The following is a 57,671-nucleotide window of genomic DNA, read 5'->3' as shown; positions in this document are numbered from 1 at the left end:
GCCCGTTATTGCGTCTACTGCCACTACGCTTGCAGTGTTTATCCCGCTGCTGTTCTGGCCGGGCGTCGTTGGCCAGTTTATGAAATATCTGCCCGCCACGGTTATTTTGTGCCTGCTGGCTTCGCTGGCCATGGCGCTGGTGTTTCTTCCCACGCTTGGTCGGCTGTTTACCCGCACATCGCCCAAAAACAAGGGCGCCACGCTTCCCGATGCCACCACATCGCTGGGGCGTGGCTACCGCCGCTTGCTGGGCAGGCTGTTAAAGCACCCGGCCTGGGTGCTGCTGTTTTCCGTATTGACCATCATGCTGCTTTATACGGGCTACGCTCGCTTTAATCATGGCATCGACTTCTTCCCCAACGTTGAGCCCGATAGCGCTCAGGTACTGGTGCGGGCGCGGGGAGACTTTTCAGCCACCGAAACCGACGCAATTTTACAGCGAGTTGAGGCGAGGCTTGGCAATATGAGCGAGGTCGAAGCGCTTTACGCCCGCTCTTTTGCGGTGTCAGACCAGCAGCTAGGCAATGATGTGATCGGCATGCTGCAATTTCAGTTTATCGACTGGTACCAGCGCCGCCCTTCCCGGGCCATTTTAAATGAGATGGCAGAGCGTACCCAGGATATTCCCGGCATCGTGATGGAGTTTCAGGAACAGGAAATGGGCCCAGGGGGCGGCAAGCCTATCGTGCTTGAAGTTAGCGCGACCGATCCGGCGATTGCCGAAGCTGGCGTCGAGCAGTTGCATGGCTTAATGCGCGAACTGGGCGGCTTTGTGGATATTCAGGATAACCGCAGCTTGCCCGGTGTGGAGTGGGAGATTAACGTAGACCGTGAAGCTGCCGCCCGTATGGGCACTGACATCACCACGATCGGCAGTGCGGTTCAGCTATTAACCACCGGCCTGGAAGTTGCCAACTATCGCCCCCCGACCGTAAGTGACGAAGTGGATATCCGCGTCAGGCTACCCGAGAATTGGCGCACCCTTGATCAGCTTGGGCGTTTAACCATTAACACCGAGCGCGGCCAGGTGCCTATCTCTCACTTTGTGACCATGACACCAGCGCCCAAGGTCGGCACCCTTAACCGGATTGATGGACGGCGGGCGATTACCGTTGAAGCTGACCTGGCTCCCGGCTACCTTGCCGACGAACGGCTGCGCGCACTGTTTGCCGCAGGCAGTGAACAGCTGCCGGATGGTCTGATGGTCAACGTCGCTGGCGAACAGGAAGACCAGCAGGAGTCGATGCAGTTTTTGGTTGGCGCCTTTTTGATCGCGATTGCATTAATGTCGCTGATACTGGTTACCCAGTTTAATAGCTACTATCAAGCGCTGCTGGTGCTCTCGGCCATTGTGTTTTCAACGGCTGGGGTATTGATGGGCTTGCTGATCACCGGCCAAGCATTCGGCATCGTGATGGTCGGCATGGGGGTGATCGCGCTGGCGGGCATTGTGGTGAACAATAATATTGTCTTGATCGATACCTATAACGAGCTGCGCACCGAAGGGATGACCCCCGCAACCGCAGCGCTGGAGGCGGGCTGTTTACGCCTACGCCCGGTCTTGCTCACGGCCATTACCACGGTATTAGGATTAATGCCCATGGTGCTGGGTATTAATGTGAATCTCTTCGCCCCTGCGCTGGGCTTCAACGCGCCCTCGGCCCAATGGTGGACACAGATGTCGAGCGCCATCGCCGGTGGCTTAACCTTTGCCACCGCCCTTACCCTGTTGCTTACGCCGTGCATGCTGGTAATTGGAGGGAAGCTACACCGTAAAGGCAAAGCGTAAAAATAGCTTGGCTAGGCGGCTTCGCCGCCATCCGCGGGTGCCTCGCCGTTCGTTCCTCACCGCTCGTTACCACGCGCTACGATAGACGCCAATGTTTTGGATGGGCGGTTTTCGTAGCGCGGCGTAAGCGTTAGCGCACCCGCGAGAAAGGCCAATTACTGTAGCCCGGCGCGAACGCGCTGTTTAGCGGTGCCAGAATTTGATGAGGCGTCATATCAGGCGGCTTCGCCGCCATTCGCGGGTGCCTCGCCGTTCGTTCCTCACTGCTCGTTACCACGCGCTACGATAGGCGCCAATGTTTTGGATAAGCAGTTTTAGTAGCGCGGTGTAAGCGTTAGCGCACCCGCGAGACAGGCCAACCACTGTAGCCCGGCGCGAACGCACTGTTTAGCGGTGCCAGAATTTGATTAGGCGTCATATCAGGCGGCTTCGCCGCCACCCGCGGGTGCCGCACCGCTCGTTCCTCGCGATGCGTTACCACGCGCTACAATTTGTGCAAACTCGTCAGATAAAGTATCAGGCAAGTGTTTTATTACTCTGCGGGCTATTGGCCGCATGTAGGCGGGCGATCAGTTGGTCTTCTAACGCAAAACGCTCGGTCAGACCTTTTGCCAGGCGATCAATCCAGGCCGGAAGCCGTGCCAGATGTTGCTGGCAGCGCACGGTGGAGGCGTAGTCAGTATCGAACTCAAGCACCATTTCGGTGGACATTTCCAGACGCTCCAGCAGCTGCGAGGCAATCTGCAAAGCGCTTTCATCATTGAAGGCCCGGGCCTCTTCAGCCAGCTGCGGATAAATTTCAAAATGACCGGCGCTAATATAATCCATCAGCGTTTCGCTGAAAGTATCGATGCGTGCCTTGCTAACCGCTTCCAGCTCGCTATCGCACGCCTCTTTTAGCTCAATAAAGCTGACCAAAAGAGAGCGACGCTGATCAAGCCAACGGTCGATCAGACTGTGAACGCCTCCCCAGCGCTCCAGGGCATTTTTACAATCTTCGAGCATGGGGCTTTCTCCTTGCTAATAGCCACCTACAACAAAGCAAGCCTCACCTTTCCGACTTGCGCTGTCAATCCCGCCATAGACGGTTTCCGTGGTATTAATTATTCACAAATCGTCATACTTTATGATGATTTGCGCTAAGCGATTCAATGCTTAAAAAATGCTGCTTCGTTTCATGCTCTCACCTTCTTGAAGTGATTGCGAGTTTGCGGAGACCAATAAAGATTAAACGCGAGCGAAAAAATACTTTAGGCTTAAAAAATTTAAACTTGAATATTATCCGGTTGTTTTCTATCTTCAAGCGAGAACAGAGTCTACGGGGAGAATAACAATGAGAATCGCCTGCCTGGGTGGAGGGCCTGCCGGCCTGTATTTTGCCATTAGCATGAAGCTGCATAATCCAGCCCATGACATTGTGGTGTTTGAACGCAATCGAGCAGACGATACCTTCGGGTGGGGCGTGGTTTTATCCGACGAAACCCTGGACAATCTGGCAGCCAACGACCCGGTTAGCGCCGAGCGCATTCGTGAGCATTTTGCTTATTGGGATGACGTTGCGGTTATCCATAAAGGGGTAAAGACCGTTTCGACCGGCCATGGTTTTTGTGGCATTGGCCGCCGCCAGTTACTCATCTTACTGCAAGAGCGCGCGCGTGAACTGGGCGTGGAAATGCGTTTTGAAACCGACGTCACCGACACCAGCATTGATGAGTACCGGCGCGAATTTGATCTGGTACTCGCCGCTGATGGCCTCAACTCGCGTACCCGGCAAACCTATGCCGAGCATTTCAAACCCGACATTGACGTGCGGACGTGCAAATTCGTATGGCTGGGCACGCATCAGACCTTCAATGACGCCTTCACGTTTATTTTCGAAAAAACCGAGCATGGCTGGGTCTGGGCGCACGCTTATCAGTTTGATAAAGACACTGCGACGTTTATCGTTGAGTGTAGCGAGGCCACCTGGCAGGCGTTTGGTTTTGGAGAGCTTAGCCAGCAGGAATCGATTGCGATCTGCGAACGGATCTTTGCCAAACATCTTGGCGGGCATTCATTGATGACCAATGCCAATCACGTGCGCGGCTCGGCCTGGATCAACTTCCCCCGCGTACTCTGCGAGAAGTGGAGTTTCGAAAACGTAGTGTTGATGGGCGATGCAGCCGCTACTGCGCATTTTTCGATTGGCTCGGGCTCCAAGCTTGCCCTGGAAAGTGCGATCGCGCTGGCCAAGTACCTGCACCGCGAAAGCAGCATGGCCGATGCGCTGGCCCGCTATGAAGAAGAGCGTCGCTTCGAGGTGCTGCGTTTACAGTCCGCCGCGCGCAACTCGACCGAGTGGTTTGAGCAGATTGAGCGCTATCTGGATCTGGACCCGGTTCAGTTTAACTACTCGTTATTGACCCGCTCGCAACGCATCAGCCACGAGAATTTACGCGTGCGCGACCCGCAGTGGCTGGAGAGTGCTGAGCGTTGGTTTCAAGCCCAGTCAGGCAATGAAGGGAGTTCACGGGCACCGATGTTTGCGCCTTACCAGCTTCGCGATATGCGTCTGGTCAATCGCGTGGTGGTATCACCCATGGCGCAGTATAAAGCGGTAGATGGCTGCCCGACCGATTGGCATTTTATCCATTACGCCGAGCGTGCCAAAGGCGGTGCCGGCTTGGTGTACACCGAGATGACCTGCGTAAGCCCAACGGGCAGGATCACTCCCGGTTGCCCCGGTTTTTACGCCCCGGAACACGAAACCGCTTGGAAACGCCTATGTGATTTCGTGCATGCGGAAACCGCTGCCAAGCTGTGCGCTCAAATCGGCCACTCTGGTCCGAAAGGCTCTACTCAGCTGGGTTGGCAGGAAATGGATGCCCCCTTGGCTGAAGAAAACTGGCCGTTACTGGCAGCCTCTGCCCAGCCTTGGTCAGAGCGCAATCAATCGCCCAAAGCCATGACTCGCGACGATATGGATCAGGTGCGCGATGAATTTGTCAGCGCCGCGCAAATGGCTGACCGTGCCGGTTTTGACATGATCGAGATTCACGCCGCCCACGGCTATTTGCTCTCATCCTTTATTACCCCGCTGACCAACCACCGTGACGATGAGTACGGCGGCTCTTTGGATAATCGCCTGCGCTACCCGCTTGAGGTTATCCGCGCCGTGCGCAGCGCCTGGCCTGCCCATAAACCGTTATCGGTGCGCATATCCGCCAATGACTGGCGCGGTGATGAGGGCATTACCCCTGACGATGCCGTGGAAATCGCCAAGCGGCTACGCGCCGCAGACGTGGACATTATTGATGTTTCGGCCGGACAAACCTCGACGCAAGCCCAGCCGGTTTACGGACGTATGTTCCAGACGCCCTTCTCTGACCGGATTCGTAATGAAACGCCTATTCCAACCATAGCGGTGGGCAATATTTATCAGGCCGACCACGTCAACTCGATCCTGATCGCAGGACGTGCTGACTTAGTGTGTATCGCTCGCCCTCACCTCGCCGACCCTTACTGGTTGCTGCACGTTGCCGCGGGCCTGGGGGATCACGATGTTGAGTGGCCAGCGCCCTACCGGGCAGGTGCCGATCAGCTACAGCGCTTGGCAGAACGTGGCGAGGGCTGGATATGAGCGCGGTAGACGAAAACGTAGTAGGCAAAGACATAGTAGCCAAAGACATAGTAGACAAAAACATGGCAGGCAAACGGGTAGTGATTACCGGTGGCGGCAGCGGTATCGGCGCCGATATGGCCCTGGCCTTTGCTGAAGCGGGGGCAGAAGTGACGATTACCGGACGCCGAGAAGCCGCCCTTCAAGGCGTTGCCGAGCAGCATGCAAGCATCCACTGCGCGGTCGTCGATGTTACCGACGAAGCCGCCATGGTGGCGCTGTTCGAGCAGCTGGGGAGCGTTGATATTGTGATTGCCAACGCTGGCGCTGCCGAAAGTGCGCCGTTCGCTAAAACTTCTTTTGAGCAGTGGCAGCGCATGCTGAACGTTAACCTGAGCGGGGTGTTTTTGACCCTGCGAGAAGGCTTAAGACAGCTAAACGACGGCGGCAGATTGATTGCTGTTGCCTCAACCGCGGGCCTTAAAGGCTACGCCTACGTAGGCGCTTACTGCGCGGCAAAACACGGGGTGGTTGGGCTAGTGCGTTCACTGGCAGCCGAGACGGCCACCCGCAATATCACCGTTAATGCGCTGTGTCCCGGTTTTACCGACACACCCCTCTTAGCGGCCAGCATTGAGACCATTGTGACCAAGACAGGACAGTCTGCCGAGCAGGCAAGCACCCACTTTAAATCCACGAACCCAACAGGCCGCCTGATAACGCCTTCAGAAGTAACCGCAACTGCCATGTGGTTATGCGGCCCGTATAGTGGCGCCATTAATGGCCAGGCGATCTCGATTTCAGGAGGCGAAGTATGACGGCAGAACGCTTGAGCAAAGAACGCCTGCGGTTATGGCTGCGTATGTTGCGCGTTACTCGCCAGGTGGAATCCACGCTACGCGAACGCCTGCGTACCGAGCATGACACGACGCTACCGCGTTTTGACGTCATGGCGGCGCTGTATGCCGATGGGGATGGCCTGAAGATGAATGAACTGTCGCGCCGACTTCGGGTATCCAATGGCAACGTGACCGGCATTATTGATCGCCTGGTAGAGGATGGCTGCGTTGAGCGTATCGCCATTGAGGGTGACCGGCGTGCCACCCGGGTATGCTTGACGGATGCGGGCCGCGCAAGCTTCAGCAAAATGGCGGCGGAGCATGAGCGCTGGATCAACGCGCTGTTTGAAGGAGTGGCTGAAGAAGACGCCCACCATATCGGTGGGCTGCTCCACCGGCTACCCACGCCGCTTAGCGATTCGACCTGATCACGCCGCTTGATACCCGACTAACCACTGACCGACGAGAACAATAAGATGACAAGCATGGCTGAATTAGTCCCCGAACATTTTATCTGGGAAATGCGTGGCAACGTCGCCGTTATTCGGTTGAATCGCCCAGAACGCAAAAACCCGCTGACCTTTGAAAGCTATGCCGAGCTGCGCAATACCTTTCGCGATTTGGTGTACGCCACCGATGTGAGCGCGGTGGTATTTACGTCCAACGGCGACAACTTCTGCTCCGGCGGTGATGTGCATGAAATTATCGGCCCGCTGGTGGGCCGGGATATGAAGGGTCTGCTGGAATTCACCCGCATGACGGGGGATCTGGTAAAAGCCATGCTGAACTGCGGCAAACCAATTATTACCGCCATCGACGGCATTTGCGTAGGGGCAGGAGCGATTATCGCCATGTCTTCGGATATTCGCTTTGCCACGCCTCGCGCCAGCACGGCGTTTCTGTTTACCCGCGTGGGCTTAGCCGGTTGTGATATGGGCGCCTGCGCGATGTTACCGCGTATTATCGGCCAGGGCCGAGCGGCAGATTTGCTTTATAGCGGCCGCAGCATGAGCGCTGACGAAGGCCTGCAATGGGGCTTTTATAACCGGGTAGTCGAACCTGAATCTTTGGAAGAAGACGCCATCGCCTACGCCACCCGGCTGGCTCAGGGGCCCACCTTTGCGCACAGCATTACCAAGACCCAGCTGAATCAGGAGTGGTCGATGAGCCTTGAACAGGCCATTGAGTCAGAAGCCCAGGCACAAGCGATCTGCATGCAGACCAATGACTTTGCACGTGCCTACCACGCCTTCGTAGCCAAACAAAAACCCGAGTTCAAGGGGGATTAATGAGCGATCAGCAATTTCTTGAGTGGCCCTTCTTTGAGGACCGGCATCGCGATCTTTCCACGCGCCTGGAAGCGTGGTGCCACGCAGAACTGCCTCGCGAGCACGCCGATGTGGATGCGACCTGCGTTCAGCTCGTCCGCGACCTGGGTAAGGCGGGCTTCCTGGAAGGTACGGCTGGCGAACATATCGATGTCCGCAGCTTGTGCCTGATCCGCGAAACCCTCGCCCGTCATGATGGACTGGCGGATTTTGCGTTTGCCATGCAGGGGCTGGGAACCGGCGCGATCAGTCTGTTTGGCAGTGATGAACACAAGCAGTGGCTGGATAAAACCCGCCGTGGTGAAGCGCTCTCGGCGTTTGCGCTTAGCGAGCCTCGCTCAGGCTCTGACGTGGCGCAGCTGGATACCACGGCCAAGCGCGAGGGCGACGGCTACCGTTTGAATGGCGAAAAAACGTGGATATCTAATGGCGGGATTGCCGATATCTATACGGTTTTCGCACGTACCGGCGAAGGCCCGGGCGCTAAAGGGCTCTCGGCTTTTTTAGTGCCTGCCACGACGCCAGGCCTGGAGATTTTAGAACGCCTGGAAACGGTTGCCCCTCATCCGCTGGCTCGCCTGGGTTTTAACGACATGTACTTGCCGGAAAGCGCGTTAATCGGCAAGCCGGGCCAGGGGTTTCGTATCGCCATGGCGGTGCTGGATGTGTTTCGTTCAACCGTTGGAGCGGCGGCGCTGGGCTTCGCCCGCCGGGCGCTGGATGAATCATTATCCCGCAGCCGCTCGCGCGAGCTATTTGGCGCCTCGCTCTCTGATTTACAAATGGTTCAGGGCCACCTGGCCGATATGGCGCTGAATGTGGATGCCGCCGCTTTATTGGTTTACCGCGCGGCCTGGACCAAGGATCAGGGTGCTGCGCGCGTTACCCGGGAAGCGGCCATGGCCAAGCTATTTGCGACCGACAAGGCGCAGGAAGTCATTGATCAGGCCGTGCAGTTACACGGCGGCGACGGGGTGCGCAAAGGCCATATTATTGAAAGCCTTTACCGTGAAATCCGCGCGCTGCGTATTTATGAAGGCGCTTCAGACGTACAAAAGGTCGTGATCGCCCGCAGCCTGCTTGCCGAGGGGAACTGACACCAGTAAACGCTACACATTCCTCAACACGATTTTGCTCAATACGACATTGCTCAACGCTACATTGCCAAGAAAAAGCATTGCCAAGAACAAAAATAATGCATAACGCCAGACACCGTATCCCTGACAGCGCCTTCGTTGAGACGTCGTCAGGAATAAACAACGACACTAAATACGGAGGTTGGTATGTACTTTCAGTCGGCCCATGTGGACACGTTTACGCGGGATAACCTGCCACCCACTGATGGACAGCCAGAATTTCTGCTTTCAGGCTTTGATTACCCCGAGCGGCTAAACGCGGGTGTGGAACTCTGTGACCGCTTGGTCGCCAACGGATTCGGCGAACGCATTGCCCTGGCAGGCAACGGGCGCCGCCGCACTTATCGTGAGCTCGCCGAGTGGACCAATCGCCTTGCCAATGTCTTGGTAGACGATTTGGGCGTGATCCCCGGCCAGCGGGTGTTGATTCGCTCGGCCAATAACCCGGCAATGGTGGCCTGCTGGATAGCGGCGACCAAAGCAGGTGCGGTGGTGGTGAACACCATGCCCATGCTGCGCAGCAAAGAATTGAATCAGGTGATCGATAAGGCGGAAATCAGTTTGGCCTTATGCGATACCCGGCTGCTTGAAGAACTCGTGGAAAGCCAGGCCCAAAGCCAATTTCTCAAGCGGGTGGTGGGCTTTGATGGTACAGCAAACCATGACGCTGAACTGGACCGTATGGCATTAGACAAGCCTATAACGTTTGATGCTGTGGATACCGCGGCCGATGACGTGGCACTGCTGGGCTTCACTTCCGGCACTACTGGTTCACCTAAAGCCACCATGCATTTTCAGCGTGACCTACTGATCATTGCCGATGGCTACGCTCAAGAAGTGCTGCAGGTAACCCCGGATGATGTGTTTGTCGGCTCTCCCCCACTGGCGTTTACCTTTGGCCTGGGCGGGCTTGCCATCTTCCCTCTACGTTTTGGCGCAACGGCCGTGCTGCTTGAGCACGCCTCCCCACCCAACATGATGGAAATCATCCGCGAATATCAGGCAACGGTGGTGTTCACAGCGCCTACCGCCTATCGCGCCATGCTGTCCGCGCCCACTAGCCGTACCGACCTAAGCAGCTTGCGCATTGCGGTTTCTGCAGGCGAAACGCTGCCAGCACCTATCTATCACGACTGGATCAAACAAACGGGAGTTCCAATACTCGACGGTATCGGCGCCACTGAGATGTTGCACATCTTTATCACCAACCGCCTGGACGACCACCGGCCTAACTGCACGGGCAAACCAGTGACAGGCTATCAGGCGCGCATTGTAGATGACGCCATGGGCGATGTGGCGCGTGGTACGGTCGGTAAACTAGCGGTGCGGGGGCCTACCGGCTGTCGCTATTTAGCCGATAAGCGTCAGCGTAACTACGTCGCCGACGGCTGGAACATTACCGGCGATGCCTTTTATCAGGACGAAGAAGGCTACTTCCATTTCGCCGCCCGCAATGACGACATGATTATCTCTGCAGGCTACAACATTGCCGGGCCTGAGGTGGAGTCGGCGCTGCTTACCCACCCCGCCGTCAAGGAGTGTGCCGTGATTGGCGCACCGCACCAGGAACGCGGCCAGATTGTTGAGGCATTTGTGGTTTTAAACGATGGATTTGAGGAAGATGATGTTTGCCGACAAATGCTGCAAGATTTTGTTAAGCAAACGATTGCGCCGTATAAATACCCTCGCTCAATACGCTTTATCGATACGCTGCCCAAAACCACCACCGGTAAAGTCCAGCGCTTTCGATTGAATCAGGCGTATTACGCGGATAACGGCCTTCCTGACACTAACGTATCCACCTCTAAGTAATAAAACGCTACAACTACAATGAGGGAATAACCATGAAAAACATGACTCGCTTAGGCCTTGGCCTTCTGCTCTCTTCAAGCGTCGCGATAGCCCATGCCGAGGACGTCAAAATCGGCATGATCACGACGCTTTCAGGCGGTGGCTCTCACTTGGGTGTCGATGTGCGCGATGGCTTTATGCTGGCGATGGAGCAGTCGGGACAGGATGAGATTGAAGTGCTCATCCAGGATGATGCTAATCGCCCTGACCTGGCGCGCAGCCTGGCCAATGAGTTTATGCAGCGTGATAACGTAGACATCCTTACCGGCATTATCTGGTCCAACCTTGCCATGGCCGTGGTTCCCACCGTTACCCGCCAGGGCACCTTTTATCTATCCCCCAACGCCGGGCCTTCCGACTTAGCCGGTCGCATGTGCCATGAGAACTACTTTAACGTGGCCTACCAGAACGATAACCTGCACGGTGCCATGGGCGCTTACATGCGCGAAGAAGGCTATGAACGGCCCATCATCATGGCGCCTAACTATCCGGCTGGTACCGACGCTCTGGCGGGTTTCAAGCACCTTTACGAAGGTGACGTAGTCGACGAGCTCTACACCCAGATGGGCCAAACCGACTATGCGGCTGAAATTGCTCAGATCCGCGCCAGCGACGCCGACAGCCTGTTTTTCTTTCTACCCGGCGGCATGGGCATCTCGTTTATGAAGCAGTGGGAAAGCTCGGGCGTGGATATTCCCATTTTCGGCGCGGCGTTCTCGTTTGATGAGATTTTAATCAAGGCGGTGGGCAGCGCGGCCATTGGCGCGCGTAATACGTCGCTCTGGGCTTATGACTTAGATAATGAAACGAACGACCGCTTTGTAGACAGCTTCCAGGAAGCCTACGGCCGCATGCCAACCCTTTATGCAGCGCAAGGCTTTGACACCGCGAACCTGATTTTAAGCGCTCTGGAAGTCGCCCACCCTGATGATCAAGACGCCTTCCGTGAAGCACTGCGTGCCGCCGACTTTGATAGTGTGCGTGGTGAGTTCCGGTTCGGCCCTAACCATCATCCTATCCAGGATATCTACGTACGTGAAGTAGTAGAAGGCGATGATGGTCAACCCACCAACCGTCTGCTGGGTATCGCTATCGAAGATATTCAGGACGTTTACTTCGAACAGTGCCAGATGTGAGATCAACATGGCTGGGTGACTTCACCCAGCCCATCTCTACTTTCCATCTCCACTCTCTTTCGTTAAAGGATGCCCGACGTGTCCGTTACTCTGTTAATTGAGCAATTACTCAACGGCGTACAGCTTGGCACCATGCTGTTTTTGATGGCCAGTGGCCTCACGCTAATATTCGGGGTGATGGGCCTTATCAATCTTGCCCACGGCTCGTTTTATATGGTGGGTGCCTACGCGACAGCGGCGGTGACCGCCTCGACAGGCTCTTTTCTGATTGGGCTCGGCGCGGGCATTACCGCCGCGGCCCTGGTAGGTGCATTGGTTGAACTCCTAGTGATACGCCGTTTGTATCATCGCCCTCACCTTGATCAGGTGCTGGCAACCTTTGCACTTATATTGATCTTCTCGGAAGGTACACGCTGGATGTTTGGCTCATCGCCCTTATGGCTAAGCCCACCTTCCTGGTTAACCGGATTTGTTACGCTGCCAGGCGGTACCAACTACCCCCTTTACCGGCTGATGCTGATTGGCGTGGGGGTGAGTATTTCAATCGCTCTTTATCTGCTGATTTCCCGAACGCGATTAGGCATGCGTATTCGGGCTGGGGAAAGTGACCGTGAAATGATTGGCGCGTTAGGGGTGAATATCGCGCGGCTGTATACCGTGGTATTTGCCTTGGGGGCAGCACTTGCGGGCTTGGCGGGTGCACTGGTCGGTGCGCTGCAGTCCGTGCAGGTGGGCATGGGCGAGCCGGTGTTGATTCTAGCCTTTGTAGTCATCGTAATTGGGGGGATCGGCTCTATCAAAGGGGCTCTCTTTGGTGCCTTGCTGGTAGGGGTTGTGGATACGCTTGGCCGGGTTTATTTACCGATTTTCTTCCGCGCCTTTATGCCGCCATCCGAGGCAGCCGGCACCGGAGCGGCGCTAGCTGCGATGCTGATTTATATCCTCATGGCCCTTATTCTCGCGTTCAAGCCGAAGGGATTGTTCTCTGCCCATGACTAATTACACACCTGTGTCCAAGAACACGCCGATGCCGAACCAAGGCGCTGCTGACATGGCACCCGCTACCCAGATAGATAGCCACTTTGGGCGTAAGGGCATTGTGCAGATGATTCTGCTCGGCCTACTCCTACTGTTACCCATCGCCGCTTACTTTCTGGGCCATCTTTATTACGTTAATTTGGCGTCCAGAATCACGATTATTGCCATGGCGGCCGTGGGCCTTAACTTAGCCATTGGCTACGGAGGCATGGTGAGTTTTGGCCACGCCGCGTATTTCGGCTTGGGTGGCTATATTGCGGGGATCAGTGCTTATCACGCCTTTGATATGACACCGTTTATGTCCTGGCCGTTTAACGTGCCGGGCAGCGATAGCCTACTGGTAGTGTGGCTAGCAGCTATTGTGCTGTGCGGACTTCTGGCGCTGGCCATCGGGGCTATCTCGCTGCGCACCACCGGGGTGTACTTCATCATGATTACCCTGGCCTTTGCGCAGATGATTTATTACTTTGCCAACTCCTGGCCAACCTATGGTGGCGAAGATGGCCTGCCTATTTACCTGCGCAATAGCCTTCCCCTAGTCGATACCACTAACGCATTAACCTACTTTCTTATCTGCTTTACCGGCCTTGTGCTAGCGATGGCGATTACCTCACGCCTGATGAAATCACGCTTTGGGGCGGCATTGACCATGGCGCGATTAAACGATGTACGCTTGGCGACAGCAGGCATTAGCCCCTACCCCATTCGTTTGGTAGCGTTTGTGATTTCCGCCGCGATTACCGGGCTTGCTGGCGCACTGTATGCGGATTTGAACGGGTTTGTCAGCCCAACGATGCTCAGTTGGCACTTCTCCGGCGAGCTGATGGTTATCGTTATTTTAGGCGGTGTTGGGCGCCTTTATGGCCCGCTTGCTGGCGCTATCTTGTTTGTGATGATGGAAATGCTGCTAGGCGGGATCACCGAGTATTGGCAGCTCTTCCTTGGGCTGGTGCTATTAGGCGTTGTGCTGTTTGCCAAGCACGGTGTAATGGGCTGGCTTGCCGGGAGGGAGCACAATGAGTGATGTAATCCTTTCGCTGCAACATTTGCACAAGCGCTTTGGTGCCTTACAGGCGACTCACGATGTATCGCTGGAACTGCATCAAGGCGAGATTCATGCGCTTATCGGGCCTAACGGGGCGGGCAAATCCACTTTGATTGGACAAATAGCCGGCAATTTACGCCCTGATGAGGGCAGCGTCTTCCTGGCGGGTACCGAGATTACCCAGATGAGCATTGCTCAGCGCGCAAGGCTTGGCTTGGGGCGCAGCTTTCAGGTTTCATCCCTGGCAGAACCCTTATCGGTTATGCGTAACGTAATGATGGGCGTTCAGGCGCTGCAAAGTCATAGCTTCCGTTTCTGGAAACCCGTTGCCCGCGACAAGGCGCTTTTGGAACCTGCCTATGAGGCGCTTGAGCGTATGCAGCTGAGCCACCGCGCCTGGACGCCGGTATCGGAGCTTTCGCATGGCGAACGCCGCCAGGTAGAAGTCGCCTGCGCCCTGGCGCTCAAACCGCGCGCCCTGCTGTTGGATGAACCCATGGCGGGCCTGGGCCCTGAAGGATCAGCCAAGCTTACCGAGCTGCTCGAAGCGCTGAAACACGAAGTGCCTATCCTGCTGATTGAGCATGACATGGAGGCTGTGTTCCGGCTGGCTGATCGTATTTCTGTCTTGGTATCGGGTAACGTGATCGCCCATGGGGATAGCCATGCGATCAAACAGGACCCTCGCGTTCGGGAAGCTTACCTGGGGAATGATGATGCTTAAAGTTGCCGATATTGAAACCTTCTACGGGCCTTCCCAGGCGCTATTTGGGGTTAATCTGGAAGTCAACGCCGGTGAAATGGTCGCGCTGATGGGCCGCAACGGTATGGGCAAAACCACGACCATTCGCTCGATATTCGGGCTGACCCCGGCAAGTAAAGGCAGCATTAAGTTTGATGCTCAAAATCTACGCCGCTTGCCTGCTTACCGAATCGCCAAAGCGGGACTGGGCCTGGTTCCTGAAGGCCGACGCTGCTTTGCTAATCTCACCGTTCGCGAAAACCTGATGGTGACCGCACGGCCCGGCGAGTGGACATTAAATAAAGTCGAAACCCTCTTTCCACGCCTGGAAGAACGCCGCGCACAAATGGCCAAGACGCTTTCGGGGGGTGAACAGCAGATGTTAGCCATTGGCCGCGCATTAATGACCAACCCGCGCCTTCTGGTGCTCGATGAAGCCACCGAAGGTCTGGCACCGGTTATCCGCCAGGAGATCTGGCGAGCGATTCGCCTGCTCAAGGAGCAAGGCCAGGCCACGCTGCTGGTGGATAAGTCATTAAGTGAAATACTCCCCATTGCTGATCGCTGCACCATCCTCGAAAAAGGCTGCACGGTGTGGGATGGCAAGCCAGCCTTACTTGATAGCACGCTTCGAGACCGCTATCTGGGCGTGTAGTTAATATTTAGTTAAGAACCTAGTTAAAACCCTAGTTAACAAAACAGCTGAGAATAAACAGGAGGAGCAATGGCGTTTACGACACAGCGAAAGGTTCGTTTTCAGCATTGCGACCCCGCGGGTATCGTTTTTTATCCGCGCTATTTTGAGCTGATTAACTCCGTGGTCGAGGACTGGTTCGAAGAGGCTCTACACCACGACTTTAACCAGCTGCACGTGGAAAATGGTACGGGGGTTCCTACTGTTTCTATCGAGACCCAGTTCCACGCGCCGAGCCGACTAGGCGAACGCCTTATGTTTGAATTGAGTGTTCAGGCCGTAGGACGTAGCAGCCTAAACCTTCAGGTTATTGCTTACTGCGGTGAGCAGAAACGCTTAACCAGTTGTTTAACGCTTGTATTCATGGAGTTAAGTAGCGGTAAGTCTATGCCATGGAACGATGCGATACGCCAGCATATTACCGTCGAAAACCAATAAGGATAGCCAACATGAGTGACGCCACTTTTCATCAGCTTCTCCATCCCTCTTCCTGGAAAGCAGCCGCTGGCTACGCCAACGGTGTGCTTGCTTCGGGCCAGACCGTTTTTGTAGGCGGGCAGATTGGCTGGAATGCCGACCAGATATTTGAAAGCGATGACTTTGTCGCTCAAGTGAATCAGGCACTGCAAAATATTGTGGCGGTCTTGAAAGAGGCTAACGCAGGCCCTGAGCATCTTGTGCGATTAACGTGGTATGTGACGGATAAACGGGAGTATCTAGCGCGGCTCAAAGAAGTCGGTGCTGCCTACCGCGAAGTATTGGGTAAGCATTTTCCGGCGATGACCATGGTTCAGGTGGCAGGGCTGGTCGAAGACCAGGCCAAGGTGGAAATCGAAGCCACAGCGATGATTCCTGGTGCCTAGAGATATGAAAGCGCCCCAGACGGGGCGCTGCTAAACCTTATGAAACGCCTTGATCCACTCAATAAAACACCCTCCTTCAAGATAGTGCTCAAGAATTGAAAAGTGGTCGGCTTCATTGAATAAATGCTGCTCTACCTGCTGGCCGTCGCGCAGTAATTGCCCGCCATACGCCGTCATTTGCCGTTCAAACTCGGCAGGCTCTTGGCCACCCACGGCTAACTGCATTGGAGCCGATACCCGGCACGGCAGCCATAACGGGCTGAATTCCTGAACATCTCGCCCGCTTAACTGCAGCTTCGGCTGTAGCCACGACCATCGAAATGGCCGCAGATCGTATAAACCACTGATGCACAGCGCGCCGCGAATCAACTGGTTGGGCAAGCCAAAGCCGCCTTCCCAGTCGGTCGCAACGAGCATGGCCGACAAATGCCCGCCTGCTGAATGCCCTGAAATGCTCAGTTGAGAAGGATCGACACCTAACGCTTTTGCATGCCGATAGATATAGGCAACGGCTGCCTGGCTTTGCCGAACCAACTCGCTAAAACGCACCACGGGACACAGGGCGTAATTGACCACGGCTACCGTAATGCCCGCCTTGACGAGACCATCGACTATAAAGCTGAATTCACGATGGCTTAATGAGCGCCAATAGCCGCCATGATAGAAAACATGCACAGGAGCATCCGCGCTTTGTGCATGGAAGATATCCATGCGCTCGGCAGTGGAAGGACCATAGGCAAGATCCAGCGTCACCCGGTGTTTTGCGCGTGACGCTTCACTACGCTGTTGCCAGTCTTGGACTAAAATCTGAGGGTCTCGACCGAGCATTGGATCGTAGGCCCGGTCGATCTCTTCTTGTGTGGCGAAGTGGCGATAAAGCACGTCGTGCTCCTATTTATTGTTTTTGAGTAATAGCCGACAGCTTAAAACATTAGCGTTTGATGGCTAACCACAACATACGCAGCGGCACGAGTGCGAGTATCACGAAACCAAGCAGCGTCCAGGCAGGCAGTGAGAAGCCCAGGAACATGAAGTCGATCTCAGCACACTCACCTGAGCTATTCAGCACCATGGAAATGACGTCCCTCATGGGCAGCACATCCATCATGTAATCAAGACCAGGCCCACAGGAAGGGACCTGATCGGCAGGCAGGCTTTGCAGCCAGACGTGGCGCCCGGCAATAAAGGCGCCCGTTCCTACTGCCGCTAGCCCCAGCGCGCCATAAATGCCTGCGCCTACCTTGCCGCCGGGGTTATGAATAGCCGCTACCGCAAAGATTAACCCTGCGACGATCACCGCTACGCGCTGAAAAACACATAGTGGGCAGGGTTCAAACCCGCCAATATGCTCAAGACCGAGCGCTACCGCCATCATCAATACACAAAATACCAGGCCCGCGAGGGCGACTGGACGAAGTGCTGCCTGGTTCATTGGCTATCCTCAGGTGGTAACGCCGACAGAGCACGGGATTCACGCGCTTTGGTAAAGTAGGTTTCTAAAAATTCGGCAAAACTTACCTGATCTGCCGCTTCGATATCGCGCTGTTGCTGATGCGAGGTTTCGATCAACTGCGCAAGCAAGGCTTCGCGTGAGCGCAGCATAGGCGTGTTCTTAAGCTTTTCGCCCTGCTCTTTAGCCAAGGCAAGCAGGGTATCGCTTAACGAGCCGTTGCCCTCTTTGATACGCATCAGCATCTGAGCAGACGGCGTAAGCGATGGGTCTTTCAAACGTGGGGCCAATTCGTTCAGCGCCGCTGCATAAGGCGCGTCATCTTCGACCGCATCCAGCAGGCGGGCTACTTCGTGCATTTCGGCAATGATTTGCTCGCCCCACTCACGTACCGAAGTGGTCTGGCCCTGACGAATCAACGTCAATTCAGGATCGCGTCCGCGCTCCACCACCCAGCGCCGATTATCGTCCAGGCGGTCGCACTCTTCATCGGAAATCCATGGGCTATCGCTGAGTAGACACCACATCAGGAAGGTATCGACGAAACGCATCTGGGCTTCAGTAACGCCTAAAGGATCAAACGGATTCAAATCCAGGCAGCGCACTTCAATATATTCAACACCCCGCGCTTCAAGCGCCTGGCTAGGCGTTTCATTGTGCTTGGCAACCCGTTTGGGGCGTATATCGCTGTAGTACTCGTTCTCGATTTGCAGGATATTGGCGTTTAGCTGCTGCCAGTCACCGCCCTCGTTAACGCCCAGTTTTTGATAATCCGGCCAAGGCGATGAGATCGCATGGCGCAATGTATTCACATAGTTGGATAGCGAATTGAAGCAAATTTTAAGCTGCGACTGGACTTTATTCTGGTAGCCCAGATCAGACATGCGCAGCGTGGTGGCGTAAGGCGCGTAGAAGGTATCGTCGTTCAGCGCCTGCAGCTTCTCGGGTACGTTACCTTCGGGTAGAAAGCTTTTATCTATCGCGGGCGAGGCGCCAAACAGATACAGCAGCAGCCAGCTATGGCGGCGGAAATTACGGATCAGGCCAAAATAACGCGTGGAACGGTAGTCGTTAAACGGGATATTGCTCGCGCCTTCCATCTCGCGCAGGGCGTGCCACATATCTTCGGGTAGCGAGACGTTGTAATGCACGCCGGCAATGGCCTGCATGATACGCCCGTAGCGCACATCCAGCCCTTTGCGGTACACGTGCTTCATGGTACCCACGTTGGACGTGCCGTAGTCGGCAATCGGAATACTGTCGTTACCCGAAAGGCGCGAGGGCATACTGCCTGGCCAAATCCACTCTTGATCGAGATGCTGGTAGGTAAACGTATGCAGGTCGGACAAAAACGCTAGCGCTTCGCGCGGCTGCGAATACACCGGCGTGATGTATTCAATCAATGACTCGGAATAATCAGTCGTGATATGTGGGTGCGTTAATTTAGAGCCCAGGGCACTGGGATGCGGTGTTTGAGCGATATGCCCTTGGGCGTCAACGCGCAGCCCTTCTTTTTCCACACCGCGGCGTAGGCGGCCTAATCTTCCCAGGCGGGCGCTGGGCAGCAAACGCTCAACCTGGGCGGTTAACGCGGTTGGCACAGTGAGTGGTTCAGGCAAGGTGAACACTCCTTGTCAGTAAGGCCCGCGCTGCGGGCCTTGGTGAAATCAGGTGGCATCGCCAGCATTTCCATAAACAGTTTTATAAACCATTTCATAAACAATAAGAGGCAGGATATGGCGGCAACCATTAAATATTCAAGACATGCGGCTATTTACCTTTGCGCGCCTTTAACAGCGCAGCGCCTAAAGCGCCCATCGGAGCAGGCGCTTCATTGGATTTATTCCCTTGGCGTTGGCTGCGCGCGGGCTTACGCGTATCACTGCGGGAGGCCTTGCCTGGCGCACTTTGCTCTTGCTCAGGCTCATCATCCAGACGCATGGAAAGGCCGATACGCTTACGGGGAATATCCACGCTCATTACCTTGACCGATACAATATCCCCCGCTTTGACCACGCTGCGCGGGTCATCGATAAAGCGGTCAGACAGCGCGGAAATGTGCACCAAGCCGTCCTGGTGAACGCCAATATCCACAAAAGCACCAAAAGGCGTCACATTGGTTACCGTGCCTTCCAACACCATACCCAGCTTGAGATCCTTTAGGGTTTCCACCCCTTCCCGAAACTCAGCGGCCTTGAACTCAGGCCGGGGGTCACGCCCTGGCTTATCCAGTTCGCTCAAAATATCGCTGACGGTCGGAATACCGAAGCGCTCATCAGCGAAATCAGCGGGCTTCAAGGCTTTCAGCGCCGCGCTATCGCCAATCAAGCCTTTTACTTCGCGGCCGTTTTGCTTGGCAATACGCTCAACCAGGGTGTACGCCTCGGGGTGCACAGCGCTGGCATCCAGCGGGTTTTCGGCGTTATGGATACGCAGGAAGCCGGCGCACTGCTCAAAGGTTTTGGGCCCTAAGCGGCTCACTTCGAGTAACGCTTTACGACTTTTGAACGCGCCCTGAATATTACGCTGCTCTACGATATTTTCCGCAATGGCGGCGCTTAATCCCGCCACACGCGAAAGCAAGGCGCTGGAGGCAGTATTAAGATCGACGCCGACGGCGTTAACACAGTCTTCAATCACAGCTTCCAGGCTGCGCGATAGCTGTACCTGGGATACATCATGCTGATACTGGCCGACACCAATCGACTTGGGCTCAATTTTAACCAGCTCAGCCAGCGGGTCCTGCAAACGGCGTGCAATAGAGACCGCGCCGCGTATCGTCACATCGAGATCAGGCAGTTCGCGGGAGGCGTATTCCGACGCCGAATATACCGAAGCGCCGGCTTCAGACACCATTACTTTGCTTAACCGATGCGCTGGCGCCAGCGCTTTAAGCAGCTCAATGGCCAGCTTGTCGGTTTCACGGCTGGCGGTGCCGTTACCCACCGCAATAAGCTCTACACCATGCTGCTTAATCAGCTTCGAGAGAACGTTGAGTGACTCATCCCAGCGGTTTTGCGGCGCATGGGGATAGATCGTCGCCTGATCAATAAACTGCCCGGTAGCATCGACAACGGCGACCTTGCACCCCGTACGCAGCCCCGGATCCAGCGCCAGAGTGACTTTCTGCCCTGCCGGAGCGGCCAGTAGCAGGTCTTTGAGATTCGCCGCAAAGACATCAATGGCGGTTTGTTCGGCCTGCTCGCGTAGGCGGCCAAGAAGCTCGGTTTCAAGCGCCGTATAAAGCTTCACTCGCCAGGTCCAGCGTACTACTTCACCCAGCCACTTATCGGCAGCGCGACCCTCGTCGCTAATGCCGACCTGTTTGGCAATCGCGACCTGAGCGGGATGGATGGGGGCCTCGTCTTCACCCGGCAGGCGAATGGCTAGGCTCAGTACGCCCTCGTTACGGCCCCGGAACATGGCAAGCGCGCGGTGCGAGGGCACCTTGGCAAGCTTCTCATCGTGTTCGAAGTAATCCGCAAACTTAGCACCTTCCTGCTGTTTGCCTTCCAACACGCGGGCACTCAGTTCGCCTTCCTGCCAGAGCCGCTCGCGCAGCCGCCCGATTAGCTCGGGGTCTTCAGCAAAGCGCTCCATGAGGATTTGCTTGGCGCCATCCAGTGCCGCTTTGGCATCTTCAACCGCCGGGATATCGCCCTCTGCCGGGCGCAGGTAGCCCTCGGCCTCAGCTTCCGGGTCAAGCGCTGGGTTGGCCAGCAGCGCATCTGCGAGAGGCTCAAGGCCCGCCTCACGCGCAATTTGCGCTTTGGTACGGCGTTTTTTCTTAAAGGGAAGATACAGATCTTCAAGACGCTGCTTGGTTTCTGCCGCCTGGATTGCCGCTTTTAACGGCGCATCCAGCTTGCCCTGCTCGTCAATCGCCAGCAGTACCGCTTCACGGCGCTCTTCCAGCTCACGCAAATAGCGCAGCCGTTCGTCTAACTGACGCAGCTGGACATCGTCCAATGCCCCGGTGATCTCTTTACGGTAACGGGCGATAAAAGGCACCGTTGCGCCACCATCCAATAACTCGACCGTGGCCGCCACTTGCTGTGTACGCACGCCTAGCTCATCGGCTAGACGGGAAATAATTCGCTGATTGACATCCATAAATTGCAACTAACTCATGCAGCATTTTTAAGTGCTCACAAGGTATCACAATCAGTCTATAACCGCTTTACCTGGGCACGACGTAAAAGCCAGAACGGGGCGTTCAAACACCCAGATAGCAGAAAGCCGCCCGGGGGCGGCCTTCTGGCATGGCTTGCTCTGCTAGCCATTCATCATCAGGTCAGCTGCGGGCCGGCCTTGATGATGGCCTCACTAACGCCTTCAAATTTCTTGAAGTTATCCACGAATTTGGTCGCAAGCTCTTTAAGGTGACGATCATAGGCGTCACGGTCTTCCCAGGTATCGCGCGGGTCAAGGAGGCTGGAATCAACGCCCGGCACGGCAACCGGAACTTCCAGATTCAAGCCTTCAATGTGCTTGGTTTCCACATCACGCAGTACGCCTGACTGAATTGCGCTGATGATGGCGCGGGTGGTCGGGATAGAGAAGCGCGAACCGCCTTCACCGTAAGCGCCACCCGTCCAGCCGGTGTTCACCAGGTAAACCTGGGCGTCCTTTTTATCAACGCGCTTGATCAGAAGGTCAGCGTATTCACGCGCCGGGCGTGGGAAGAACGGGGCGCCAAAGCAGGTAGAAAACGTAGCGGCCAAACCTTCAGAAGAACCCATTTCAGTAGAGCCAACTTTAGCGGTGTAACCGGACAGGAAGTGGTACGCCGCGGCTTCTTTTGAAAGCACCGACACCGGCGGCAGTACGCCTGACATATCGCAGGTCAAAAAGACAATGGCGTTGGGCTCGCCCGCCAGGTTTTCCGGAACGCGCTTTTCTACATGCTCAAGCGGGTAAGCGGCACGCGAGTTCTGGGTCAGGCTGTCGTCGGCGTAGTCAGGCTCATGGCGGTCATTGAGCACCACGTTTTCCAGCACGGTGCCGAACTTGATGGCATTCCAGATAACCGGCTCATTCTTCTCGGAAAGGTCGATACACTTGGCGTAGCAGCCACCTTCCATGTTGAAGACGATACCGTCGCCCCATGCATGCTCGTCATCACCGATCAGGTAACGGGCCTGGTCAGCGGAAAGCGTGGTTTTACCGGTACCCGAAAGGCCGAAGAACAGGCAGGTTTCGCCATCCTCACCCACGTTGGCCGAGCAGTGCATCGGCAATACATCAGACGCAGGCAATAGGAAGTTCTGCACTGAGAACATGGCTTTTTTCATTTCGCCTGCGTAACGCATACCGGCGATCAGCACTTTCTTCGCGGCGAAATTAATGATCACGCAGCCGTCAGAGTTGGTGCCGTCACGGCTCGGCTCACACTCAAAATTCGCCGCGTTGAGAATAACCCACTCGTCTTTGCCCGCCGGGTTGTAAGCGCTCGGGCGTACAAACATGGTGCGGCCGAAAAGATTCTGCCAGGCGGTTTCAGTCGTCGCACGAACCGGCAGATAGTGGGTGGAATCACTGCCCACGTGCAGCTCAGAAACGAAATGATCACGACCGCCCAGATAGCCTTCAACCCGCTCCCAAAGAGCATCGAATTTCGCGGCATCGAACGGGCGGTTGACGCTGCCCCAGTCAATACTGTCACGTGTGGACGGCTCATCGACAATAAAACGGTCTTTCGGCGAACGACCGGTACGTACACCGGTATTGACGGCTAGGGCGCCATCAGCCGACAAGCGGCCTTCACCACGGGCCACGGCGCGCTCAATCAATTCGGCGCTGCTAAGATTCACATGGATTCGGGGAGCGGCTTGAGTCGTGGTCATTTCGATTCCTAGGCCTTACGGCCATTCTCTCGTTACCGGGCGTCACTGACGCCACCAAAAAAGTCATCCCAGCGATATAAAATTCGCTGGGCCTACTGAAGTCAGGCGCATTATTGCAAAAAGAAAGCCCCCGGGAAACGGGGGCTTTCATCAAACATTTTGTAGTTAAACTACTACAAAGACACAATATTTTGTGTTGCAGCGCAGTAAGTTTTCAAACGGTCGTTTGGCAGATCCGCCGAATGCATTGTATCTACTGGCCCTTTGCGAGCTAACCTTTTTACTCTATGCATTCATAAGCGACTACAAAATCAGTGAATAACCGGTGGCAGCGCGTCGGGGTTATCCAATAACGACTCAATATCGGCCGCAGTGTAGTGATATTTCGTGTGGCAGAAGTGGCATTGGGTATCGATCGCACCCTGTTCACGAAAAATATCGCGTAGCTCGTCGGCGCCTAACGTTATCAGTGCGTCAGCCATTCGCTCGCGCGAGCAGGTACACCCAAAGCGCAGCGCCTTGGGCTCAAATACGCGTACGGTTTCCTCATGGTACAGGCGGTAAAGCACCTCGCGCTGCTCCAATCCTAGAAGTTCTTCAGTTTTGATGGTATCGGCGAGCGCCACGCTGCGCTCCCAAGCATCCGTATCCTGATTCTGCGAGTCATCGGGCAGGCGCTGTAGCAGTAAGCCACCAGCACGCTCACCGTCAGCCGCTAGCCATAACCGGGTAGGCAACTGTTCGGATTGACTAAAGTAGTCTTCCAGACAGCCGCTAAGCGTTTCATGATCCAGCGCGACGATTCCTTGATAGCGGTTGCCTTCTCGCGGGTCAAGCGTGATGACGATCTGCCCTTCTCCGACCAGCTCTCGAAAGCTCGTCCGTTCGCTGGGCAAGTGGCTGTCTTCGGCAATACGGGCAATCGCACGTAGCTCGCCACCGGGGTTGGATTCCGCCATCAATAGCGACAGCACGCCCTGGCCACGCACTTCGATGCTTAAAGTACCGTCCAGTTTGATGGTATCGGTAAGCAGCGCGACGGCGGCCAGTAGTTCGCCGAGCAGCTCATTAACCGCCGGTGGGTAAGCATGGCGCGTGAGTACTTCGTGGTAAGCAGTGGCCAACGTTACGATTTCGCCACGCACATTGGTTTGGTCAAACATGAACCGCTGGATCTGATCAGACATAACAAGGTCCTGCTATAAAAGGGTACTTAAAAAGGCACTTGGCGGGCTAACCTGCCTTGGACGGTGAAGGTAGCCCAAGGCAGGAAACGTCGGCTACTCGCCTGGCTGACGCTGAAAGCGCTGTATATCGCGACGCTGCTTTTTATCAGGCCGCTTGAGGGGGTGCTGCATGGCTTCATTGGTAAGCCTGCGCGCTTCGGCCTCGCGGGCACGGCGCTCAGCACTGTCTGTCGTCTCTGCATAGAGCTTGCGTGCTTCAGGCGCGCCACGGCGCTGGTCCGAAAGCTCGATCACTTCGACTTCATAAATATCCCAGCCTTGAGGTACGCGAATCAGCGCTCCCAGCTCGACATTCTTGCTGGTTTTGACACGTGCACCGTCGTAGTGCACCTTGCCACCTTCAATAGCTTTTTTGGCGAGCGCGCGGGTTTTGAAAAACCGCGCGGCCCATAACCACTTATCCAAGCGAACGGTGTCGCTCATTAACGCTCTCCTTGCTGCTCTGGAAGATCTTGTGACAGCAGCTGGGCAAATCGATCCAAGGCGATAAACTCCTGCAGCTCTTTCTCAGGGCGCTGGCTGTCCGGCTGCTTAATACCCAGCAAATGCCGAATACCAAACTCGCGAGCGCTTTCCAGCACGCGGGAGTTATCGTCTATAAACAGGGTGCGGGCAGGGTCAAAGGGTTCGATCTCTTGAAGCGCAAACCAAAACGCCTGCTCCTCCTTGGCTGCCCCTACGTCTTCTGAGGAAATGATGGCGTCCAGGTAGTTTTCCAACCCCGTTAACGGCAATTTAAGCGATAGGCTGGCTCTATCGGCATTGGTTGCCAATATTACGCGCGGGTGAGCCTGCTTTAGCCATTTCAGAAAATCGAGTGCATCACTACGTAAACCGATTAAATGCTGTACCTCACGCTTGAGCGCAACAATATCGACATTAAGCTCTCGGCTCCAGTACGCCAGGCTGTACCAGTTAAGCGTGCCCTGCTCGCCTATAATCCGCTTTTGAAGCGCATTTTGAGACGCTTCATCAAGCTGATGAAGCTCTCTATAGCGACGCGGCAAATGCTCAAGCCAGAAGTGGCTGTCAAAGTGCAGGTCTAGCAGCGTGCCATCCATATCCAGCAGGACGGTATCAATTTCGCGCCAATCAATCATTGCCGCTCCAGTCTAAAAGAGTAAGCGTGCTATTGTAGCCTAACCCCTTTTTAGCAGCCATGGAGGCCTGTATGTCAGCATCTGATTCTCCTTCCGGCTACCTGCGCAAGCCGCAGATACTCGCCCGTGAGAGCGTAGCCAAAAGCCGTTTATTCCATATCGAGTCGCTGGATTTACGTTTTTCAAACGGCGAGGAGCGCCAGTTTGAGCGCTTGACCGGGGCTGACCGTGGCGCCGTCATGATTGTGGCCATGCCCGACCCCGACCATGTACTGTTGATTCGCGAGTATGCGGCAGGCTTTGAAGATTACATATTAACGCTTCCCAAAGGCCTGGTAGACCCGGGTGAAGATATTGTGACCGCCGCAAACCGGGAGCTGATGGAAGAGTGTGGTTTTGGCGCTCACCGCATCGAGCCGCTGGTTGAGCTTTCGCTGGCCCCTAACTATATGCGCCATCGAATGCAGGTATTGATTGCCACTGACCTGTACCCCAAACGGTTGCCGGGCGACGAACCAGAACCGCTTATTGTCGAAACCCACCCCATCGAAGATCTGCCTGCCCTTCTGCTGCGCGACGATTTTCATGAAGCCCGCGCCATAGCAGCCCTGTATATCGCCCGTGATAAATTACGTGATGAGAAGCGTCAGGACGCTGCTGATTTGTTGTGAGGTAATGCCGGACACGCCTTTCAGCGCGGGCCTCGATCTTCGAATCCAGCAAAAACCGTAGCGCGGGGTAACGTTTTGCGAGGGACGAGTAAATAAGGCACCTGCGGGTGGCGGCGATTCGCCGCCTTGGGCTCGCCATCAATGCTATGCCTTCGTGCCCCCATCACCCAACCCCGGCAGCGCTTCGCGCTGCTTCCGCGGGTGCGCTTCGCTTACCACGCGCTACGAATTTGCGCTATTTTCGGACCCAGCAACAACCGTAGCGCGTGGTAACGTTTTGCGAGGGACGAGCAAATAAGGCACCCGCGGGTGGCGGCGATTCGCCGCCTTGGCATTGCCATCGAAATCAGACTGTTGTGCTTTCATCACTCAACCCGGCAGCGCTTCGCGCTGCTTCCGCGGGTGCGCTTCGCTTACCACGCGCTACGGGTTCTCGCTATTTTTCGGATTCGCAAGAATCGTAGCGCGGGGTAACGTTTTGCGAGGGACGAGCAAATAAGGCACCCGCGGGTGGCGGCGGTTCGCCGCCTTGGCTATTCCACCGCGCTTATGCTTTTGCATCTCATCACCCGGCAGCGCTTCGCGCTGCTTCCGCGGGTGCGCTTCGCTTACCACGCGCTACGGTTTGTGCATTATCAAACGATGGATAAGCCCCCTACGTAGCGCGTGGTAACGTTTTGCGAGGAACGAGTAAATAAGGCACCCGCAGGTGGCGGCGATTCGCCGCCTTGGCTATTCCACCGCGCTTATGCTTCTGCATCTCATCACCCGGCAGCGCTTCGCGCTGCTTCCGCGGGTGCGCTTCGCTTACCACGCGCTACGGGTGTGCGCTATTTTTCGGATTCGCAAAAATTGTAGCGCGGGGTAACGTTTTGCGAGGGACGAGTAAATAAGGCACCTGCGCGTGGCGGCGGTTCGCCTGCCTTGGCTATTCCACCGCACTTATGCTTCTGCACCTCATCACCCGGCCGCGCTTCGCGCTGCTTCCGCGGGTGCGCTTCGCTTACCACGCGCTACGAATTTGCGCTATTTTCGGATCCGTCGATAGCGATACGTTTTGTAAGGGACGAGCGAATACCGGCACCCGTGTGAAGCGGGCGCCGGTATTCGGTGTGGGGTTAAAAGTGGGGTTTGAGTGCTATCCAGCGGCGTTGGCGGTAGCTATCCTGGCCGGCTTCCAAAAGCGTCATCGAGCGTAGCGCGGCTTCGATATCGACCGGCAATGCAGCGCGGCCTTGAATGGCCTCGACGATTCCCTGGTAATAGGCCAGGTAGTTACCCGGCTGAGTAGGATGCTCATGGCTTGTTAGCGATGCGCTTTCATCCTGACCTTCGCGCAGCGTTAACGCACCTGGGGTATCTTCCCCCCAATTAACGGTGGGCACTTCTCCTGCCTTCAGGCGATCTTCCTGGGGGTCCAGGCCGTATTTTATATAGCTGCCTTGCGTGCCATGTATCCGAAAACGCGGTGTCGCTTCAGCCACTAGTGCACTGGCGCTTAACTGAACACGCCGGTCATCGTAGGCAAGCAGCGCGAGAAAATCATCATCGGCTTGAGCACCATCGCGGCGTGTGCCCAGCTCCAGCAAAATGGCGCTGGGCATTCCGAACAGTTCACATGCCTGATCCAGCAGATGTGGCCCCAGGTCATACCACAGTCCGCCACCTGCCGCGGCTTTCTCGCGCCAGCGGTCGCGGACTTCAGGTTTGAATCTGTCAAAGCGCGACTCGAAACCGGTGACACGCCCTAGCGTGCCAGCTTCAAGCAGTGCCTTGACGGTTAAAAAATCGCTGTCCCAACGACGATTATGAAACACCGAGATCAAACGCTCTTTCACCACGGCGAGCGATTTCAGCTGCTTGGCTTCTGACAGCGTCACGGTAAACGGCTTATCCACCACAACGTGTTTACCCGCAGTGAGTGCCATTTTGGCAAGCGGGTAGTGAGTATCGTTGGGCGTGGGAATCACGATAAGGTCAATATCATAACGTTGGCATAATGCCCGCGCTTCGCTCTCGACCTCGACATCAGGCAGGTCAGCCCGCACCTTGGCGGCGTCACTTGAAGATACAGCCACTAAATCCAGGCCTTCCGTGGCCTGAATGAGCGGTACGTGAAACGTTTTACTCGCGAACCCATAACCTACCAGGCCCACATTGATTGTTGCTTTCATAATGCTCCTTGCGAAAGTTTAATCGAGTTTTGAAAGGTCGCGCACCGCCCCTTTGTCAGCGGAGGTAGCCAATAGTGCATAGGCCTTGAGCGCAGGCGTTACCTTACGCGGACGCTGCTCGACTGGCTTCCAGGCATCTTTGCCTTTGGCGTCCATCGTTTCGCGGCGGGCGGCAAGCTCAGCGTCGGTAAGCTTGACGTTAATCGTGCGGTTGGGAATGTCGATAACAATGGTATCGCCCTGCTCTACCAAGCCTATCGCACCACCCGCGGCGGCTTCAGGCGACACATGACCAATTGATAAACCGGATGTTCCGCCAGAGAAGCGGCCATCGGTCAACAGTGCGCAGGCTTTGCCCAGCCCCTTGGACTTAAGATAAGAGGTCGGATACAGCATTTCCTGCATGCCGGGGCCACCTTTAGGGCCTTCGTAGCGAATCACTACGACATCGCCTTCTTTTACCTTGCCATCTAGCACGTTGGCAACCGCTTGATCTTGGGACTCCACTACGTGGGCGGTGCCTTCAAACAGCAGAATCGAGTCATCGACGCCGGCGGTTTTGACCACACAGCCATCCAGCGCGATATTGCCATAAAGCACCGCCAGACCGCCCTGGGTTGAGAACGCATGCTCCAGGTTACGGATACAGCCGGTCGCCCGGTCGCCGTCCAGGCTTGGCCAGCGTGTGCTTTGCGAGAACGCGGTCTGGGTGGGTACACCACCAGGACCCGCTTTGAAGAACTCAACCACTTCCGGGCTGGGCGAGCGCATGATATCCCACTCGTCCAGCGCTGCCTTGAGACTGTCGCCGTAAACCGTGGGTACCGAGGTATCCAGCACGCCCGCGCGATCAAGCTCGCCCAGAATCGCCATGATACCGCCCGCCCGGTGCACGTCTTCAATGTGATACTTCTGAGTATTAGGTGCCACTTTACACAGCTGAGGCACTTCGCGGGATAGCTGATCGATATCCGACATGGTGAAGTCGACTTCCGCTTCTTGCGCGGCGGCCAACAGGTGCAAAATGGTATTGGTGGAACCGCCCATGGCGATATCCAGCGTCATGGCGTTTCTAAACGCGGCTTTGGAGCCAATTGCGCGGGGCAGCAAGTGTGCCTCATTGCCTTCATAGTAACGCTTGGCTAGCTCGACAATCTTGTGGCCGGCGTTTTCAAACAGCCGACGACGATCAGAGTGCGTTGCCAGCACAGTGCCGTTACCCGGCAATGCCAGGCCGAGCGCTTCAGTCAGGCAGTTCATTGAGTTGGCGGTAAACATACCCGAGCAGCTGCCGCAGGTGGGGCAAGCGCTACGCTCGACTTCGGCCAGCGTTTCATCATCCACGCTGTCGTCAGCTGCCATGACCATGGCGTCTACCAAATCCAGACCGTGATCCAAAAGCTTGGTTTTGCCTGCTTCCATTGGCCCGCCAGACACAAAGACCACCGGAATATTCAGGCGCATAGCGGCCATCAGCATTCCGGGGGTGATTTTGTCGCAGTTGGAGATACAAACCAGCGCATCCGCACAGTGCGCGTTACACATGTACTCGACGCTGTCAGCGATAATGTCGCGGCTAGGCAATGAGTACAGCATGCCGTCATGGCCCATCGCGATGCCGTCGTCGACAGCGATAGTATTGAATTCCTTGGCTACACCACCGGCTTTTTCAATTTCACGGGCGACCAGCTGGCCCATATCTTTCAGGTGAACGTGACCGGGGACAAACTGGGTAAAGGAGTTGGCGACCGCGATAATCGGCTTATGGAAATCCTCGTCTTTCATACCAGTGGCGCGCCATAAAGCGCGAGCGCCAGCCATATTACGGCCAGCGGTGGTCGTACGGGAGCGATACTCAGGCATAGTGTCCTCTACATCTTTTTTTTGGCCCGCTGCCAACTCGGCGGTGGGCAGGTGAATCCAGCGCCCTAGATTGTGGCATGAGCGCTCTCATCAGGCCAGATGTAGAGAAAGCACAATGTCTAGAGGTAAGGTCTCGTTAAAATGCCTCCCACTCATCATGTTGAGACTGAACGATCAGTTTCTTCTTCGACTCCGCTTTAGCTGGCGCTATAGGCTTGACCGTTTTCGGTTCGGTTTGATGCGTGTGCCGAAGCTTTTCACGTGCGGTGACAATGCTCTCTTCTTGTACGCCTTTTAAGCGAAACGCATCCACCACGTTGGCAAGCTCATAAGCTTCCAGTGTTAAATTGTCAGCCGACGCGGCGATGGACTGTACCTTGGAGGCATTTTGCTGTGTCACATGATCCATTTCGGCCACGGCTGAGTTAATCTGCCCAATACCGCTACTCTGTTCATTGGACGCCGTGCTGATGGATTCCATCAGCACGCTGACCTGGCTTACCTGCTGCATGACATTTTCAATGGCACGCTCGGCCTGTTCAACCGCACTGCGGCCGCCGCTGACTTCTTGCGTGGTGCTGTCGATCATCTTGCGAATTTCCTGGGCAGCGTCGGCACTGCGCCCTGCCAGGTTACGCACTTCACTGGCAACCACGGCGAAACCACGTCCGTGCTCCCCTGCCCGTGCGGCCTCGACAGAAGCATTCAGCGCCAAGATGTTGGTCTGAAAAGCGATCCCATCAATCACACTGATCATTTCGTTCATCTTGTCTGCACTTTGCGCAATGCGCTGCATACGCTCGACCAGCGCTTCCATCTGCTTTCCGGTGTCGCGGGTGCTGGCAGCATTTTGTAGTGCAAGCTCTGTTGCCTGGCGGGCATTTTCGGTATTTTGCTGCACGGTGGAAGTGATTTCTTCCATGCTAGCAGCCGTTTGCTGAAGCGATGACGCCTGCTGCTCAGTACGCGAGGAGAGCTCTTCATTTTCTGCGGCGATCTGTCTGATCGCCGGTGTTACAACAGATACCCGACCTTCCAGATCGTTGACGATGCTCGCCAGACTAAAGCGCATGGTGTCCAGCGAGTAGAGCAGTTCTCCCAGCTCATCGTTAGTGGTACGGCTTTCGCTTGCAGCAAGATTACCGGCGGCAATTTGGAAGGTTAAGTGCCGGGCGCCCGCTAAACTGCGAAATACACTGCGTAAAATAAACGTGCTTAAACTAATCAGCACTAATAACCCAATCGCCATCAGGGCAAGCTGTGCAATCAGCATCTGCTGGCGGCGTTGCTGAGCTTGTGTCACCAGCATTTCAGCCTGGGTACGCTCACTGACTACCAGATGGCCGCTCATGTCGCGCAGCGCTTCGGTGTGTGGCTGAATAGTATCGTTTAAAGCTTCAAAAGCGGCGAAACCGTTGCTTGCTTGGATGGCATTTAACGCCGCATCGACACTGACTAACCACTCATTTAAGGTTGTATCGAACGCCTGTACCTGTTGATTATTGACCTCGTCTGTCAGGTAGTCGCGCCATAGATCATTGAGTTGCGACGTATGCTGTTCGATATCAGCACGAACGACGTCTATATCCACACGCCGGGGATTACGCACGGCGGGTTCAAGCGTTTCAAGCACCTGCCCCAGACGCCGCTCAATGCGCTGTAGATTGGCGATAGATTCCAATCCTGACTGGTTAAGGGTATTCAAACGCTCACCCGACTCGATCAGACCATAAACCCCCAACCCACCCGCCAAGCCCAGTAGCAAGAGAGCAGCAACCACCATGCTGATGAGCCTAGCCTTTAAGCTGGTAAATGCTAAGCGCGACCAAATACCCAGCACCCCCTTACGGCGCAGTACTCCCTGTGCCAGCGTATAGCGTCGTGCCTGCCCTTTTTCGCGCATTTGGGCATAGATAGGCGCAGCCTGGGCTACGACCTCCGGTGAGACTTTGCGGCGAACCGAGGTATATCCTACGATGCGGTCGCCATCCCGAAGTGGCGCGACGGTGGCATTTACCCAGTAGTAATCGCCATTTTTACGCCGGTTTTTGACGACACCCTGCCAGGTTGCCCCAGATTTAATGGTCTTCCAAAAGTCCGCGTAGGCGGCTTCAGGCATATCGGGGTGGCGAAGCAAATTATGCGGAGCACCTATCAGCTCGTCGCGCGTATAACCACTGACTTCAACAAAGGTGGAGTTAGCAAACGTTACCCGCCCTTTCAAATCAGAGCGTGAAATCAATACCGACTCATCGTTCAATACGTATTCGCGTTGAGTCACAGGTTGGTTATTACGCATCAGGGCTCCCTAGAAGCTTTAATTCTTTTAATTAGCGCTATTGTCACCATCTAGCTTGAAACTAAATTAAGGAATAGACATAAAAAAACGCCGTACTTTTGCACGGCGTTTAAAATTAATTAATAAAACTGACCTTATGTTAGCCCGCTAAGCTAAGGCGCGCATGAAAGACTCGCTAGCATGATCACCCTTAATCTTTAAAAACCACATTAGCGACATCCTTATAGCGATTTGCAAAGTGCACGGTTACCCCATCTTTAAGATACTCTGGTAACTCTTCATAATCCCGCCGGTTGGCCTCAGGCAAAATCAATTCAAAGATATCGCTGCGCCGGGCAGCAATGACTTTTTCACGAATGCCACCAACGGGAAGCACCTGACCGGTTAGCGTCAGCTCACCCGTCATCGCCAGCGGCCGATTAATAGCCTCATGTTTGGCAAGTGACAGCAGCGCGGTAGTCATGGTCACCCCGGCGGACGGCCCATCCTTTGGTGTAGCACCTTCCGGCACATGAAGATGGACAAAAGCTGAATCAAAGAAATCAGCATCCGCTCCATACTCCTGCAGGTGGCCCAGCGTATAGCTGTAAGCGATGTTGGCAGACTCCTTCATGACATCGCCAAGTTTGCCCGTAAGCTTAAATCCGCGGTCCAGCGAGTGGATCTTGCCAGCTTCAATGGGTAGCGTGGCGCCCCCCATGGATGTCCAAGCAAGCCCTGTTACCACACCTTCACCCTTGAGCACTTTCTCTTTACGGAACAGAGGTGCCCCTAGGAACTCTTCGAGGTTATTGACCGATACTTTGACGGTTTCGAGTTCTTCTTCCAATAGTTTGACGGCCGCTTTGCGCACAATACGATGAAGCTGTTTTTCAAGCTGCCGAACCCCTGCTTCACGGGCATACCCTTCGATGACTTGCTTTAAGGCTGCCTCGGTCAAGTTAATACGCTTTTTGGGCATATTGTTGCGCTTAAGCAGCTTCGGCCACAGATGATGCTTGGCAATCGCGAGCTTTTCCTCGGCAATGTAGCCGGATAAGCGAATTTGCTCCATACGGTCCAGCAGAGGGCCAGGAATCGAGTCCAGCGTATTGGCCGTACAGATGAACAGCACCTTGGAAAGGTCCATCCTGACATCTAGATAGTGATCCAGAAAGTCGATATTTTGTTCAGGATCCAGTACTTCAAGCAGCGCCGAGGCAGGGTCGCCCTGGAACGATTGTCCCAGCTTATCGATTTCATCCAGCATGATAACGGGGTTTTCGACTTCGACTTCTTTAAATGCCTGGACAAGCTTGCCGGGCATCGCGCCTACGTATGTACGCCGATGGCCCTTGATTTCCGCTTCGTCGCGCATTCCGCCGACCGAGAAACGATAGAATTCTCGCCCCAAGGCTTCGGCAATAGAGCGGCCGATGGACGTTTTACCCACCCCAGGAGGGCCAATCAGCAAAACAATTGAGCCGCCCACATCGCCTTTAAATGTGCCTTCCGCCAGGAATTCTACAATTCGTTCTTTAACATCTTGCAGGCCGTCGTGGTCTCGGTTCAACACCTCACGGGCATGACCTAAATCAAGCTTATCCTGACTTGTGACTCCCCAGGGCAAGCAGGTTAGCCAGTCAAGATAGTTACGCGTAGTACCATACTCGGGGGAGCCGGTTTCCAGAACACTCAGCTTATTGAGCTCATCATCGATACGGCTTTGAACACGCTCAGGAACAACTAATGATTCCAGACGGTTTCTAAAAGTATCGACATCGTTTTCACGGTCATCCTTGGAAATGCCTAGCTCGCGCTGAATAACTTTTAGCTGCTCGCGCAGGAAAAACTCACGCTGGCGGTCCTGCATTTGCGCATTGACCTGTTCGCTGATTTCGCTTTGCAGCTGGGCAACCTCAATCTCCTTACGCAGAAGAGGCAAAACCTTGTGCATACGCTCAGCGACCGGCAGCGTTGCCAGCACGTCCTGGAGTTCAGGCCCTTTGGCCGACGTAATCGCTGCGGCAAAATCGGTTAAGGGGCCTGGCTGATGAGGGCTAAAGCGATTTAGATAGTGCTTTAGTTCTTCGCCATAAAGCGGGTTGATCGGCAGCAACTCTTTAATACCGTTAATGATCGCCATGGCGTAAGCACGGGTTTCTTCATTTTCGGCATCGACGGGTTCTTTGGGGTAAGTGACCTCAACCAGATAAGGCGGCTCTTTAGAAAGCCAGCGCTTAATATGAAAACGCTGCACCCCTTGGGCAATAAACTGAATTTGCTGGTCTTCACCTTTGAGCTTATGCACTCTGACGGCAGTACCAATTTCTGGAAAATCATCGTGGTCTAACGACTCAACACCGCCCTCGCCCACGAAGGCAACACCCAGGGTTTTATGCGGCGTATTGCCGACACGACGCATGGTTTCTTCCCAGCGCTCACGGTTGATTACCAGTGGCTGTACCTGAGCCGGGAAAAAAGGCCGGTTGTGAATAGGGAGTAAGTAGATGCGCTCGGGGAGCATTTCGCTGGCGGGAACCAGCGAGTTTATCTTCTCGCCGTCTGAACGATGCTCATTTTCGCTGGCATCATCAGATTGGTGCGATGACGATTCGTCGTCCGCCAGCCAATCGAGATTATCGTGATCGCGGTTATTATCCTGGTCGCTCATGCACCCTCCAATAAACAGTGACTGACGGCTCTACCGTCTAGCATTGCCTATGGAATGCGGGCAAAGAGCTCAAACTTCAACCCTTATGGTTGTCTATTGCGGCCATAGCTCAGGCAAGGGTCGACCATTAACGCGCCAGCTGCCACGTATAACGTCAAACTGTAAATCCCGGGTACCTAGCGGCAGACCTAACCATAACGCGGCGACAGTAGGCGCATCATGCCACATAAAATCGCCATCCAAGCGTTCAAACCAGCGCTCGCGCTCATCCGTTTTATCAAGTGCAGTAACACTTAACTGATCCAGCTTTCGGGCATCGAAAAACAGCGCACCATCAGCATCAACGCGAATACCCAATAAAGGGCTATTCAACGCTACCGTGGATACATCCAGGCGTGGAGAGTCACTCAATATCTGGAGCAGGTCAGGCTCAAGGCGGGACAGCAAACCTTCGGCCATCGGCAGACTGGTATCGCCCCACGCGGCTTCCTGACGCAAGCGTCGGATCGTCTGGCGTATGGCATCGGCATTTAGGCGCGAAAGCTCCATTTCAATACGCCCGTTAATCAGCGGCGTATCCGGAGCCTCAGAAGGCACCATCATATCGCCCATCACCAGTTCACCTTTAATGCGCAGCTCGCTTTCATCCAACACCATATAGCTTTGCAGGCTAAGCGGCGCTAGCTGTATGGCATAGGCAGGATAACGTAGCGCCACCGAATCAACTTGCAAATGGTCACGCTGGGTAAAATGATAGGCATCGTCAATATAGGTGTAACGACTTTCAAGCAGCGTTGGCCCCAAGGTCAACTGCGCGACACCATCTATTAATGACAGTTGGTCGAGACGAACACGTAAACGCCAGTCACCAAAGACACCTTCAAGACGCAGGCGCGCACCGCGAACTTCAAGTTCTCGTCCACTTTGCTGGATAATAAAGGGGGCTAAGGCGAGCTGTAGTTCGCTACGGCCACTTAACGTGTGATAGCGCCCTTTCCAACGTGGGGCGGATGCCGCGGTTACCTCGCCGACTGCACGCTGTAAGACCGTATCCAGACGCGGCGAAAGCGTGCCTTCGACATCGGTGCTTAAAATGCCGTGACGAGCGCGGTAGGTAAGCTCTAACCGCCAGGGGCGCCCCAGTAGAGGTGAAAGCAATAAACGTCCCTGGGAACTTAACCAGCCACGACTGCTCTCAGTACGGGTTACCCGCCATTCACCTCGCGCTTCCAAATCTTCTAGTGCCTGACGAAGGCTACGCTCAAATAACACGCTGGACAGCAGTTGTCCTGCCATCCATACGATGGCGATCGCTGCCAAGATAGGGACGATTAAACGTTCCTTGCGCATGCCATCTCCTTGAGCCGCACCGGTAAGAAGTACTTTTCGTCAGCGCCTTTACTAAGTTTTTTATCAGCACTTCTAATAAGTACTTTTTATCAGCACCTCTCATAAGTACATTTCGCCAGTACCATAATAAGTACTTTATAAGTACTTTCTGTACGTAACTTTCGCCAGTGTCACCTGCCGCTGCGTATTAGGGCAACCGATACCATCAATGTAGCCAACGCCATCAATGTAGCCAATACCATAGGTGCATGGTACTCCAGGCATAGATCCCGGCCATGACATCATCAATCATGATGCCAAAGCCACCGGCAACACGCCGGTCCGCCCAGCGAATCGGCCAAGGTTTAAACACATCGAAGATACGGAACACAATAAAGCCCCATAGCGCGGCCTCCCAGGAGAAAGGCACGGCGGCCATCGTAATCCAGTACCCCACGAACTCATCCCAAACAATGCCGGAATGATCGTGTACGCCTAAATCATGCGAGGTCTTATCACACAGCCAAACGCCGACGATAAAGGCGACAAGCACAATACCTAAATACCAGCCGAGCGGTAAATCCGCCATCATCCAGTAGAAAGGGATGGCGGCGAGCGTGCCAAAGGTACCCGGCGCCCAGGGCACCGTACCGCTGCCTAAACCAAACGCGAAAAAATGCGTTGGGCGACGCCACACACTTGATGGTGCACGGTTCATGGCGTTCCCTCATTAAAATGCTGCCAACCAGCCTTGCTATACGGTGCGATCCCTTCAACACCCAGCGTTTCACTGCATTGGCCGATCACTGTTAACGCTAATCCCTGCTTGCGGAGATCACGCTGTGCGTTAACCACGTTTTCCGGCGCCAGGGTAACCAGCAGTTCATAATCATCCCCGCCTGACAGCGCAGCGTTGCGCGCCTCTTCAAGGCCAAGCGACTCGATAAGTGTCTCGGCCAATGGCAACGACTCGACATCAATAATAGCGCCTACCTTGGAGGCTGCGCGCAGATGGGCAAGATCGGCCAATAGCCCATCAGAGATGTCCATTGCGGCGGTCGCCATATCGCGAAGTACCACCCCCGCCGCTAAACGCGGCTCGGGCAGCAAATAGCGGCGCAGCAAGGGATGCTTGAGATCACGTTCACCACGCTGCCAAAGTGCTAACCCGCCAGCGCCACCGCCTAGGGCACCGGTGACCGCAATCATATCGCCAGGCCTGGCGCCTGCACGGGTCAAAGCACGACCCTTGAGCACCTCGCCCATAACGGTTACCCCGATGCTCAGAGCACCCGACGTGACGTCGCCACCAGCCAGCGTGGTTGACTGCTGCTGACATAGCGAATGAAAACCATCGGCAAAATCTTTTATCCACGCGTGGATAGCGGCATCATCAAAAAACGTTCGCTGATCCAGCGTGAGCGCCATAAAACACCAGCGCGGGTCTGCGCCCATGGCCGCTAAATCGCTTAACGCAACGGCAAGCGCACGATGCCCCACCGCAAAGGCCGGGGCATCATGGGGGAAGTGAACATCCACAACGGACGTATCAACGCTAACCGCGAGCTGATGATTCGCTTGAGGCACTAACAGGGCAGCATCGTCGCCACCACCCAGTGCGACGCCATCTTTCGCATTAAGCTTTTGCGACGGCATCAGATAACGACGAATCAAATCAAATTCGGCAAGCACAAAGGCCCCTTAAACGTTTTATCAGGCAGCCCGGCGTTACAAACGGCGAGCGCTGACTTCGGCACTTCTCAAGCGATTAGCCAGCTTGTCGAGAATGCCGTTCACGTATTTATGGCCGTCGGTTGCGCCAAACGACTTGGCCAACTCAACCCCTTCATTGATAACTACCCGGTACGGCACCTCCATACGGCGGGAAAGCTCGTAAGCCCCCAGACGTAAAATAGCTAGCTCTACCGCATCCAGATCTTCCAGACGGCGATCCAGCAAGGGAGATATTTCACGATCAAGCTCAATCTTAAAACGCGCGGTGTTGTGCAGAAGCTCGTGGAAAAGCGCCTTGTCAGCGATTTCCATCACCTTAACCCAGTTTTCATGATCTTCCAGGTCATCATCAGCTACCTGGCTACGAAACTCGGCTTCAACAGCAGTAATCGATTTACCGGTCATCTGCCACTGATACAACCCCTGTACGGTCAATTCACGGGCAGCGTGACGGCTCTGCTGTGCGGCAGAGGGCTTACGCTCACGGCGCTCGCTCATTGTGAATCTCCTAGCGGTATCGCGCGCAGCAGTGAGACCATTTCCATCGCTGCCATAGCGGCTTCCGTTCCCTTGTTGCCCGCTTTGGTACCCGCACGCTCAATCGCCTGCTCGATGGACTCAACGGTCAATACGCCATTGGCGACCGGCGTATCAAACTCCAGCTGCAAATGGTTCATCGCAGTATTACAGCCGCCTGCTACGTATTCAAAGTGCGGCGTACCGCCACGAATCACCGCGCCAAGCGCGATAACCGCGTCAGGTTTCATCACTTTAAGCACACGCTTTACCGCAAGCGGCAGTTCCCAGGCACCCGGAACGTGAACAATATGAATATTCTCGGCATCTACACCGTGACGCGTCAAACTATCAATAGCGCCTTCTACAAGACTATCAACCACATGATGGTTGAACCTGCCAACCACGATAACGTAGCGGCCATCGACGTCGACAAACGTACCTTCTACTTGAGAGAGGGATTGCATCAATTTATTCCTGCTGAGAAATTGGCTCATACACGGTGTCATTCGGCCCCACGAGCTCGACAACTTCAAGATCAAAGCCTGAAAGGGCCGAAAACTTCCATGGTGAGCTTAGTAGCCGCATTTTACCAACGCCTAAATGGCGCAGAATCTGCGAGCCAGTACCAATCGTTAAATAATTACCCGTGCCATCGAAGTCGCTGGTGCGCGGCTGACGCACGCGGTCCAAAAACACGTCTAACTGATCTTTTAAATCCTGATGCGGACGGCCGTCATCAATAAGCACCAGAACGCCGGCAGACGAGCCGGCGATCTCTTCAAGCGCCCGATGGGCATTCCAGCGCCCCTGCTCATCTTTGGCTAAGCCGAGCACATCACGCAGCGTATCCGCCAAATGAACGCGAACGGTGGTTGCCTGATCCGGAGTGGGCTGCCCCTTCACGAGCGCTAAATGATGCGCCCCCTGGATGCGATCACGGAAAACATGCAGCGCCAGCTCCCCTTGAGAAGTCATGACGGTGGAGGTTTCCACATGATCAACCGTCTGCTCATGAATAATACGGTAATGAATCAGGTCGGCAATGGTACCGATTTTAATATCATGCTGCTTGGCAAACGCCTCAAGTTCAGGCCGACGCGCCATGCTGCCATCATCATTCATAATCTCGCAAATCACACCGCTTGGGTCACAACCGGCTAAAGCGGATAAATCGCAGGCCGCCTCTGTATGACCTGCGCGGCGCAATACGCCACCGGGCTCGGCCATCAGCGGAAAAATATGCCCAGGCTGCACAATATCAGTCGGTTTAGCATACGGTGCGCAAGCCGCTTGAACCGTGCGCGCGCGATCAGCGGCCGAGATACCGGTTGTGACACCTTCCGTTGCTTCGATGGAAAGCGTGAACTTGGTACCAAAGCCCGAACCGTTATCACGCACCATCAAGGGCAAATTGAGCTGCTCGCAACGCTCTCGCGTCATCGGCATGCAGATAAGGCCACAAGCAAAGCGTGCCATAAAGTTGATATGCTCGGCCTGCACCTTCTCGGCCGCCATGATGATATCACCTTCATTTTCGCGATCCTCATCATCCATGAGGATCACCATTTTGCCCTGGCGAATATCGTCCACCAGCTCGGCGATAGAGGCTAAGCCCCCAGAGGAGGAATGCGCCATGGAAGCTCCTAAATATGAATTCGCACGGTATGCGATGTGGCGCAACGTCTTCGCTGCGCGATACTTAAAGATTATGATGCCAACGCTGGCGATACCAAACTGGCGACCTGAATTTGCGACAAGAGTACCTTGCTATCACCACATGCGCTAGTCAGGCTGAGGCGAGGCAATAATACGCCAATCACGACCAACAGCGCGCATATCATGAATGGTTAAACGCCGTTGATCCGCCATTCGTGAAAGCCCAGGCAGCGCAAAGAGCGGCTTTGCTTCACCACCCAATAAAGTGGGAGCGACAAAAAGTTGAAGCTCATCTACTAGCTGAGCATCTAACAGCGCCCCGGCAAGCGTAGCCCCTGTTTCAACCAGTAACTCATTAACCTGCTCGTTTTCAGCCAGCCACTGAAGCAACTCCTTCAGCGGAAGGCGTCCATCACTACCCGGCTCAAACACATGCACTTCAGCACCGGCGGCGATCAACTTAGTGCGTTTTTCAGGCGAATGTGCAGGCGTTGTCATGATCAGCGTTCGGCCCGGCTCGGTTAAGCAGGCCGCGGCCAGCGGTAAGCGCAGCCGGGTATCCACAATAATGCGTAACGGCTGGCGCAAAACTACCGTATCTGCGTTTGCCAGCTGCAATTGCTCAGCCCGTAAAGTCAGCCGTGAGTCGTCCATAATGATCGACTCAACACCGCTTAAAATAGCGCTGGAACGCGCCCGCAAACGCTGAACATGACTGCGCGCTTCAGGACCGGTTATCCACTGCGACTCACCTGATCCCATCGCCGTGCGGCCATCCAGACTCATGGCCATTTTCAGGCGTACAAAAGGACGTTGATGCTCCATACGGGCAATAAAGCCCGGGTTCAAGGCGCGTGCATCCTGCTCCAGCAGTCCCACGCTGACCTCGATGCCTGCCGCCCTGAGTACCTTGATTCCGTTCCCACTCACTTGTGGGTTAGGGTCCACCATGGCGACGACGACCCGCGCTATCCGGGCATTTTGGAGCGCTACCGCACAGGGCCCCGTTCTCCCAGTATGTGAGCAAGGTTCTAGGGTAACGTACGCCGTAGCGCCCCTTGCATGCTCACCGGCGGCATTTAGCGCGTTGATTTCGGCATGGGGCTCACCGGCGCGCACGTGATACCCCTCACCCACAATCTGCCCAGGTTGGCCAGGCAACTGCTGTACGATGACACACCCCACCCGCGGATTGGGGTCGGTGGTATACAGGCCCTTTCTTGCGAGCTGGAGGGCGCGCGCCATGTAACGGTGATCTAAGTCACTAAACGGGACAGTAGCACCCATTACGTATCGTCCTTCTCATGCCCTGGGGTTATGCGGGACGGTTCCTGAGAAAGGCGGTCAATTTCAGCGCGAAACTCGTCCAGATCCTGAAACTTACGGTATACGGAGGCAAATCGAATATAGGCAACTTGATCCAGGTTCTTTAAGGCCTGCATCACGGATTCGCCGATGTCACGCGCGTTAATTTCCCGGTCCCCCCTGGCGCGCAGCGTTTGACGAATACGTTCAACCGCCGCTTCAATAGATTCAGCACTGACCGGGCGTTTTTCTAATGCACGCACCATTCCATCGCGTAACTTTGCTTCATTAAAGCTTTCACGGGAGCCATCTGACTTTACGACCCGAGGCATCAGCAGCTCGGCCGTTTCGTAAGTAGTAAAGCGCTCATGGCAATTAGCGCACTGCCGACGCCGACGCACCTGATCGCCTTCCGCTACCAGTCGCGAATCGGTCACTCGAGTATCAGTAGCACCACAAAAAGGACAATGCATAGCGGTCAACCTGTTGTCAGTCCGTGCTGTAAGCTGCACGAGTAAGCGTGTTATAACCTAATTATCACTCACTATTTTCAAGCGCGTTTTTTATCTCTTATCGGGCGTAAACTCAAACGCCGTAAGGGGTTAAACGCGGGCCATAATGAAACGTCGGCGGCCTGTTACCCTGCATTGTAACGATTTGGCACACAAGCTGCATTTGTTCAATGCTAGTGCTTAATGAATTCAGGAGACAAATGGTTGATAAGGAGCCCCTTATGCCGACGTTTGAAAAGAAGGTTCACGGTTATCTGACGCATCTTTATGGCCCTCGCGCCGATGAAGTCCTGCGTCGTCTGGGCCAGCATCTCGATCACTTCCGTTCGTTAAGCGCGTCAGCATTAACCGATGCGCCAACGCACTGCGGCTCGGCACCAACATGGAGCGAAAAGGATCAGTGGTTGATCTGTTATGGTGATTCCATCATCGACACTGACTCCCCGCCTCTCGCCGTCCTGAACGATTTTTTACAGACGCGCCTGGGCGATCGCATCAGCGGTGTGCATGTTTTACCCTTCTTTCCCTGGAGTAGTGATGACGGTTTTTCGGTCATTCACTACCGTGAGGTCAATCCGGAACTTGGCGACTGGCAGCATATTCAGACACTGGCCCAACATTATGATGTGATGGCGGATCTGGTGCTGAACCATGTTTCCCGGGAATCGCTCTGGTTTGTCGATTACTTAAGCGGCAGCCTGCCGGGCCGCGATTACTTTATTGAAGTAGATCCTGAAACGGATATTTCCCACGTTACCCGCCCGCGTAGCAGCCCCCTACTCGTTCCGGTGGCAACACGCCGCGGCACGCGCCACCTATGGGCAACCTTTTCAGAAGACCAGCTTGATTTAAACTTTGAAAATCCTGATGTGCTTTTGGAGTTTGTGGGAATTTTGTTGTTCTACCTACAGCAAGGGACGCGGATCATTCGCCTGGATGCCGTGGCATTTTTATGGAAGCGTCTGGGTACTTCGTGTATCCATCTACCTCAAACGCACACTGTTGTACGCCTGTTACGTGCCGTCGTGGATGAAGTTGCGCCAGGCACCCTGCTAGTTACCGAAACCAACGTGCCCCACGAAGAAAATATCAGTTACTTCGGTCTGGAGCGCCTGCCCGAAGGCCCGCCTGATGAAGCACATATGGTGTATCAATTTGCGCTCCCTCCGCTGCTACTTCACACCTTAACGCGGGGCGAATCGGAAACCCTGCAAGCATGGTTATCAAGTTTACCGGTATTGCCGTACCAGTGTACGTACCTGAACTTTACCGCAAGCCACGATGGTATTGGCGTGCGCCCTTTGGAGGGATTGCTGCCTAACCATGAGCGCGACGCACTTTTAGAGCTGATGCATCGCTTCGGCGGTTTTGTCAGCATGCGCAGCAACCCCGATGGCAGCGATACACCTTACGAAATTAATATCACTTGGTTCGAAGCAATGCGTGGCACCCACCGTGGCCCAGACCCATGGCAGGTAGCACGCTTTTTGTGCAGCCAAGCTATTATGCTGAGCCTACAGGGGATTCCAGCCCTGTATATTCATACGCTGACCAGCACGCTCAATGATGTCGAAGGCGTTGAGCGCAGTGGCCGCTTACGCTCGATTAATCGGCGTCGCTGGCAGCGCAGTGAGCTTGATCTACTGCTCGATAACACCACCAATCCGACGCACTATATTTTCCAAGCACTGTGTCGCCTGCTTGAACAGCGCCAGCAGGAACCATGCTTTCATCCCAGTGCTGCACAGCGCGTACTTACTTCGCCACCGGAGCTTCTTGCCATCGAGCGCGGCCCGTTACATAGCGGGCGCCGGCTACTTGCTCTGTATAATGTCACCGACAAACCATTATGTTTGTCAGACATGGGAGAAGCCGTGGCACAATCGCTTGAACAGCACAATTGGCAAGCGATTGAGCCCGAAAGCGCGCATCTAGAGGACACGCTTTCGCCTTATGCGGCACGCTGGCTAATCGCCTTTACATAGTGTTTTATATTAGTAGTGCTTAGGTATTTAGCACTCAGGTATTAATAGTGCTCGGGTATGAATAATGCCTGGGTATTAATAGCGTTTGGGTATTACCTGACGATAGGCTCTGCTACGTTATGGCATCGACTGGGTTTGTCTTTTTGCGCAATCGCGTATACGCAAGGATGTTGTAATGTCATTTAGACACAGCTTTTTTAGCCCTTCTGCATTGAGTAGTTTTTTTTTGTTGGCAGGCGTTAGCACAAGCCAGGCGAGCGAATTGCCAGCTCCGGTGCAAGCATTAGCCAATCAGGGGTGGGAAATTCATGGCCAGTTTGATGCCCCCGGTGGCCTAACAGGCTATGGTGCAAGTACCCAGGGGCAGGAAATTGCGATCTACCTTACCCCTGACGAAGAGCATGCCATTGTCGGTACATTAACAGATAGCCAAGGTAACAACCTGACAGAGGCCCAGCTGGATGAGCATGTACGCGCGGCACTTGAGGCTGAAACATGGCAATTACTGGAAAACAGCCACTGGATACAGGATGGCAACCCCGAAGCCCCTCAGGTAATTTATACCTTTACCGATGCCAACTGCACTTATTGTCAGGCGTTTTGGGAACAAACGCGCCCCTGGGTAAATGCCGGCAAGGTGCAGCTACGCCACATTATGATAGGTATCTTAGCGCCCGATAGCCCTGGAAAAGCCGCTGTTCTACTTGGCGCTGATGACCCCAGCGCAGCACTTAAGCGTAAGAAAGAGGGCGAAGTAATTACCGCGAGTGCGCAGCCACGCGAGATCGAAGAACAGGTATACACAAACAACCAGCTGTTTGAAGCATTAGGGCTTTACGCTACGCCCACCAGCGCCTTCCAACGGGAAACGCCTAACGGTGATCTGCGTATCGACCGAATACAGGGTATGCCCGATGAAGCTCGTCTGATAGAAATGATGGGGAGCCCAGCGCCCTAAGTTTTAAACCCTAAGTCTTAAACAAAAGCTAATTGAATTTAGAATATCAACATAACCTATTGATATAAGCCGCCCTTTGTTGGCGGCTTTTTTATAGACGTCTTTCATACCAAAAATATATGTAAATTAGGCTAACGTCGTAGGCAATTAGGCCGATATACCAAAGTCATTCATTAATAGCTTGATTGTTATAGGACACACATGACTCGATTGACTACGAATCAACAACTTTGGAGCATTTTGGGGATCATCTGCCTGGCCATGCTGACGCTGGTTGGGTGGTTAACGTGGGAATCTCGCCAAACCATTGAGCAAGAACGTCGTACGAGTATTCAACATGTGGTTGAAAGCCTTCATTCTCAGTTGGAAACATTGCAAACCAAAGCAAGCAATGGAGAACTAACCCTGCAAGAGGCCCAGCAACGCGCCATCGATAGCTTGGCCAATGCAAGCTTCGCTGAGGGTGAATACGTCTTTGCTTTTGATGACCAGCTAAAGATCGTCTCCCACCCTAACCGCCCACGAGGCGAAGATATGAGCAGCTTTACAGATACCCAAGGTATGCACTTGTATCCTGCGTTTCTTAATGCCGCACGCTCAGGTGGAGGACATGTCGAATATTTTTCCCGCCGCCTTTCGGGTGACGAAGAATTTCCAAAAATCAGTTATTTCGCTTACATCCCCGAATGGAACTGGGCGTTTGGCGCCGGCATCTATGTCGACGACATTCAAGATGCTTTTATCAGCAATCTTATCCGTTCTCTAATAGCGCTGATGATTATTGGCATTCCCGTGACCGTGCTTATGGGCTGGGTCATCCGCGATGTAGCTCGCCGCCTAGGAGGGGACCCACGTTACGCGGCCAGTATAGTCCGCCATATTGCAGACGGTGATTTGACCCGCAACACTCAGCTTTCCAGCAATGACCACGATAGCCTACTGTTTGATATTAATCGCATGCGGGAAGCGTTAGCCGACACGATAGGCGATATTCACCACGGTGCCGATCAGGTAAATAATGGTGTTGATCAGATTGTGGGCGTGAATGAAGAGCTTTCAACACGCACCGAACAGCAGGCCGCTTCACTTGCTGAAACGGCGTCAAGCATGGAAGAGCTCACGGCAACGGTGAAGCAAAATGCCGAGCATGCGGACCACGCGCGCAAACTGGCGACCACCACCGCCGAAAAAGCACAGCGGGGCAGCGATGCGATGACGGCAGTAGTGAGCACCATGGCCAACATCAATGAAAGCTCGGCCCAAATGAGCAGCATCGTTAACACGATTGACGCTATCGCGTTCCAAACCAACATTTTGGCGCTTAATGCCTCGGTTGAAGCGGCCAGAGCCGGTGAACAAGGCCGCGGCTTTGCGGTTGTCGCGAATGAGGTACGCCAGTTGGCCAGCCGTTCGGCATCTGCTGCCCAGGAAATTAAAAAGCTGATCGAGAACTCAGGCGCCAAGGTAGCCGATGGTAGCCAGCAAGTTCGCAATACAGGTGAAATCATTAATAACGTGGTCACCGATATCCAGCAGCTCAGCACGCTAGTACAGGAGATTTCAGCAGCGACCAGCGAACAAAGTAGCGGCATTGAGCAGGTGAATCTGGCGGTCACGCAAATGGATCAAATGACCCAGCAAAACGCAAGCCTGGTACAAGAGAGCAATCGTGCAACACAAGCTCTGTCCCATCTGAGTGTTCAATTGCGCCAGCGTGTGGCTAACTTCCGCATTCATCAAACCGAAGAAGATAGCGTTCGCTCCCTTCCCGAATACAGTTAGGAAGTGGTTGCACCAGGCCTTGTCGCTGGCTAAAGCCTGCTCCCACAATGCTCATCAGGCCTTTTGGACTGGACAAATATTAAGAAACCCAATGCATTAAGGCTCGGGGCTGGGTAAACATTGTGGGAGCTCAGTTCCACTGGGCGAAGGAGGGCGAAGGAGGGCGAAGGCCTCCCGGGGTTAAACCCACCCCATTCGCTGGCTGAAGCCTGCTCCCACAATGCTCATCAGGCCTTTTGGACTGGACAAATATTAAGAAACCCAATTCATTAAGGCTCGGGGTTGAGTAAACATTGTGGGAGCCCGGTTCCACTGGGCGAAGGAGGTCGAAGACCTCCTGAGGTTAAACCCACCCCATTCGCTGGCTGAAGCCTGCTCCCGCAATGCTTATCAGGCCTTTTGGACTGGACAAATATTAAGAAACCCAATGCATTAAGGCTCAGGGTTGGGTAAACATTGTGGGAGCCCAGTTCCACTGGGCGAAGGCCTCCTGAGGTTAAACCCACCCCATTCACTGGCTGAAGCCTGCTCCCGCAATGCTTATCAGGCCTTTTGGACTGGACAAATATTAAGAAACCCAATGCATTAAGGCTCAGGGTTGGGTAAACATTGTGGGAGCCCAGTTCCACTGGGCGAAGGCCTCCTGAGGTTAAACCCACCCCATTCACTGGCTGAAGCCTGCTCCCGCAATGCTTATCAGGCCTTTTGGACTGGACAAATATTAAGAAACCCAATGCATTAAGGCTCAGGGTTGGGTAAATATTGTGGGAGCCCAGTTCCACTGGCCGAAGGCCTCCTGAGGTTAAACCCACCCCATTCACTGGCTGAAGCCTGCTCCCACAATGCTTATCAAGCCTTTTGGACTGGACAAATATCAAGAAACCCAATTCATTAAGGCTCAGGGTTGGGTAAACATTGTGGGAGCCCAGTTCCACTGGGCGAAGGAGGCCGAAGGCCTCCCGGGGTTAAACCCACCCCATCGCTGGCTAAAGCCTGCTCCCACAATGCTTATCAGGCCTTCTTGGGTTGCCCCTCATTCACTGGCTGAAGCCTGCTCTTACCATGTTCTTCGAATAAACCTACACCTTGCCCTGGTTATCCAACGCTACGGCTTCATGCATGCGGCTTAATACATCCGGTACGGCCGCCTGCACGCGGTTCCAGCTGGGAATAAACGGCCGCTCGCGCGGGTTATCCAGAAACAGGTTGCCGGCTTCTAGCAAGTTACTCGCAAACAGCTCTACCGCCTGCTCTTCACAATGGCGGTCCAAGCTCAAGCCATTCATGGTAGCGTCATGGTCATAGGCTTCTATCAGGTCCAGCGCCAGCCGGTAATAAGTGGCTTTTAGCGTCCGGAAATCTTCGCTGCTAAAACTCACGCCTTGAGTGGCCAATTTACGATAGAGCGCTTTGGAAATATCCAGGCTCATTCGGTTTAGACCACTATTGGGGTCCTCTTCACTGACAGGCTGATGTTTGTGATCATAGGCATCAGCGATATCTACCTGACAGAGCTGACGATGGGAGTAGTTACGCTGCAGCTCAGACAGCACACCAATTTCAAGCCCCCAGTCTGCAGGAATACGAATCCCTTCCAATACCTCGCTGCGCATAGCAAACTCACCAGACAGCGGGTAACGAAAACTATCCAGGTACTCCAGGTAAGGCATTGGCCCACACACGGTTTTCAGCGCACGGAGTAAAGGGGTTACCAATAAGCGTGACACACGGCCATTAAGCTTTCCTTCAGCAATCCGCGGGTAGTAACCTTTACAGAAACTATAGTTAAAGCGCGGGTGCGCAACCGGGTACATTAAGCGCGCTAAAAGCCCTCGATCATAGGTAAGAATATCGCAATCATGTAGCCCAACGACAACTGAGCGATGGGAAGCCAAAACATACCCGGCGCAATACCAAACGTTACGCCCTTTACCTGGCTCCAATGCTCCTAGACCATGGCTTTCAAGCTCTGCATCCAACTCACGTAGGCGTGGACCATCGTTCCATAAAATGCGGGTATGCTGCGGCAAACGTGAAAAGAATTCTCGGGCGTATAAAAACTGGTCGCGATCCGCGCGATCCAGCCCAATCACAATTTCCTGCAAATAAGGTACTTGCGCCAATTCATCAATTATTCGGGATAGCGCAGGCCCTTCCAACTCTGAAAACAATGACGGCAAGATCAAGCCCATAGGGCGGCGTTTAGCAAACTGGATAAGCTCCTGCTCCAGCGCCTCAACAGGGCGACGGGTGAGATTATGAAAATCGGTTATCACCCCGTTTTGATGAAAATCACTCATGGGCATCCCTCCTTGGCGTTATTGAGTCAGCGCAACGGTTTTCGTTGCCAGATTTAACTGGCGGCTATCCTGCTCCCACCAGTACGCGACTCCTTCTGCCCATCCAACTGGCCCAGCTTTGTTTGTGCGATATAACGCCGCGGCCTGCGGTGTAACAGGTGCTTTATGACAACCTCGAATAACCACTGCTTGATCGACCGCCTCCAACATCGTTAGATCATTAGGTCCGTCGCCCAGCCCTAACGAGAGTGGCGTGCACCCTCTTAATTTGGCAAAACGCTTGATTAGCCATGTGACAGCGCAGCCTTTATCGGCGCCACGACCCATAACGTGCCAAAAGCGTCCGCCTTGAGTAAGCTCAAGGCCGTCGCCGCTTAGCGCTAACCGGAAGTTTTCGAGCGAAACGGCATCATCTTGCCAAATTAGCGGCTCGCTGCCTTCGCGCTTGCAGGCATCCTGTGCGCGCGTTTTATCTAACCCCGTCAGTTTGACGACGTCCTGGACACTCAGCTCGCCCATACTGGTAAAACGTACATCTAACCGTTGGCGCCATACCCTTAAACGTGCTCGGATAAATCCGATATCAACGCCGGCGTGTTTTGTAACGATGCCATCACGCCCACTGCCCGGACGGTCAAGACGTGCATGACACCAACTGGGCGGCAAGCCAATAATGGCGCCATTTTCAGCTACAAAAGGTGTTCCCGTAAGTCCAAGCAATTCACGCAGCGGCAATAATTCAGCACGCGTCTTACTGGTCACGGGGATTACCGGCACGCCTAATTGCTTTAGGCGCGACAAGCTGGGTGCCGCAGGTGAGAAATCATAGCTATGGTGATCGAGTAGCGAACCATCTAAGTCGGTGAGCACCAAACGTGACCGATGCTCCGCATCAGGCAACTCGGGTAATAATGCGGTACAGGCATGTTCAGACATAGCATTACCTCTTTTGGCTTAAAAAAGCCGCCAAGCTTTGTCGTTAATGACCACCTTAAATGTGCATTTAATATGCCAATATATAAAAAACATTGTTTATTAAAACCTTAATGAACAACACTGCATGCCTTACATAAGGCAATAATTTAATACGCCCGCCCCAAGCATCATTATTGTGCAGCTAAAACGGCTCTTATTAGTAAAATCTCTATCTTTTAAGCTATCGCACTGCTTCGCCCGCTGAAGCGATCTCCCACAGGGGTAAGGTGCTTTGAGCCGGGTAAGCACCTTTCATCAGATGTATTAATGCCACCAACGGTGAGGTGGGAGCTGAATTTATTCGGCGATGGCGGCGCCAGCCGCCCTTAACCCCGCCACGCTGCACACTGCTTCGCCCGCTGAAGCGATCTCCCACAGGGGTAAGGTGCTTTAAGCCGGGTAAGCACCTTTCATCAGATGTATTAATGCCACCAACGGTGAGGTGGGAGCTGAATTTATTCGGCGATGGCGACGCCAGCCGCCCTTAACCCCGCAGCGCTGCACACTGCTTCGCCCGCTGAAGCGATCTCCCACAGGGGTAAGGTGCTTTAAGCCGGGTAAGCACCTTTCATCAGATGTATTAATGTCACCAACGGTGAGGTGGGAGCTGAATTTATTCGGCGATGGCGGCGCCAGCCGCCCTTAACCCCCGCCGAGGTGTCGGACCATCGCTAAAGTGATCTCCTACTCAACATGAATAACCACTTCTACCCGCCGGTTGCGCGCTCGCCCCTCTGGGGTTTCATTATTGTCAAGCGGCTGAGTCGCTGCCAAGCCAACGGCTCGCAAGCGCTCAGGCGCAACTCCTTCGGCCTCCAGTGCTTCCACAATGGCTATCGCTCGGGCGCTTGAAAGTGCCCAGTTAGAAGAGAACTCATCGGTGCTGATGGTTTGGCTGTCAGAATGGCCTTCGACCCATACTTCACCGTCGTAGCGCTGTATGGTTTCTAACAGGCTACCTACCAATGAGGAGCCTCCACTGGTTAGCTCTGCAGCCGCTGAAGGAAACAGCAATTGATCCTGTACCCGCAAACTAATCCCTTCCGCGACACGAGATACCTCAACACCTTCCAGGTTTGGCAAGTAGGGAGACGTTTCGACCCGCTCGGCTAACGCGACCTGGACGGCCTGGGCGCTATTGATGGCGTCTACCTTTATTTCTTGTACCTTTATTTCTTGCACATTGACCGGCGGACGATCGGTTAGCAATACCATGTAGTTTGCCAGCGGAGCCGCCGGAACATCATCACCGGCGGGCACTAACGCGGTAGGTAATACCACCGGCGGAAGCCAGGCTAATGGCTCATCAAGCTCTACAGGCGGCAGAGGATCAAAGTCTGCAAGCGCTAGCAAAGGTGGCGGCGAATCAGGCGCAGGTCTTGGCTTAGGTAAACCCGCCACCCCTAACGCGGCACTTATCGCGAAAGGATCTAGCCCGTGTCGCCACTCTTCTATAACGCGGTGCTGCAGCACGTTTTCCATGGCATCAGGAAGCGGCACTTCAAGCACAGGGGGAGGCGCTTGAGCGACATCTTCTGGCGATGTTTGAAAAATATCAGGTGCCGTTTTGCCCGCCGCTGCCACAATAATGACGAATAGCGCTACCAGCAGTGTCATGATATCGATATAGCTAATCATCCACCCGCTACTACTTTCATCGGTTGGGTACGCTGACATTAGCGAATCATGGCGCGGACCGCTGCGATGATCTTCAAGCATTCGTGTTATCGCTCATTCAAGTTTTCAACCTCGTGGCCGATTATTACTAGGCATGATAAAACTCATCTAGTCTAACAAAGACCCCATGAAGCGATAAGGAACCTCTGGTGCATAGCAGCTTAAGTCGTCTTTTTACTACTCAATTATTTCGCCTTGCCAGTGTAGGGATTACTGGTTTGATGCTGAGCGGCTGTTTCTATGCCAACACCTCGCAGGCCCCTATAGCCACCACCTATCCCTATACAGAGCAACAACGCATGCAGGCTGCCCATCACTGGGAAGTCCTGGCTCGCCATGAAGCCAGCAATATTTTACAGCGTGAGCGGGTTCGCTTCCGTGATTTACATATTACCGAACCTGATCATCCAGGTCTGAACGTCTATAGCGGCGGCGAGTTTGATCGTGGTTTTCGTACGCTGCTCACCAGCGAATTGGTCTCACGAGGTGCCAACTTAACCACCGTACCGACACCCAATGCCGCCAATATACATATTGATGTAGAAGTCGTTGAGCATCGTGACCGCGGTTTTATTCGTCCGCCAATTGGAGCATTTACGGCGTTAACGGCAGGCGTCGCGGTGGCTACCATCCCGATCAACCACTGGGCAGAGCCTGCGCTTGGATTAATTCCTGCGGCGATGATAGCTGATACCGTCAGCGGTAGCTGGACTACTACCGGCAATGAAGAAGTGATTATCACCACACAGATTATTGATGGTGAGCGTATTCTTTACTCTTCATCAAATATTTATTACATCAACGCAGGCGACCGCCGCCAATACGCGCCTCACCGTGTCCCTAGAGCACCGGCGACACCCACCGTTTCCATCACCAATACCTGGTAACGTCATGCCTTTTAAATTTTTTGCTACGCCATCATTGCGTCAACGTTTATCCACCAGCCGCCTATTGCTGATGGGCGTTTTATTGCTATCCATGGCGGGCTGCAGCACGATGGGCAATTCAAATAATAAACCACCAGAACCCGCACCAGACCTTTCTGAGTTGGCTCATAAAGCAGCGCAACAGATGGTTGCAAGCAATCCAGACCTTACGCGCTACAGCCCTATGATTGCCGCCACCTTTGTGAGTATTGATAACCTAAGCCAGTCCTCCACGTTTGGGCGTATTAGCTCGGAAATAATGGCTTCCGCTCTTGCCCAGCAAGGCATGCAGGTCCGCGAAGTAAAAATGCGCGACAGCATGTTTATTGAGGAAAGCGTAGGCGAGTTAATTCTTTCCCGCCAAGTGCAGCGCTTAAGCTCCCAACACAACGCCCGCTCTATATTGATGGGCACTTATGCTCAAGGGCAGGACTATTTATATGTCAGCGCCAGGGTGGTGCGTTCAGGCGATGCCATGGTGCTGGGCAGTGCAGACTTTCGCATAAAACTGGACAATAATATGCGCAGCCTATTGGAAGGCCAGGGAGGCTGGTAGACTATCGGCTTTTGCCGCTAACCAAGCGGCAATGATTGCCAGCCAGGAACATTTTCATGTCCGCATCATCTGCCTTTAAAAATGCGATTATTGTAGGAACGAGCCGCCTCATTAAGCTCTTGGCCAACGTTACCAAGCTTCTAAGCTATGTTTTCCATGCTGTTTTCCCCAGCAAGCGCTTCACTTTACCCGAACACGCGGCACCGCTGCTCTCCCCTAAAGGAGAGCCTTTCATACCACGCATTATTTGGCAGACCAACTTTACAAACAGGGTCACGCTACCCGTCTACCTCAACTATCTCTTTAACCGACTGATGGCTCCCCGGTTCGAATATCGGTTTATGGTGACTGATGCAAGACACCAATTTATCGCCGAAAATTTTAATCAAGAAATACTTGCCAGCTATGAACGATTGCAAATTGGAGCAGCGCAAGCGGATCTATGGCGCTTATTAGTTCTTCAAAAACATGGTGGGGTTTATCTTGATATAGATGCTCACGCTATCTGGCCGCTAGCCCGCGTGGTGCCTGAAAATATTAACGAACTGTATGTCATTACCCGGCAAGGCCATTTCAGCAACTACTTTATTGCCAGCCAACCCGCCAACCCCAATTTAGCCAAGCTGATTGATAGAGCATGCGCGAATATTGAGACTAACGAATCTAAAAACGTGTTTGATATTACCGGCCCTGGCGTTTTTAATCAGGAGCTTGATCAAACAAACGTGCCGACTGCCTCCTATCGACATGCTTGCAACCAGGGCAGTTTTACCAACGAGTACTTTCAATATATTGATAAACCAGCAGGCAAGTGGACAAAAGAGCAGAAAAAGGTGGAAGTGGTTGCCCCCAAAACATCGCCACGCAAACCTTAACCTCACCACCGCCCTTATTTCCCTATTGATATTGAGTAATGCGTGATGCTGTGACGCTTACTCGATTATTTCTTTGCACTATACGTGCCCCATAGCACAGCCAGCCAGAACGCGTAAAACATGGCACCACTATTATGCGCAAAAAAAGTTTGCGAAAGGCCAAAATCAATATAAGCCACAGACAATAACGTGCCTGCTACGGCTAACGCTCTAGTTTCATGATTGGAATGCCGTAAACCTGAAGCAAACATCCGCATGGGCACTAGGTACAACAATAGCAATACTACCACCCCCAAGATCCCGCGCTTTGCAAATGCATCGATGATGTCATTGTGCGCATGGCCAAATCCAGAAGCAGCGACTGAAATATCGCCTTTCTCGCCTAACTCGTGCATGGCTGACTGATAGCCAGCCTCCCCCCAGCCTAATAAGGGGCGGTCTGCAATCAACTGCGTTGCTCCTTGCCACATTTCAAACCGAAGCCCAAGTGAGGTGTCTCTTTCTGCTCCTGTTACGTAGCTGCTGATATCGCTGGCTGCTTCTTTTACCCGCTGCTGAAGGCCGGTTTGGGGCAATAGATAAAGCGTTGCAATAAGCAACGCTACAAAACCCACAATACTGAATTTAACCCGCGCAGAGAAGCAGTGACCATAGCTGCGATAAAGCACCATGCCTATAATGGGCAAACCAATCCAGCCTCCTCGGCTACCCGAAAATAACGATCCCAGCATGCCGCACAGCGCACCTATTAATAAGAGCGCCACCCATTTATATCGGGAGCCTTGCACGGCAGCCCAGCCCAAGCCTGCTAAACACAACACCCCCATTAGCATACTTAAATTGCCAAACTGTATGGGATGCAGAAACCCACCGGCACGCCATACTTCTTCACCGAATTTTTGCCAGGCAGCCAGCGTCCCTGCACCGATTGCGCCTACCCCAATACCCGACCACAGCCAAGATAGCCGCGGAGGAACACGCAGAATCAACAGTAACACGGGTATCGCCAATAAAAACCGCACCGGGCGGTCAAGCTCGCGCGCACTAAGCTCAAGCAAAGAAAGCGCACCAACCACAACGCCATAAATACCCAACGCGGCGATAATCCATAGGTCTTGCGGCTTGAGCTTACAGGGCAGACGTTTAACTAAAAGCAGCCCACTGGCCAATAGCAGCATCACAGGACCGATTGAATAGCCCGATGGCACGACCAGCGCTAAGGCGCTCATCAAAAACACCATGCCACTTGTCATTTGATATAAAGGCTTTGTAACGACCATTTAGCGCTTCCAGCAGAAAACGAAGGCCGGTGATAGTAGCACATCTCCCCAAGGGGACTAGTAGGCGCAAATATGCTTAGCAGGCTTATACGCTATCCATACTAATATCTTAGAAATCACGTCAGCCAAAAAAAATGCCCTCACTATTAGCATGAGGGCATATCGAACAGATAGGAGTCACCGGGTCTTTTTATGCGGCTAAAAATTCCGATGATGAGGGCTCAGCTACACCCGCCAACGTCACAGGAGTAAGTTCTTCCCCATCATAAAGAGACTCGATGCTAGGGGTAGCCGCGATGTCCATTCCCCAATCAACCTCTTCCGCATAAATTTCATCGAAGGGGGTGCGCGCTCCTCGCTCCGGGATCAAGATGGCTAATTCCGGATCAATGGTATCAAAGCCATCGTTACCCAGCGCCTGCATAACGCCAATCATGCTGAGAACCCCTTCAAGAGTTAGCGCGCTTGCGACTGCATCAAAATCAAGCTCTAGCCCCTCCAGCGCTTTTAACTCAAATTCCTCAAGCCCACGCTGTTCTATTAAAAGTGCCGGTGTACCATCTATCGCTATTCCATTACGGCCGATATCCGCCGCATCGCCGCCAGGGAATAAAGATAGATACCCATAATCAAATAGCTCAACCCCTTGGGCAAGTGCCACAGCAGCCTGCTGAGCGGTAGCCGTTATAGACGACTCGACGCCGTCATTGGTTGGCCACAGAATCGACATGGTCTCCAGCTCGCCCATCTCATTGAGATAGTTATTCTGATTGTGATAATCGAGAATCAAATCCGGCTGAAACGCTTCCAATATTTGACGTACTGCTAAGGTCTCAGGGATTAGCGCCGGATCAATCGTTTCGCTGGCATCCCATGTGCGGTTGAGATCAATATCTGCTGAGTTACGACGTGGGTCTAATGTAGTTTCAGGATCGCTATTACCTGAAACCAGCTGTTCCCAGCGCTCAAAACCATCTGGATTAACTCTGGGCATCACGGTCAATGTGACCTGCTCACGCAACGATTGAGCTGCCTCACTATCGCCACTCAACCACTCCAGCAGGTGCATCGCGGATTCGGTGCCCACGGGTTCATCACCATGCTGCTGGGTCACGATCATTAATTTACGTGACCCTTCCCCGACAGTGGCGCTATACAGCGGACGGCCTTCTAAGGACTCCCCCGCCTGCACCAAGCTTAAAGTATCGTAAGTAGCATCTAACTCTGCCAAGTCCTGATAAAGCTGCTCGTTTGACCTGAAGCCGTCTTGTACTAGCGAACGCTCAGCATCGTACTCGTCACTTGATACGTTCGCGGAGTAGAAATCCGCAATTGATGCATATGCATGCAGCGCTTCTGCATCAGTACCTTTCGCAGCGTTGGTAATAGCGAGCAAAAGAGCCTGAGGAGAATAACCATTTTGGGCTTGTTCAGACCAGTAAGATACTGCCTCAGCTTCTGCTTCACGCGCAAACAAACGTTGGTATACCTCATTGACCCAACCGTTATTATCAAGCTGAGCAAGCACTTCCCGTTGAGAAGCAAACTCGTCGGATAACAACATTTGCTGAAGAATACCCTCAAGTTTTAAACTTCCTGTTTCCAGCTCATGCAGCCAGTAATTAAATCCATCCGGATCTGCGGCTCGGCCAAACATCGCTAAATAGTACGACTGCAACTGCTGTGATGGAGTTAGCATTTTTGTCTCCCGACATCATCAATTACGTTCCCTGTCGCCCGTTAGCCACAAGAATCTACGCTCTGCTTTAAATCAACGCTACGCTGATGCATAGTTATTAACTAACGACTGATCTAGCTATAGCTTAAGTCTGATAGCAGTGTCAACGAATCACGGAACCAGACTAGGTTTTGTACGAAAAGTCATTTCTGCTAAATTTGTCTATGCAATAGCTGCATAGGAGAACAGTCATGGTCGGGCG

47 protein-coding genes (1 of these 47 running past the window's edge) are annotated in these 57,671 nt (G+C 54.0%); 21 read left to right on the top strand and 26 right to left on the bottom strand.

Annotated elements, in window-relative coordinates:
• Nucleotides 1-1,789, top strand: the 3' portion of a protein-coding gene (locus INT33_RS11215) for an efflux RND transporter permease subunit (protein ID WP_192539851.1). 1,289 nt of this gene lie to the left of the window's left edge; the window shows 1,789 of its 3,078 coding nt (coding positions 1,290-3,078); its start codon lies beyond the left edge, outside the window; its stop codon occupies nt 1,787-1,789.
• Between the two features lie 516 nt (nt 1,790-2,305).
• Here INT33_RS11215 and rsd read toward each other — a convergent pair.
• On the bottom strand, nt 2,306-2,794 hold the full coding sequence (gene rsd, locus INT33_RS11210) for a sigma D regulator (protein ID WP_192539561.1): 489 nt from the start codon (nt 2,792-2,794) through the stop codon (nt 2,306-2,308).
• 328 nt (nt 2,795-3,122) lie between these two features.
• Here rsd and INT33_RS11205 point away from each other — a divergent pair, with 328 nt between their 5' ends.
• The 13 genes from INT33_RS11205 to INT33_RS11140 all read left to right on the top strand — a co-directional run bounded on the left by INT33_RS11205 (nt 3,123) and on the right by INT33_RS11140 (nt 16,059).
• Nucleotides 3,123-5,408, top strand: a complete 2,286-nt coding sequence (locus tag INT33_RS11205) for a bifunctional salicylyl-CoA 5-hydroxylase/oxidoreductase (protein ID WP_193091902.1) — start codon at nt 3,123-3,125, stop codon at nt 5,406-5,408.
• On the top strand, nt 5,405-6,205 hold the full coding sequence (locus INT33_RS11200) for an SDR family NAD(P)-dependent oxidoreductase (protein ID WP_226940160.1): 801 nt from the start codon (nt 5,405-5,407) through the stop codon (nt 6,203-6,205). Before INT33_RS11205 ends, INT33_RS11200 begins: the two co-directional genes overlap by 4 nt.
• The gene (locus INT33_RS11195) at nt 6,202-6,654 is read left to right on the top strand and encodes a MarR family winged helix-turn-helix transcriptional regulator (RefSeq protein ID WP_193091901.1); all 453 of its coding nucleotides are present in this window, start codon (nt 6,202-6,204) and stop codon (nt 6,652-6,654) included. The genes INT33_RS11200 and INT33_RS11195 overlap by 4 nt, the downstream gene beginning before the upstream one ends.
• Nucleotides 6,655-6,711: 57 nt before the next feature.
• Nucleotides 6,712-7,515, top strand: a complete 804-nt coding sequence (locus INT33_RS11190) for an enoyl-CoA hydratase family protein (RefSeq protein ID WP_407648091.1) — start codon at nt 6,712-6,714, stop codon at nt 7,513-7,515.
• The gene (locus tag INT33_RS11185) at nt 7,515-8,651 is read left to right on the top strand and encodes an acyl-CoA dehydrogenase family protein (RefSeq protein WP_193091899.1); all 1,137 of its coding nucleotides are present in this window, start codon (nt 7,515-7,517) and stop codon (nt 8,649-8,651) included. The genes INT33_RS11190 and INT33_RS11185 overlap by 1 nt, the downstream gene beginning before the upstream one ends.
• Nucleotides 8,652-8,837: 186 nt before the next feature.
• The gene (locus tag INT33_RS11175; RefSeq protein ID WP_193091898.1) at nt 8,838-10,502 is read left to right on the top strand and encodes a benzoate-CoA ligase family protein; all 1,665 of its coding nucleotides are present in this window, start codon (nt 8,838-8,840) and stop codon (nt 10,500-10,502) included.
• A 32-nt stretch (nt 10,503-10,534) separates the two neighbouring features.
• The gene (locus tag INT33_RS11170) at nt 10,535-11,677 is read left to right on the top strand and encodes an ABC transporter substrate-binding protein (RefSeq protein WP_193091897.1); all 1,143 of its coding nucleotides are present in this window, start codon (nt 10,535-10,537) and stop codon (nt 11,675-11,677) included.
• 78 nt (nt 11,678-11,755) lie between these two features.
• A complete protein-coding gene (locus INT33_RS11165; protein ID WP_193091896.1) occupies nt 11,756-12,676 on the top strand; it encodes a branched-chain amino acid ABC transporter permease in 921 nt (306 codons plus the stop codon).
• On the top strand, nt 12,669-13,739 hold the full coding sequence (locus INT33_RS11160; RefSeq protein WP_226940159.1) for a branched-chain amino acid ABC transporter permease: 1,071 nt from the start codon (nt 12,669-12,671) through the stop codon (nt 13,737-13,739). The genes INT33_RS11165 and INT33_RS11160 overlap by 8 nt, the downstream gene beginning before the upstream one ends.
• The gene (locus INT33_RS11155) at nt 13,732-14,484 is read left to right on the top strand and encodes an ABC transporter ATP-binding protein (RefSeq protein ID WP_193091895.1); all 753 of its coding nucleotides are present in this window, start codon (nt 13,732-13,734) and stop codon (nt 14,482-14,484) included. Before INT33_RS11160 ends, INT33_RS11155 begins: the two co-directional genes overlap by 8 nt.
• Entirely contained in the window at nt 14,477-15,157 is a 681-nt protein-coding gene (locus INT33_RS11150; protein WP_193091894.1) for an ABC transporter ATP-binding protein, read from the top strand. Before INT33_RS11155 ends, INT33_RS11150 begins: the two co-directional genes overlap by 8 nt.
• A gap of 69 nt (nt 15,158-15,226) precedes the next feature.
• Nucleotides 15,227-15,634: an acyl-CoA thioesterase gene (locus INT33_RS11145; RefSeq protein ID WP_193091893.1), complete on the top strand. Its 408-nt coding sequence runs from the start codon at nt 15,227-15,229 to the stop codon at nt 15,632-15,634.
• 11 nt (nt 15,635-15,645) lie between these two features.
• Nucleotides 15,646-16,059, top strand: a complete 414-nt coding sequence (locus INT33_RS11140) for a RidA family protein (protein ID WP_193091892.1) — start codon at nt 15,646-15,648, stop codon at nt 16,057-16,059.
• Between the two features lie 30 nt (nt 16,060-16,089).
• Here the strand turns inward: INT33_RS11140 and INT33_RS11135 are convergent, their stop codons facing one another.
• From INT33_RS11135 to yrfG, 8 genes are all read right to left on the bottom strand, one after another.
• Nucleotides 16,090-16,941: an alpha/beta hydrolase gene (locus INT33_RS11135; protein WP_193091891.1), complete on the bottom strand. Its 852-nt coding sequence runs from the start codon at nt 16,939-16,941 to the stop codon at nt 16,090-16,092.
• A gap of 49 nt (nt 16,942-16,990) precedes the next feature.
• Complete coding sequence (locus INT33_RS11130; RefSeq protein WP_192539550.1) at nt 16,991-17,491, bottom strand: disulfide bond formation protein B; 501 nt, start codon at nt 17,489-17,491, stop codon at nt 16,991-16,993.
• Entirely contained in the window at nt 17,488-19,128 is a 1,641-nt protein-coding gene (gene gshA, locus INT33_RS11125) for a glutamate--cysteine ligase (protein ID WP_193091890.1), read from the bottom strand. The genes INT33_RS11130 and gshA overlap by 4 nt, the downstream gene beginning before the upstream one ends.
• Nucleotides 19,129-19,279: 151 nt before the next feature.
• Entirely contained in the window at nt 19,280-21,622 is a 2,343-nt protein-coding gene (locus tag INT33_RS11120) for a Tex family protein (protein WP_193091889.1), read from the bottom strand.
• Nucleotides 21,623-21,798: 176 nt separating this feature from the next.
• Complete coding sequence (locus INT33_RS11115) at nt 21,799-23,355, bottom strand: phosphoenolpyruvate carboxykinase (protein WP_193091888.1); 1,557 nt, start codon at nt 23,353-23,355, stop codon at nt 21,799-21,801.
• Between the two features lie 311 nt (nt 23,356-23,666).
• Complete coding sequence (gene hslO / locus INT33_RS11110; RefSeq protein ID WP_193091887.1) at nt 23,667-24,542, bottom strand: Hsp33 family molecular chaperone HslO; 876 nt, start codon at nt 24,540-24,542, stop codon at nt 23,667-23,669.
• A 93-nt stretch (nt 24,543-24,635) separates the two neighbouring features.
• A complete protein-coding gene (gene hslR, locus INT33_RS11105) occupies nt 24,636-25,025 on the bottom strand; it encodes a ribosome-associated heat shock protein Hsp15 (RefSeq protein WP_192539843.1) in 390 nt (129 codons plus the stop codon).
• Entirely contained in the window at nt 25,025-25,702 is a 678-nt protein-coding gene (yrfG, locus tag INT33_RS11100) for a GMP/IMP nucleotidase (RefSeq protein WP_192539842.1), read from the bottom strand. Before yrfG ends, hslR begins: the two co-directional genes overlap by 1 nt.
• Nucleotides 25,703-25,773: 71 nt before the next feature.
• Here yrfG and nudE point away from each other — a divergent pair, with 71 nt between their 5' ends.
• Nucleotides 25,774-26,373 carry an ADP compounds hydrolase NudE gene (gene nudE, locus INT33_RS11095; protein ID WP_193091886.1) on the top strand — a complete coding sequence of 200 codons (600 nt, stop codon included), beginning with the start codon at nt 25,774-25,776 and terminating at the stop codon, nt 26,371-26,373.
• 1,118 nt (nt 26,374-27,491) lie between these two features.
• On the opposite strand, the gene INT33_RS11090 is transcribed toward nudE, so the two are convergent.
• The 12 genes from INT33_RS11090 to nrdR all read right to left on the bottom strand — a co-directional run bounded on the left by INT33_RS11090 (nt 27,492) and on the right by nrdR (nt 42,378).
• A complete protein-coding gene (locus INT33_RS11090; protein ID WP_193091885.1) occupies nt 27,492-28,547 on the bottom strand; it encodes an oxidoreductase in 1,056 nt (351 codons plus the stop codon).
• A gap of 18 nt (nt 28,548-28,565) precedes the next feature.
• Nucleotides 28,566-30,410, bottom strand: a complete 1,845-nt coding sequence (gene ilvD, locus INT33_RS11085; protein ID WP_193091884.1) for a dihydroxy-acid dehydratase — start codon at nt 30,408-30,410, stop codon at nt 28,566-28,568.
• A gap of 136 nt (nt 30,411-30,546) precedes the next feature.
• Nucleotides 30,547-32,709 (bottom strand): methyl-accepting chemotaxis protein, encoded by a 2,163-nt coding sequence (locus INT33_RS11080; protein ID WP_193091883.1) that lies wholly within the window; start codon nt 32,707-32,709, stop codon nt 30,547-30,549.
• Nucleotides 32,710-32,899: 190 nt separating this feature from the next.
• Nucleotides 32,900-35,362 (bottom strand): endopeptidase La, encoded by a 2,463-nt coding sequence (lon, locus tag INT33_RS11075; protein WP_192539647.1) that lies wholly within the window; start codon nt 35,360-35,362, stop codon nt 32,900-32,902.
• 93 nt (nt 35,363-35,455) lie between these two features.
• The gene (locus tag INT33_RS11070) at nt 35,456-36,712 is read right to left on the bottom strand and encodes a DUF945 family protein (protein WP_193091882.1); all 1,257 of its coding nucleotides are present in this window, start codon (nt 36,710-36,712) and stop codon (nt 35,456-35,458) included.
• A gap of 223 nt (nt 36,713-36,935) precedes the next feature.
• Complete coding sequence (locus INT33_RS11065) at nt 36,936-37,409, bottom strand: phosphatidylglycerophosphatase A family protein (protein WP_192539649.1); 474 nt, start codon at nt 37,407-37,409, stop codon at nt 36,936-36,938.
• Nucleotides 37,406-38,383 carry a thiamine-phosphate kinase gene (gene thiL, locus INT33_RS11060; RefSeq protein WP_192539650.1) on the bottom strand — a complete coding sequence of 326 codons (978 nt, stop codon included), beginning with the start codon at nt 38,381-38,383 and terminating at the stop codon, nt 37,406-37,408. The genes INT33_RS11065 and thiL overlap by 4 nt, the downstream gene beginning before the upstream one ends.
• A gap of 36 nt (nt 38,384-38,419) precedes the next feature.
• A complete protein-coding gene (gene nusB / locus INT33_RS11055; RefSeq protein ID WP_192539651.1) occupies nt 38,420-38,923 on the bottom strand; it encodes a transcription antitermination factor NusB in 504 nt (167 codons plus the stop codon).
• A complete protein-coding gene (gene ribH, locus INT33_RS11050) occupies nt 38,920-39,408 on the bottom strand; it encodes a 6,7-dimethyl-8-ribityllumazine synthase (protein ID WP_192539652.1) in 489 nt (162 codons plus the stop codon). The genes nusB and ribH overlap by 4 nt, the downstream gene beginning before the upstream one ends.
• Nucleotides 39,409-39,412: 4 nt before the next feature.
• Entirely contained in the window at nt 39,413-40,579 is a 1,167-nt protein-coding gene (gene ribBA, locus INT33_RS11045) for a bifunctional 3,4-dihydroxy-2-butanone-4-phosphate synthase/GTP cyclohydrolase II (protein ID WP_193091881.1), read from the bottom strand.
• 147 nt (nt 40,580-40,726) lie between these two features.
• Entirely contained in the window at nt 40,727-41,887 is a 1,161-nt protein-coding gene (gene ribD, locus INT33_RS11040) for a bifunctional diaminohydroxyphosphoribosylaminopyrimidine deaminase/5-amino-6-(5-phosphoribosylamino)uracil reductase RibD (protein WP_193091880.1), read from the bottom strand.
• Entirely contained in the window at nt 41,887-42,378 is a 492-nt protein-coding gene (gene nrdR, locus INT33_RS11035; protein ID WP_193091879.1) for a transcriptional regulator NrdR, read from the bottom strand. Before nrdR ends, ribD begins: the two co-directional genes overlap by 1 nt.
• Nucleotides 42,379-42,638: 260 nt before the next feature.
• On the opposite strand from nrdR, the gene INT33_RS11030 reads away from it, so the two are divergent.
• From INT33_RS11030 to INT33_RS11020, 3 genes are all read left to right on the top strand, one after another.
• Nucleotides 42,639-44,402 (top strand): sugar phosphorylase, encoded by a 1,764-nt coding sequence (locus tag INT33_RS11030; protein WP_193091878.1) that lies wholly within the window; start codon nt 42,639-42,641, stop codon nt 44,400-44,402.
• Between the two features lie 175 nt (nt 44,403-44,577).
• Entirely contained in the window at nt 44,578-45,360 is a 783-nt protein-coding gene (gene dsbG, locus INT33_RS11025) for a thiol:disulfide interchange protein DsbG (protein ID WP_193091877.1), read from the top strand.
• A gap of 201 nt (nt 45,361-45,561) precedes the next feature.
• Nucleotides 45,562-47,142, top strand: a complete 1,581-nt coding sequence (locus INT33_RS11020; protein ID WP_193091876.1) for a methyl-accepting chemotaxis protein — start codon at nt 45,562-45,564, stop codon at nt 47,140-47,142.
• A 1,079-nt stretch (nt 47,143-48,221) separates the two neighbouring features.
• Here INT33_RS11020 and INT33_RS11015 read toward each other — a convergent pair.
• The 3 genes from INT33_RS11015 to INT33_RS11005 form a co-directional block, all read right to left on the bottom strand.
• A complete protein-coding gene (locus INT33_RS11015; protein ID WP_193091875.1) occupies nt 48,222-49,442 on the bottom strand; it encodes a glycosyltransferase family protein in 1,221 nt (406 codons plus the stop codon).
• Between the two features lie 18 nt (nt 49,443-49,460).
• Complete coding sequence (locus INT33_RS11010; protein WP_193091874.1) at nt 49,461-50,378, bottom strand: HAD-IIB family hydrolase; 918 nt, start codon at nt 50,376-50,378, stop codon at nt 49,461-49,463.
• A gap of 723 nt (nt 50,379-51,101) precedes the next feature.
• Nucleotides 51,102-52,136 carry an OmpA family protein gene (locus INT33_RS11005; protein ID WP_193091873.1) on the bottom strand — a complete coding sequence of 345 codons (1,035 nt, stop codon included), beginning with the start codon at nt 52,134-52,136 and terminating at the stop codon, nt 51,102-51,104.
• A 107-nt stretch (nt 52,137-52,243) separates the two neighbouring features.
• On the opposite strand from INT33_RS11005, the gene INT33_RS11000 reads away from it, so the two are divergent.
• Genes INT33_RS11000 through INT33_RS10990 form a run of 3 tightly spaced genes read left to right on the top strand, consistent with a single transcriptional unit; the run spans nt 52,244 to nt 54,451 of the window.
• The gene (locus INT33_RS11000) at nt 52,244-52,981 is read left to right on the top strand and encodes a hypothetical protein (RefSeq protein ID WP_193091872.1); all 738 of its coding nucleotides are present in this window, start codon (nt 52,244-52,246) and stop codon (nt 52,979-52,981) included.
• Between the two features lie 4 nt (nt 52,982-52,985).
• Nucleotides 52,986-53,576 carry a FlgO family outer membrane protein gene (locus INT33_RS10995; protein ID WP_193091871.1) on the top strand — a complete coding sequence of 197 codons (591 nt, stop codon included), beginning with the start codon at nt 52,986-52,988 and terminating at the stop codon, nt 53,574-53,576.
• A 56-nt stretch (nt 53,577-53,632) separates the two neighbouring features.
• Nucleotides 53,633-54,451 (top strand): glycosyltransferase family 32 protein, encoded by an 819-nt coding sequence (locus INT33_RS10990; RefSeq protein ID WP_193091870.1) that lies wholly within the window; start codon nt 53,633-53,635, stop codon nt 54,449-54,451.
• Between the two features lie 65 nt (nt 54,452-54,516).
• Here the strand turns inward: INT33_RS10990 and INT33_RS10985 are convergent, their stop codons facing one another.
• Nucleotides 54,517-55,680: an O-antigen ligase family protein gene (locus INT33_RS10985; RefSeq protein WP_226940158.1), complete on the bottom strand. Its 1,164-nt coding sequence runs from the start codon at nt 55,678-55,680 to the stop codon at nt 54,517-54,519.
• 241 nt (nt 55,681-55,921) lie between these two features.
• Entirely contained in the window at nt 55,922-57,430 is a 1,509-nt protein-coding gene (locus INT33_RS10980) for a M14 family zinc carboxypeptidase (RefSeq protein ID WP_193091868.1), read from the bottom strand.
• Between the last annotated feature and the right edge of the window lie 241 nt (nt 57,431-57,671).

It is taken from the genome of Halomonas colorata, from assembly GCF_014897985.1.
Classification (GTDB): Bacteria; Pseudomonadota; Gammaproteobacteria; order Pseudomonadales; family Halomonadaceae; genus Vreelandella; species Vreelandella colorata.
The sequence above is the reverse complement of the archived record's forward strand: the minus strand, read 5'-3'. Positions and strand labels throughout refer to the sequence as shown.

What these genes read in the sequence shown, in the direction of transcription:
- rsd (WP_192539561.1), bottom strand. Translation starts at nt 2,794, where the DNA reads ATGCTCGAAGATTGTAAAAATGCCCTGGAGCGCTGGGGAGGCGTTCAC.
- INT33_RS11205 (WP_193091902.1), top strand. Translation starts at nt 3,123, where the DNA reads ATGAGAATCGCCTGCCTGGGTGGAGGGCCTGCCGGCCTGTATTTTGCC.
- INT33_RS11200 (WP_226940160.1), top strand. Translation starts at nt 5,405, where the DNA reads ATGAGCGCGGTAGACGAAAACGTAGTAGGCAAAGACATAGTAGCCAAA.
- INT33_RS11195 (WP_193091901.1), top strand. Translation starts at nt 6,202, where the DNA reads ATGACGGCAGAACGCTTGAGCAAAGAACGCCTGCGGTTATGGCTGCGT.
- INT33_RS11190 (WP_407648091.1), top strand. Translation starts at nt 6,712, where the DNA reads ATGGCTGAATTAGTCCCCGAACATTTTATCTGGGAAATGCGTGGCAAC.
- INT33_RS11185 (WP_193091899.1), top strand. Translation starts at nt 7,515, where the DNA reads ATGAGCGATCAGCAATTTCTTGAGTGGCCCTTCTTTGAGGACCGGCAT.
- INT33_RS11175 (WP_193091898.1), top strand. Translation starts at nt 8,838, where the DNA reads ATGTACTTTCAGTCGGCCCATGTGGACACGTTTACGCGGGATAACCTG.
- INT33_RS11170 (WP_193091897.1), top strand. Translation starts at nt 10,535, where the DNA reads ATGAAAAACATGACTCGCTTAGGCCTTGGCCTTCTGCTCTCTTCAAGC.
- INT33_RS11160 (WP_226940159.1), top strand. Translation starts at nt 12,669, where the DNA reads ATGACTAATTACACACCTGTGTCCAAGAACACGCCGATGCCGAACCAA.
- INT33_RS11155 (WP_193091895.1), top strand. Translation starts at nt 13,732, where the DNA reads ATGAGTGATGTAATCCTTTCGCTGCAACATTTGCACAAGCGCTTTGGT.
- INT33_RS11150 (WP_193091894.1), top strand. Translation starts at nt 14,477, where the DNA reads ATGCTTAAAGTTGCCGATATTGAAACCTTCTACGGGCCTTCCCAGGCG.
- INT33_RS11145 (WP_193091893.1), top strand. Translation starts at nt 15,227, where the DNA reads ATGGCGTTTACGACACAGCGAAAGGTTCGTTTTCAGCATTGCGACCCC.
- INT33_RS11140 (WP_193091892.1), top strand. Translation starts at nt 15,646, where the DNA reads ATGAGTGACGCCACTTTTCATCAGCTTCTCCATCCCTCTTCCTGGAAA.
- INT33_RS11130 (WP_192539550.1), bottom strand. Translation starts at nt 17,491, where the DNA reads ATGAACCAGGCAGCACTTCGTCCAGTCGCCCTCGCGGGCCTGGTATTT.
- INT33_RS11120 (WP_193091889.1), bottom strand. Translation starts at nt 21,622, where the DNA reads ATGGATGTCAATCAGCGAATTATTTCCCGTCTAGCCGATGAGCTAGGC.
- INT33_RS11115 (WP_193091888.1), bottom strand. Translation starts at nt 23,355, where the DNA reads ATGACCACGACTCAAGCCGCTCCCCGAATCCATGTGAATCTTAGCAGC.
- hslO (WP_193091887.1), bottom strand. Translation starts at nt 24,542, where the DNA reads ATGTCTGATCAGATCCAGCGGTTCATGTTTGACCAAACCAATGTGCGT.
- hslR (WP_192539843.1), bottom strand. Translation starts at nt 25,025, where the DNA reads ATGAGCGACACCGTTCGCTTGGATAAGTGGTTATGGGCCGCGCGGTTT.
- yrfG (WP_192539842.1), bottom strand. Translation starts at nt 25,702, where the DNA reads ATGATTGATTGGCGCGAAATTGATACCGTCCTGCTGGATATGGATGGC.
- nudE (WP_193091886.1), top strand. Translation starts at nt 25,774, where the DNA reads ATGTCAGCATCTGATTCTCCTTCCGGCTACCTGCGCAAGCCGCAGATA.
- INT33_RS11090 (WP_193091885.1), bottom strand. Translation starts at nt 28,547, where the DNA reads ATGAAAGCAACAATCAATGTGGGCCTGGTAGGTTATGGGTTCGCGAGT.
- ilvD (WP_193091884.1), bottom strand. Translation starts at nt 30,410, where the DNA reads ATGCCTGAGTATCGCTCCCGTACGACCACCGCTGGCCGTAATATGGCT.
- INT33_RS11080 (WP_193091883.1), bottom strand. Translation starts at nt 32,709, where the DNA reads ATGCGTAATAACCAACCTGTGACTCAACGCGAATACGTATTGAACGAT.
- lon (WP_192539647.1), bottom strand. Translation starts at nt 35,362, where the DNA reads ATGAGCGACCAGGATAATAACCGCGATCACGATAATCTCGATTGGCTG.
- INT33_RS11070 (WP_193091882.1), bottom strand. Translation starts at nt 36,712, where the DNA reads ATGCGCAAGGAACGTTTAATCGTCCCTATCTTGGCAGCGATCGCCATC.
- INT33_RS11065 (WP_192539649.1), bottom strand. Translation starts at nt 37,409, where the DNA reads ATGAACCGTGCACCATCAAGTGTGTGGCGTCGCCCAACGCATTTTTTC.
- nusB (WP_192539651.1), bottom strand. Translation starts at nt 38,923, where the DNA reads ATGAGCGAGCGCCGTGAGCGTAAGCCCTCTGCCGCACAGCAGAGCCGT.
- ribH (WP_192539652.1), bottom strand. Translation starts at nt 39,408, where the DNA reads ATGCAATCCCTCTCTCAAGTAGAAGGTACGTTTGTCGACGTCGATGGC.
- ribBA (WP_193091881.1), bottom strand. Translation starts at nt 40,579, where the DNA reads ATGGCGCATTCCTCCTCTGGGGGCTTAGCCTCTATCGCCGAGCTGGTG.
- ribD (WP_193091880.1), bottom strand. Translation starts at nt 41,887, where the DNA reads ATGGGTGCTACTGTCCCGTTTAGTGACTTAGATCACCGTTACATGGCG.
- nrdR (WP_193091879.1), bottom strand. Translation starts at nt 42,378, where the DNA reads ATGCATTGTCCTTTTTGTGGTGCTACTGATACTCGAGTGACCGATTCG.
- INT33_RS11030 (WP_193091878.1), top strand. Translation starts at nt 42,639, where the DNA reads ATGCCGACGTTTGAAAAGAAGGTTCACGGTTATCTGACGCATCTTTAT.
- dsbG (WP_193091877.1), top strand. Translation starts at nt 44,578, where the DNA reads ATGTCATTTAGACACAGCTTTTTTAGCCCTTCTGCATTGAGTAGTTTT.
- INT33_RS11020 (WP_193091876.1), top strand. Translation starts at nt 45,562, where the DNA reads ATGACTCGATTGACTACGAATCAACAACTTTGGAGCATTTTGGGGATC.
- INT33_RS11015 (WP_193091875.1), bottom strand. Translation starts at nt 49,442, where the DNA reads ATGAGTGATTTTCATCAAAACGGGGTGATAACCGATTTTCATAATCTC.
- INT33_RS11010 (WP_193091874.1), bottom strand. Translation starts at nt 50,378, where the DNA reads ATGTCTGAACATGCCTGTACCGCATTATTACCCGAGTTGCCTGATGCG.
- INT33_RS11005 (WP_193091873.1), bottom strand. Translation starts at nt 52,136, where the DNA reads ATGCTTGAAGATCATCGCAGCGGTCCGCGCCATGATTCGCTAATGTCA.
- INT33_RS10995 (WP_193091871.1), top strand. Translation starts at nt 52,986, where the DNA reads ATGCCTTTTAAATTTTTTGCTACGCCATCATTGCGTCAACGTTTATCC.
- INT33_RS10990 (WP_193091870.1), top strand. Translation starts at nt 53,633, where the DNA reads ATGTCCGCATCATCTGCCTTTAAAAATGCGATTATTGTAGGAACGAGC.
- INT33_RS10985 (WP_226940158.1), bottom strand. Translation starts at nt 55,680, where the DNA reads ATGAGCGCCTTAGCGCTGGTCGTGCCATCGGGCTATTCAATCGGTCCT.
- INT33_RS10980 (WP_193091868.1), bottom strand. Translation starts at nt 57,430, where the DNA reads ATGCTAACTCCATCACAGCAGTTGCAGTCGTACTATTTAGCGATGTTT.